Source organism: Pedobacter suwonensis (assembly GCF_900111825.1).
GTDB lineage: Bacteria > Bacteroidota > Bacteroidia > Sphingobacteriales > Sphingobacteriaceae > Pedobacter > Pedobacter suwonensis.
Map to the genome: position 1 here is coordinate 551,016 of NZ_FOJM01000001.1, position 57,671 is coordinate 608,686.

General features: G+C 41.8%; 56 protein-coding genes (2 of these 56 cut by a window edge). 21 read left to right on the top strand and 35 right to left on the bottom strand.

All coding sequences use genetic code 11. From position 1 onward, the window contains the following. From BM107_RS02200 to BM107_RS02245, 10 genes are all read right to left on the bottom strand, one after another. A protein-coding gene (locus BM107_RS02200; protein WP_090979787.1) for a FecR family protein crosses the window boundary here: on the bottom strand, positions 1-927 show its 5' portion. It extends 192 nt beyond the left edge of the window; the window shows 927 of its 1,119 coding nt (coding positions 1-927); its start codon is at positions 925-927; its stop codon lies beyond the left edge, outside the window. A gap of 145 nt (positions 928-1,072) precedes the next feature. Next, positions 1,073-1,687, bottom strand: a complete 615-nt coding sequence (locus BM107_RS02205) for an RNA polymerase sigma factor (protein WP_244278704.1) — start codon at positions 1,685-1,687, stop codon at positions 1,073-1,075. Between the two features lie 392 nt (positions 1,688-2,079). Further along, positions 2,080-2,646, bottom strand: coding sequence for a biliverdin-producing heme oxygenase (locus tag BM107_RS02210; protein ID WP_090979790.1), 567 nt, complete (start codon positions 2,644-2,646; stop codon positions 2,080-2,082). 27 nt (positions 2,647-2,673) lie between these two features. After that, a complete protein-coding gene (locus BM107_RS02215; RefSeq protein ID WP_090979792.1) occupies positions 2,674-5,034 on the bottom strand; it encodes a TonB-dependent receptor in 2,361 nt (786 codons plus the stop codon). A gap of 32 nt (positions 5,035-5,066) precedes the next feature. Continuing rightward, complete coding sequence (locus BM107_RS02220; protein ID WP_090979794.1) at positions 5,067-6,347, bottom strand: S41 family peptidase; 1,281 nt, start codon at positions 6,345-6,347, stop codon at positions 5,067-5,069. Positions 6,348-6,353: 6 nt separating this feature from the next. Continuing rightward, the gene (locus BM107_RS02225) at positions 6,354-7,331 is read right to left on the bottom strand and encodes a hypothetical protein (RefSeq protein ID WP_090979796.1); all 978 of its coding nucleotides are present in this window, start codon (positions 7,329-7,331) and stop codon (positions 6,354-6,356) included. A 182-nt stretch (positions 7,332-7,513) separates the two neighbouring features. Next, positions 7,514-8,101, bottom strand: coding sequence for a hypothetical protein (locus BM107_RS02230; RefSeq protein WP_139222257.1), 588 nt, complete (start codon positions 8,099-8,101; stop codon positions 7,514-7,516). An 88-nt stretch (positions 8,102-8,189) separates the two neighbouring features. Further along, positions 8,190-9,155 (bottom strand): hypothetical protein, encoded by a 966-nt coding sequence (locus BM107_RS02235; protein WP_090979800.1) that lies wholly within the window; start codon positions 9,153-9,155, stop codon positions 8,190-8,192. Between the two features lie 29 nt (positions 9,156-9,184). Continuing rightward, positions 9,185-9,943: an HmuY family protein gene (locus BM107_RS02240; RefSeq protein ID WP_090979802.1), complete on the bottom strand. Its 759-nt coding sequence runs from the start codon at positions 9,941-9,943 to the stop codon at positions 9,185-9,187. A 5-nt stretch (positions 9,944-9,948) separates the two neighbouring features. Continuing rightward, positions 9,949-10,677 carry an HmuY family protein gene (locus BM107_RS02245; protein ID WP_244278705.1) on the bottom strand — a complete coding sequence of 243 codons (729 nt, stop codon included), beginning with the start codon at positions 10,675-10,677 and terminating at the stop codon, positions 9,949-9,951. Between the two features lie 332 nt (positions 10,678-11,009). Between BM107_RS02245 and BM107_RS02250 the strand changes: the two genes are divergently transcribed. Genes BM107_RS02250 through BM107_RS02260 form a run of 3 tightly spaced genes read left to right on the top strand, consistent with a single transcriptional unit; the run spans position 11,010 to position 13,772 of the window. Continuing rightward, positions 11,010-11,849, top strand: coding sequence for a heme/hemin ABC transporter substrate-binding protein (locus BM107_RS02250; RefSeq protein WP_090979804.1), 840 nt, complete (start codon positions 11,010-11,012; stop codon positions 11,847-11,849). Then, entirely contained in the window at positions 11,846-12,889 is a 1,044-nt protein-coding gene (locus BM107_RS02255; RefSeq protein ID WP_090979805.1) for a FecCD family ABC transporter permease, read from the top strand. Before BM107_RS02250 ends, BM107_RS02255 begins: the two co-directional genes overlap by 4 nt. A gap of 10 nt (positions 12,890-12,899) precedes the next feature. Beyond that, entirely contained in the window at positions 12,900-13,772 is an 873-nt protein-coding gene (locus tag BM107_RS02260) for a heme ABC transporter ATP-binding protein (protein ID WP_090979807.1), read from the top strand. Positions 13,773-13,916: 144 nt separating this feature from the next. On the opposite strand, the gene BM107_RS02265 is transcribed toward BM107_RS02260, so the two are convergent. After that, a complete protein-coding gene (locus BM107_RS02265; RefSeq protein WP_090979809.1) occupies positions 13,917-14,894 on the bottom strand; it encodes a helix-turn-helix transcriptional regulator in 978 nt (325 codons plus the stop codon). A gap of 900 nt (positions 14,895-15,794) precedes the next feature. Between BM107_RS02265 and BM107_RS02270 the strand changes: the two genes are divergently transcribed. After that, the gene (locus BM107_RS02270) at positions 15,795-16,520 is read left to right on the top strand and encodes a LytR/AlgR family response regulator transcription factor (protein WP_090979810.1); all 726 of its coding nucleotides are present in this window, start codon (positions 15,795-15,797) and stop codon (positions 16,518-16,520) included. Positions 16,521-16,630: 110 nt separating this feature from the next. On the opposite strand, the gene BM107_RS02275 is transcribed toward BM107_RS02270, so the two are convergent. Further along, positions 16,631-16,810: a histone H1 gene (locus tag BM107_RS02275; protein WP_057933955.1), complete on the bottom strand. Its 180-nt coding sequence runs from the start codon at positions 16,808-16,810 to the stop codon at positions 16,631-16,633. A gap of 398 nt (positions 16,811-17,208) precedes the next feature. Between BM107_RS02275 and BM107_RS02280 the strand changes: the two genes are divergently transcribed. The 3 genes from BM107_RS02280 (at position 17,209) to map (ending at position 20,097) form a co-directional block, all read left to right on the top strand. Further along, on the top strand, positions 17,209-18,318 hold the full coding sequence (locus BM107_RS02280; RefSeq protein WP_159435180.1) for a helix-turn-helix domain-containing protein: 1,110 nt from the start codon (positions 17,209-17,211) through the stop codon (positions 18,316-18,318). 241 nt (positions 18,319-18,559) lie between these two features. Continuing rightward, the gene (locus BM107_RS02285) at positions 18,560-19,090 is read left to right on the top strand and encodes a Crp/Fnr family transcriptional regulator (protein WP_090979814.1); all 531 of its coding nucleotides are present in this window, start codon (positions 18,560-18,562) and stop codon (positions 19,088-19,090) included. Between the two features lie 206 nt (positions 19,091-19,296). Next, positions 19,297-20,097: a type I methionyl aminopeptidase gene (map, locus tag BM107_RS02290; RefSeq protein WP_090979816.1), complete on the top strand. Its 801-nt coding sequence runs from the start codon at positions 19,297-19,299 to the stop codon at positions 20,095-20,097. A gap of 81 nt (positions 20,098-20,178) precedes the next feature. Here map and BM107_RS02295 read toward each other — a convergent pair whose 3' ends face one another. Further along, positions 20,179-21,303, bottom strand: coding sequence for an AI-2E family transporter (locus BM107_RS02295; protein ID WP_090979818.1), 1,125 nt, complete (start codon positions 21,301-21,303; stop codon positions 20,179-20,181). A gap of 236 nt (positions 21,304-21,539) precedes the next feature. On the opposite strand from BM107_RS02295, the gene mnmE reads away from it, so the two are divergent. Beyond that, positions 21,540-22,898, top strand: coding sequence for a tRNA uridine-5-carboxymethylaminomethyl(34) synthesis GTPase MnmE (gene mnmE, locus BM107_RS02300; protein WP_090979820.1), 1,359 nt, complete (start codon positions 21,540-21,542; stop codon positions 22,896-22,898). Positions 22,899-23,095: 197 nt separating this feature from the next. Here the strand turns inward: mnmE and BM107_RS24590 are convergent, their stop codons facing one another. From BM107_RS24590 to BM107_RS02315, 3 genes are all read right to left on the bottom strand, one after another. Then, on the bottom strand, positions 23,096-23,263 hold the full coding sequence (locus tag BM107_RS24590; protein WP_159435181.1) for a hypothetical protein: 168 nt from the start codon (positions 23,261-23,263) through the stop codon (positions 23,096-23,098). 571 nt (positions 23,264-23,834) lie between these two features. Further along, complete coding sequence (locus BM107_RS02310) at positions 23,835-24,551, bottom strand: hypothetical protein (RefSeq protein ID WP_090979824.1); 717 nt, start codon at positions 24,549-24,551, stop codon at positions 23,835-23,837. Positions 24,552-24,635: 84 nt separating this feature from the next. Continuing rightward, entirely contained in the window at positions 24,636-25,019 is a 384-nt protein-coding gene (locus BM107_RS02315; protein WP_090979826.1) for a DUF805 domain-containing protein, read from the bottom strand. A 275-nt stretch (positions 25,020-25,294) separates the two neighbouring features. Between BM107_RS02315 and BM107_RS02320 the strand changes: the two genes are divergently transcribed. Beyond that, complete coding sequence (locus BM107_RS02320; protein ID WP_090979828.1) at positions 25,295-26,539, top strand: DUF2252 domain-containing protein; 1,245 nt, start codon at positions 25,295-25,297, stop codon at positions 26,537-26,539. A 193-nt stretch (positions 26,540-26,732) separates the two neighbouring features. Continuing rightward, positions 26,733-26,972, top strand: a complete 240-nt coding sequence (locus tag BM107_RS02325) for a hypothetical protein (protein WP_090979830.1) — start codon at positions 26,733-26,735, stop codon at positions 26,970-26,972. Between the two features lie 286 nt (positions 26,973-27,258). On the opposite strand, the gene BM107_RS02330 is transcribed toward BM107_RS02325, so the two are convergent. Further along, positions 27,259-28,089, bottom strand: coding sequence for a M12 family metallopeptidase (locus tag BM107_RS02330; protein WP_090979832.1), 831 nt, complete (start codon positions 28,087-28,089; stop codon positions 27,259-27,261). 642 nt (positions 28,090-28,731) lie between these two features. Between BM107_RS02330 and BM107_RS02335 the strand changes: the two genes are divergently transcribed. Further along, the gene (locus BM107_RS02335) at positions 28,732-30,285 is read left to right on the top strand and encodes an ArnT family glycosyltransferase (protein WP_159435182.1); all 1,554 of its coding nucleotides are present in this window, start codon (positions 28,732-28,734) and stop codon (positions 30,283-30,285) included. Between the two features lie 198 nt (positions 30,286-30,483). On the opposite strand, the gene BM107_RS02340 is transcribed toward BM107_RS02335, so the two are convergent. Then, positions 30,484-30,939, bottom strand: a complete 456-nt coding sequence (locus tag BM107_RS02340) for a PA2169 family four-helix-bundle protein (RefSeq protein WP_090979836.1) — start codon at positions 30,937-30,939, stop codon at positions 30,484-30,486. Positions 30,940-31,272: 333 nt separating this feature from the next. Here BM107_RS02340 and BM107_RS02345 point away from each other — a divergent pair, with 333 nt between their 5' ends. Next, positions 31,273-31,566: a hypothetical protein gene (locus BM107_RS02345; protein WP_090979838.1), complete on the top strand. Its 294-nt coding sequence runs from the start codon at positions 31,273-31,275 to the stop codon at positions 31,564-31,566. A gap of 191 nt (positions 31,567-31,757) precedes the next feature. Beyond that, on the top strand, positions 31,758-32,327 hold the full coding sequence (gene infC / locus BM107_RS02350; protein ID WP_090979840.1) for a translation initiation factor IF-3: 570 nt from the start codon (positions 31,758-31,760) through the stop codon (positions 32,325-32,327). 330 nt (positions 32,328-32,657) lie between these two features. Here infC and BM107_RS02355 read toward each other — a convergent pair whose 3' ends face one another. Then, positions 32,658-33,491: an alpha/beta fold hydrolase gene (locus tag BM107_RS02355; protein WP_090979842.1), complete on the bottom strand. Its 834-nt coding sequence runs from the start codon at positions 33,489-33,491 to the stop codon at positions 32,658-32,660. Between the two features lie 257 nt (positions 33,492-33,748). Between BM107_RS02355 and BM107_RS02360 the strand changes: the two genes are divergently transcribed. Next, positions 33,749-35,146 carry a S41 family peptidase gene (locus tag BM107_RS02360; RefSeq protein ID WP_090979845.1) on the top strand — a complete coding sequence of 466 codons (1,398 nt, stop codon included), beginning with the start codon at positions 33,749-33,751 and terminating at the stop codon, positions 35,144-35,146. A gap of 145 nt (positions 35,147-35,291) precedes the next feature. On the opposite strand, the gene BM107_RS02365 is transcribed toward BM107_RS02360, so the two are convergent. Continuing rightward, a complete protein-coding gene (locus tag BM107_RS02365) occupies positions 35,292-35,771 on the bottom strand; it encodes a hypothetical protein (RefSeq protein WP_090979847.1) in 480 nt (159 codons plus the stop codon). A gap of 395 nt (positions 35,772-36,166) precedes the next feature. Here BM107_RS02365 and BM107_RS02370 point away from each other — a divergent pair, with 395 nt between their 5' ends. Then, the gene (locus tag BM107_RS02370; protein ID WP_090979849.1) at positions 36,167-37,165 is read left to right on the top strand and encodes an OmpA family protein; all 999 of its coding nucleotides are present in this window, start codon (positions 36,167-36,169) and stop codon (positions 37,163-37,165) included. A 123-nt stretch (positions 37,166-37,288) separates the two neighbouring features. On the opposite strand, the gene BM107_RS02375 is transcribed toward BM107_RS02370, so the two are convergent. Next, positions 37,289-37,903 (bottom strand): class I SAM-dependent methyltransferase, encoded by a 615-nt coding sequence (locus BM107_RS02375; RefSeq protein ID WP_090979851.1) that lies wholly within the window; start codon positions 37,901-37,903, stop codon positions 37,289-37,291. A 185-nt stretch (positions 37,904-38,088) separates the two neighbouring features. Then, complete coding sequence (locus tag BM107_RS02380) at positions 38,089-38,454, bottom strand: hypothetical protein (protein WP_090979854.1); 366 nt, start codon at positions 38,452-38,454, stop codon at positions 38,089-38,091. Between the two features lie 141 nt (positions 38,455-38,595). Here BM107_RS02380 and BM107_RS02385 point away from each other — a divergent pair, with 141 nt between their 5' ends. The 3 genes from BM107_RS02385 to BM107_RS02395 all read left to right on the top strand — a co-directional run bounded on the left by BM107_RS02385 (position 38,596) and on the right by BM107_RS02395 (position 42,461). Beyond that, on the top strand, positions 38,596-39,798 hold the full coding sequence (locus tag BM107_RS02385; protein ID WP_208864312.1) for a hypothetical protein: 1,203 nt from the start codon (positions 38,596-38,598) through the stop codon (positions 39,796-39,798). 146 nt (positions 39,799-39,944) lie between these two features. Beyond that, positions 39,945-40,814: a helix-turn-helix domain-containing protein gene (locus tag BM107_RS02390; protein ID WP_090979856.1), complete on the top strand. Its 870-nt coding sequence runs from the start codon at positions 39,945-39,947 to the stop codon at positions 40,812-40,814. A gap of 54 nt (positions 40,815-40,868) precedes the next feature. Beyond that, positions 40,869-42,461 (top strand): S41 family peptidase, encoded by a 1,593-nt coding sequence (locus tag BM107_RS02395; RefSeq protein WP_159435183.1) that lies wholly within the window; start codon positions 40,869-40,871, stop codon positions 42,459-42,461. Positions 42,462-42,765: 304 nt separating this feature from the next. Here BM107_RS02395 and BM107_RS02400 read toward each other — a convergent pair whose 3' ends face one another. The 3 genes from BM107_RS02400 to BM107_RS02415 form a co-directional block, all read right to left on the bottom strand. Next, positions 42,766-43,596, bottom strand: a complete 831-nt coding sequence (locus BM107_RS02400) for an XAC2610-related protein (protein ID WP_090979860.1) — start codon at positions 43,594-43,596, stop codon at positions 42,766-42,768. Positions 43,597-44,059: 463 nt separating this feature from the next. Next, complete coding sequence (locus BM107_RS02410) at positions 44,060-44,752, bottom strand: DUF421 domain-containing protein (protein ID WP_244278706.1); 693 nt, start codon at positions 44,750-44,752, stop codon at positions 44,060-44,062. A gap of 82 nt (positions 44,753-44,834) precedes the next feature. Further along, on the bottom strand, positions 44,835-45,194 hold the full coding sequence (locus BM107_RS02415) for a hypothetical protein (protein WP_090979864.1): 360 nt from the start codon (positions 45,192-45,194) through the stop codon (positions 44,835-44,837). A 218-nt stretch (positions 45,195-45,412) separates the two neighbouring features. Here BM107_RS02415 and BM107_RS02420 point away from each other — a divergent pair, with 218 nt between their 5' ends. Next, positions 45,413-45,904 (top strand): 2'-5' RNA ligase family protein, encoded by a 492-nt coding sequence (locus BM107_RS02420; RefSeq protein WP_090979866.1) that lies wholly within the window; start codon positions 45,413-45,415, stop codon positions 45,902-45,904. A gap of 84 nt (positions 45,905-45,988) precedes the next feature. On the opposite strand, the gene BM107_RS02425 is transcribed toward BM107_RS02420, so the two are convergent. From BM107_RS02425 to BM107_RS02455, 7 genes are all read right to left on the bottom strand, one after another. Continuing rightward, positions 45,989-46,624: an alpha-ketoglutarate-dependent dioxygenase AlkB gene (locus tag BM107_RS02425; RefSeq protein WP_090979868.1), complete on the bottom strand. Its 636-nt coding sequence runs from the start codon at positions 46,622-46,624 to the stop codon at positions 45,989-45,991. Between the two features lie 146 nt (positions 46,625-46,770). Continuing rightward, a complete protein-coding gene (locus BM107_RS02430) occupies positions 46,771-46,995 on the bottom strand; it encodes a hypothetical protein (protein WP_244278707.1) in 225 nt (74 codons plus the stop codon). 172 nt (positions 46,996-47,167) lie between these two features. After that, complete coding sequence (locus BM107_RS02435) at positions 47,168-47,632, bottom strand: hypothetical protein (protein ID WP_090979871.1); 465 nt, start codon at positions 47,630-47,632, stop codon at positions 47,168-47,170. Between the two features lie 486 nt (positions 47,633-48,118). Beyond that, positions 48,119-49,030, bottom strand: a complete 912-nt coding sequence (locus BM107_RS02440) for a helix-turn-helix domain-containing protein (protein ID WP_090979873.1) — start codon at positions 49,028-49,030, stop codon at positions 48,119-48,121. Positions 49,031-49,104: 74 nt separating this feature from the next. Continuing rightward, positions 49,105-49,842 (bottom strand): SDR family oxidoreductase, encoded by a 738-nt coding sequence (locus tag BM107_RS02445; protein WP_090979875.1) that lies wholly within the window; start codon positions 49,840-49,842, stop codon positions 49,105-49,107. 11 nt (positions 49,843-49,853) lie between these two features. Continuing rightward, positions 49,854-50,756, bottom strand: a complete 903-nt coding sequence (locus tag BM107_RS02450; RefSeq protein ID WP_090979877.1) for an NmrA family NAD(P)-binding protein — start codon at positions 50,754-50,756, stop codon at positions 49,854-49,856. 329 nt (positions 50,757-51,085) lie between these two features. After that, positions 51,086-52,501: a S41 family peptidase gene (locus BM107_RS02455; protein ID WP_090979879.1), complete on the bottom strand. Its 1,416-nt coding sequence runs from the start codon at positions 52,499-52,501 to the stop codon at positions 51,086-51,088. Positions 52,502-52,843: 342 nt separating this feature from the next. Between BM107_RS02455 and BM107_RS02460 the strand changes: the two genes are divergently transcribed. Together BM107_RS02460 and BM107_RS02465 are read left to right on the top strand one after the other, a co-directional pair. After that, positions 52,844-53,389, top strand: coding sequence for a DUF2975 domain-containing protein (locus BM107_RS02460; RefSeq protein WP_090979881.1), 546 nt, complete (start codon positions 52,844-52,846; stop codon positions 53,387-53,389). A 4-nt stretch (positions 53,390-53,393) separates the two neighbouring features. After that, positions 53,394-53,603 carry a helix-turn-helix domain-containing protein gene (locus tag BM107_RS02465; RefSeq protein WP_090979883.1) on the top strand — a complete coding sequence of 70 codons (210 nt, stop codon included), beginning with the start codon at positions 53,394-53,396 and terminating at the stop codon, positions 53,601-53,603. Positions 53,604-54,047: 444 nt separating this feature from the next. Here BM107_RS02465 and BM107_RS02470 read toward each other — a convergent pair whose 3' ends face one another. From BM107_RS02470 to BM107_RS02480, 3 genes are all read right to left on the bottom strand, one after another. Continuing rightward, positions 54,048-54,323, bottom strand: coding sequence for a helix-turn-helix domain-containing protein (locus BM107_RS02470; protein ID WP_090979885.1), 276 nt, complete (start codon positions 54,321-54,323; stop codon positions 54,048-54,050). 156 nt (positions 54,324-54,479) lie between these two features. Further along, the gene (locus BM107_RS02475) at positions 54,480-56,690 is read right to left on the bottom strand and encodes an ATP-binding protein (RefSeq protein WP_090979887.1); all 2,211 of its coding nucleotides are present in this window, start codon (positions 56,688-56,690) and stop codon (positions 54,480-54,482) included. A 215-nt stretch (positions 56,691-56,905) separates the two neighbouring features. Then, a protein-coding gene (locus BM107_RS02480; RefSeq protein WP_139222258.1) for a sensor histidine kinase crosses the window boundary here: on the bottom strand, positions 56,906-57,671 show its 3' portion. Its footprint extends 341 nt past the window's final position; the window shows 766 of its 1,107 coding nt (coding positions 342-1,107); its start codon lies off the right edge, out of view — the gene reads right to left on this strand; its stop codon occupies positions 56,906-56,908.

A 57,671-nucleotide genomic window follows, 5' to 3' on the forward strand; every position in this document is an offset into this window, starting at 1 on the left:
ATCGTCGTTATCGAAAGCGAAAACATTATTTTTCCAGGCCATTTCTTTATCTATATCTACCTGCTCATTCAGCGATAACCTGGCACCGGTTGCATTTAATAACGACTGCTCGCCCGGGTGTAGAGTTACCGAACCCGATAGTGTACTCACTTTTACGGCGCCTTCTAACAGCGTAGTTTTTACAACAGTTTCATCTCTATAGGCGTTGATATTAAAATGCGTACCTAGAACTTCAACCATTTGTGCCGCTGTTTTTACCCTGAAAGGACGCGCACGATCCTTTGAAACCTCGAAATAGGCTTCGCCATTTAACTCCACCAGTCTTTCATTTTTTGCAAAAGCATACGGATATTTTAATGTTGTGGCTGCGTTCAACCAAACTTTCGTTCCGTCAGGAAGATTTACCTGATATGTTCCCCCACGTGGTGTAGCAATGGTATTTGATCCGGTTACCGTTGCATTCGGGATTTCTTTAATGATGTATTCGAGCTGACCGTTTTTTGCTTTCCTGATCACAATGCCGCTCTGATCCGCAATCTGACCGTTTTTAGCATCATCCAGGTTAACAACAGTTCCATCCGCCAGCGTAAGCACTGCTTTGTTTCCACCTGGAAGTATATTTTTCAATTCGGTTTTTGCCGTTAAAGGAGCAGCATTATGCCGCGTAACAAAGTATAACCCAACGCTAAAGCATAAAATGATGCTTGCAGCGACTGCAACCCATTTAACAGTAACTAATTTTAATGATTTTCGGCCACGGTTTAAGCGGTTCCAAACTTCCTTTTTGCTTGCTGCTATAAGGGAATGTTGGGGTACATTTTTTTCAAATGGTAATTGTTGATACCAATCTTCCACAACAGCCATCTCCTCCGGCGTACAATTACCTGAAATGTACTTATCTAAAAGCCTTCTAGCATTTTTTTCCATTGAAAAAGATTTGTTTGGTCTGATTAATGTATATACGGCGAAGGTATAGGCCTGGGGGTATCAGTAAATTATTTTTTTTTAAAATAATTTCTTGACAGCCTCAATTAAACAAAAAAAGGCATGGATTAATTATACCAAAAGAACATTAGTGATAATTTTTAAATAGAAAAGCCACATAAATAACCAGTCCTAATCTCGATTTGAGAATTCGAAGTGCTTTTTTAACCTGTGTTTTAACCGTTAATTCAGAAAGACCTAATTCCATGGCAATTTCTTTATGAGATTTATTTTCTTTACGGCTCAGAATAAAAATTTCGCGCATTTTGGGCGGCAAAGCATCAATTTCCTGTTCTATTAACCTAGCCATCTGTTTTTCACGCACCATATAATCGGTCAGTACATGATCCTGATCGATATAATCCTGCAAAGAATCAACGTATCTGTTTTCTACTTTTTGATGTGCAAATACATCCAGCACACGGTTACGTACGGCGGTATACAAATAGGCTGACAGGTTACCATCAGGCGCTACCTGCATACGTTTAACCCAAAGCGATTCGAACAATTGGTGCAAAACATCTTTCGCTTCTTCTTCATCATTTAAACGCCTGCTTGCATGGATAAAAAGTAATCCATAAAAGCGGTTGTAAATTTCGGTAAAGGCAAGCTCATCACCCTGAGTTAACAAGTATGCCAATTCGCTGTCAGAGTATGAACGGTAAACACCCATAGAGATCAACACAAAGATAGTACAATACAATCGGTTTCATTGTATCACGCTGGCTGTTATCGCTCTAATTAGCTTTTGTTTTCATTTTTTTACATGGCATCGCCCTATTTTGGGACAGGCACTAAATGAATCCGATTTAAAATCGGGATACTGCCTCTTGGGTTTAGGAGCAAGTTTATTCACCCTTCCAACTTTAATATAAAACGCAGCCGAGGCCACTTAGCCCCGGTTGCAGCATTACCCTGCAGCAACGAGGTACGAGGCAGCGAAGCGTAAAAAGCAAAAGACGGGAACACACTCCCCTACATATAAAGGCCTTGCGCTCCCAATCAAGATGAATCACTAACGCTTTTAAAAGATTATTGTTCAACTACTGTAAATGGGAGAATCAATTTTCTTCAGGGCTATTTCATCACTTTAGATTAAACCGTATCTGCCTTTTCTTTTTCGAAAACATAGGCAAAGTGTTTAAAGGTTTCATTTGCAGCGTTGATGGCCTGTTCTTTTTCTTGTTCAGTTTTGGCATGCGCATTTAAAACAGCAATAAAATTGCCCCACATCATTCCTGTAGCCTCACCATAGCCGGAAAAGAAAGAAACGCCCTGGTTAACCCCTCCTTTTTCGAGCATTTTTACAATGATGCTTCCCCCCATGATCGAACCTTCCAGTACGTATAAAGCGCCTAATGCCTGCACCGTATTTTCAATTTTTGGTACCGTTGTATAAGGTAGCCCGGAGATATCGCTACCAAGTTCCAAAATATCAGCTTTGATATACTTCGAATTTCTACGCTGCGCATAATCAGGCAGGACGGATTCGGTAATATATGGTTTGATGGTTTCTTCAATATGGCTGAAATAAGCATAAAAATGTTTCAGGAGATCCGCATAATCTACGTTGTTCCTGATGGCTCTTAACTTCAAAACAACCTGTTTCTCTAAGTTTTGATGTGCAACTTTGGTAGCCTCTTTAATATTGGTACTTAACATGTGCTGTAATTAATGGTAATTGAATAATTAATCTTTATATAAACGATAGGTTAATCCTGCCAGTACAATTCGTCCGGGCTGCCCCGGCATAAGTGGATCGGTATAATTTAAAATATTATCTACGGTAAGCCTGATGCTTAAATGTTGTTTCATCAGCTTCTTTTCAAAAGCCACATTGAGCATCCAAAAGCCATTTACGAAGGTATCATAACGGTCGATAAACTGGTTTCCATTACGATCCCCAAATGGATATTTACCCCTGTAATTGATACGGATATTTAAACTGGTATTCCAGGGGCGGTAGTTATAAAATGCTTTGAAGTTGGCCATGTGCCGCGACCGGTTCTCGATCCCCCAATAATCAGTTGGTTTTGGTGCATAAGAATTTCCGGTTGCCGGATCGTGGATGTTCTGGTTGTAGGGGTAATGGCCTGCTTTAATGCTGTCGATTACGCTGAGGTCTCTGGCAATCAGGTACTGGTAACCTGCACTCAGCTCTAGATTTTTAACCGGACTAACGGCAAAAGACAAATCTACTCCCTTATTTACAGCCTTTGGCAGGTTTTGATAGGTAAAGATATTACGATTTCCGGTACCCGTTGCTACCTGTATACTGTTGATCTGATTCCGTAAACTATGTTGAAAAACACCTGCCTCCAACTTGATATTGTCTTTAGGTTTCCATTCCAGACTCAGGTTTAAGGATGTACTTCGTTCTGCCTGCAAGTTCTGATCGAGCTGGTTAAGCAGAAAAGTCCTGATCTCACTGATCTGTCCCTGCTTATCTAAATTGTTTAACGTTTGCCTCAGCACTTCATTGCCTATTACCAGATAATTGGCCGCCGGATTGTAAAACACCAGGTATCTTGATTTAAAATCCGGCGCTTTAAATCCTGTACCGGCGCCGGTCTTCAACGTTAATGTCGGCATAATCTTATATTGCAGGCCTAAACTGGGGTTCAGCTTACTGCCATAAGCATTGGTTAAATCGTAGCGTAGTCCTGCAACCCATCCAAGGTTCCTGTTCATTTGCCAATCGCCCTGTAAAAAAGCAAAAGCATTGTTTACCGAACCCGGATTGTTTAGTGAGACATCGTTCATCTTTTCGACGCTTCCCCCAAAACCACCTGTAAATTTAAGATCATTATTCACGCCATAGGCAAACTGTTGTTCAAAACGATGTAGGTTCTGCACAAAAACATCTTTGGTAATGCCACTATGCGTTTGCTGCCAATCTACGCTTTGATCTGATCGGAAATTGGTATAATAATAACGGCTCATGCTGCGCAACCCTGACCGGAAATGATGATCGAAAGTGGCTGAAAGATTTAAATCCTGCTCGTTCTGACTGTCGCCAGAGATAATGCCCAAACCAAAATCTTTAGACATAAACGATTTCCTTAAGCCATACCTGCCGCTAACCCCCAGCGTACTGCCTGGAGTTAAACGGTACCTCACCCTTCCTTGCATAGCATAATTATCATAAGGCGGTGCCGTGGTTCCCTGCCGGAGGTACTTTGGATTGGTATTGAAACCATCGGTATGGTAATAATTTGCAGACAGGTTGGCCGAGCCCCGTTGCGATGCAAATGGTGTTTCGCCCTCCAGGGTTATATCAGTTATATTTAAACTTCCGTAACTGGTTGCAATTAATGCCTGCGGCTGTAGCGCACCATAGCGGGTAACAATGTTGATCGCCCCGCCAAGGGCCTCGCTGCCAAAGAGACAGGAAGAGGCGCCTTTAACGATCTCAATCCTTTCGATATTAGAAACGCTGATCCGGGATAAATCAAAATTTCCGCTGTTACGACCAACCATAGGCTGTCCGTCAATTAATATCATCACATATTCGCTACTAAAACCCTGCATCTGCACCCCAACCGAACGGGCGCCTCCGCCAATGTTGTTTACAATGGCAATGCCTGTTTGCTCTTTTAATACCTCATCCAATCTTCGGCTCCCCATTAGTTCGATGGTGCGCCTGCTGATTACTGTAACCGGCATGGCACTGCGTTCCAGTTTCAGCAGATGGTCAGGAGCAACACGATTTTCAGATACGGCCACCTCGTTAAGTTCTTGCTCTTCATCTGATAGTTTAATCATCAGGTGATTAACAGCTTTGGTAATTTTAATATTGGCCTGATAACTTGCTTTGCCAACCATGCTTACCGTCATCAGGTAATTACCGGTAAATAACTTCGTGAAACTGAAATTTCCCTGCCCGTTTGTTTCGGTGTTATGTCCATCCGGTTCGAGGCGTACAGTTGCACCAGCTAAAGCCTTACCTTTATTGTCGGTAACGGTGCCTTTTAAAATTCCATCATCCTGTGCGGCCAATTTAAACTGGCAAAACAAAAGAAAAAATATAATAGCGTATAGTTTAAGCATATTTATTGTGGCTAAGCTTTTTTTGCCTTATCTTATTGTTTTCTTAACTTTAACCTGTTTTCGAACATAATACTTTCTTTTGCAACGGGTTGCGAAAGATCATTTTTACCTGTAATCATTTTAGCTTTTGCGCCCGTTAGGTTTATCGATTGTTGTGTTGTCCCGTTAATCAGTTGCAAGGCCGCACTTAAGCAACTTTCAGCCGGGTCACCCCAAACAGGATTATCTGCACCCTTCACAGCAATGTCCGGTGGCATGCCTGTAAAATAATCTGACCAGCCATTAGCATTTTGAATCAAAAAACTGCTCAGGTAAACACTGTATTGATCGATGTTGATGCCGAAAAAGCCAACGGGCTTGCCATAGGTTTTCTCTCCAATCAGTTTGACATCAAAATAAGGTTTTAAACTGCTGATCAGCATTTCGCTAGCCGATGCAGTATTGCCCGAAACAATAAAATAAACAGCCTGGATAGTCTGTAAATTTCCCTTTTTATTAAACTTATACGTATTACCCGCAATAGTATAATCTACATCAGCCATCGTAGCCATGCGGCCTTTATAAATAGCCGTTTTTCCATTGGCATCTAAATAAGGTTGGTGCTTCAGTATTTTCGCGGTACCGTTCTGCATGGATGGGTTAAATACCTCGCGGTACATCACTTTACCATTGAGGCTGGCGGGTACCATTAAATTGGCTACATATTCTGCAGTTTCCAGATAACCCCCACCGTTGCTCCGCAGGTCAATTACCATAACTTTTGGATGGGCTGCTGCGAATTCGGAAAAGGCCAGGTCTAAAGCAACCTTAGTATTGTTTAATGAGGGAAAGGAAGCCAAAGCCAGGTAAGCAACTGGCGTATTTGCGCTGATGATTACTTTATTGGCAAGCACGGCCGTGTTGGGGTTGGTAACACTAGCATTGCTCCCAGGAACACGCTTCCCCACCTGAAGATTGGAATATTTTGGATTTTCGAAATATACCGGCAACTCGTAAGGTGTACCCGTAGCTGTGTTCATTTTTAGCTGTGAAATATCAAACAGCTCTTTCCTGAAACTGGTGATATCGGAACCAACCCCTGCATATTTTTGCCTCGGGTTAAATTCTGCATAGCTGGGTAATGCATCATTCCACAGGTATACCTGTTTGGCATATAAAAAGATAGAATCAAGCGTAAACTCGCTTCGCGTACCCGTAGTAGGCGAGATAATCTCGTCGGCCTCATCAACAGCAACCTGTTCCTTTTTACAGGCACAGGTTGCCGTTAGAATCAGCGAGAGTAGCGTGATATATAACTTAATGTAACGTTGCACTATATTTTAGTTTGTAATGGTAATCATGTCGTCAAAATAATCTGATATTCTCCCTGCTGCATAATATTCTCCCGCAGGATAGTCATAGCTATACAGATCATAGTTACCGGTGGGTAAATTATCAGGCACTTTTAAGATTAACTGACCTGTTTTGGTTTCCTTGATCATTAAGTCGTAAATTTGTTTATTGGCAGCATTGCGGATAGAAAATTTATTGATTAGTTCAATCCTGTTTGCACCAGTAAGCACAAACTCCTCCCCAAGTTTTAACGTGAGTTTTATGGCACTTAATTCTACAGGTGTAATGGTCGGACGGCCATTAGCAACACCGAATGAACGTTCTAAAACCACACTTCTCAGCCCTGATACAATCTTCAGTTGATAAATACCATCCGGCACAGTATTATCGACTGTTACGCTGAGTGCGATTGGTGATATTGCTGCAATCGCAACTTCTTTTTCCGTACTGTTGGCAGTATTTACTAAAAAAGCTTTGGTCTGTTCTTTACTGGCAATTATATTATCGCCGGTAACATTAATATTGCTACCTCTGTTTACAAAATTTTTAGTGTTATAAACCAAAACACCTGATGAAATATTTATTTTGAGCAGTGGTTGATTGATCACCATTTTAATCAGGTACGCTTTGGTTGTACCGTTTTGTGCCGTTACTACAAACTTAGTCGTTTCTTTAAAAGCCACACTTTGGCCTGAAGCCGGACTTACACTTGCCCTTTCGGATACCACAATGGCAGGCGTAATGTGGTCTGGTACAGTCTGCCCTGAAGGCCAGTATATGGTCAGATTTTTATCATCAATTACAGCTTTAACTGGTTCACCATTGGCATCTTTTACCGTAAAACTGACAATGTCAGCATAAGGAAAATCTTCATATTCTTTTTTGCAGGCACTGAATATGCTAAAAAAGCAAAAAAGCAAAAGATAGTACGAACTGGCAGAGAAGCGTTTATATATTGTATTCATAATCAATAATTGTTAGATTTGCATTTTTAGAGCCCGCAAATATGGCCTTAGCCAAGGCTAATATTTTTAAAACGATTTGGGATTATTCCCTTATGGGTTTATTTATGATTTTTAGGGACGATAAGTCGTGTTTTCGTCCCTTTTTCTATTCCATCAAAGATTTCCCTTGATAGCGCTATTCCTTATTTTAATCTCTTGGTATGGAAGTTTACCGTAGTATTGTAAGTACCAGAAGTGGTGATACCATCAAGCTGAACCACATAAAGTCGGGTTGAACCGGCAATAGTTGAACCGTTACCTACTACAGCATATCTTTTAGCCACAGGTGTAATGGTACGCGTAATCCTGTCGTAATTGTACCAGCCCACAGTTGTACTGGTATTGTTGCCCAAAGTGCTTATTGCACCTAATGTAACGGAAGAAACATCAGCTAAAGTAATACCGCTAACATTAGTTACTGATGGAGAATCGTAATAACCAAGGCTATTCGAACCTGCAATGGTAATGTTCCCGTTAAAGTTGCTGTCGAAGTTAACCTGGTTACCAGTGCTTGCCACTACATTGTTCAGTAAATCGTATCCAACCGGAGTCCACGAAGTAGGTGAAGTTGATGAATTGTTGACCACACCTGCTTCCGTATCGCCTACAGCAAGTGCTGCAGTTGTATTTTGTAAAGCAAGTTTGTTATCGGGTTGAACGGCATCTTTTTTACAGGCAGTTCCTAATATGGCTAAAGTTGCAACAGCGAACGTTAGTTTTAAAAATTTCATTTTCATTTTTTTTAGATTTATGATTTTTGTTATGTAAATGGGAATAATCTCCCCAATCGTTTTTCAAGTGGATAATGGTAAATGGATGTTATTTGGCCGTAACAGTAACTGCCCAGTTCAGGCTAAGCAACGGCCAGGTTCCAAAAGCTGCCGTTGGTGTATACACGCCTGGCGGCACGGTATCAGGAACACGGATCGTAGCTTCGGTACGGGTGTAAGAAACAATGGGCAATAACGTTTTCTGTCCGTTTACCATGATATAAAATTCTTTGAAATCATGTAATATCGTCTGCGAAGAATTGATCTTGAACGTCTCTCCCTGTTTAACGGTAACCGGTCCGTAATTAATTCCAGGCCTGCCATAAACAACTTTTACCGGATATTTCATTTCTGCAGTTAAGGCCTGTACTTTTACCCTCACCTTATAAGTTCCGGTATCCAGAGTTTGCGGAACCTGTAAATAACCATAAGTATAAGTTTTAACAGCACCGATCATGGCTACCGATACGCCTGGTGTACCCAGTGCCGAACTAGGCGCCAACTCATATTCCTTATGGGTTTTATCTACCAGGTAGGCCTTGATCTTTTTAACATCAGCGATATTAAAGTTACCTTGCACCCGTACATCATACGTGCCAATTGCCATTGTATAGGTGTTGGTGACTGTGGATAGTTCGGTGAGTGCCAACGGAGAAATCTGATTAAGTTTAATGATCAGTTTGTAGGTAGAAGTACTTTGATCGGCTGCAATGACGGTATATGTTTTTTGGGCATCCAAAACCGCCACCGGAGCAGGCGTTTCACTCAACTTGGCCCCTGCCGAAAGTTTGATCACCGGCTCTATCACGTCCAGTTCGTAGTAATAGGGTAAATAGAGCGTTATGGTTTTGTCGGTCTCATCAATGGCACCAAAAATATCTCCGTCGGATACGGCAACTTTAAACTCGGTGATTTTATTTGCAGGGATGGGCTCCAGACCTATTGTTTTTTTGCAGGCGGTAAATGTGGCAACGGTTAATGCGATACAAAGCAATTGCATTAGTTTATTCTTCATTTTAATATGGATATTGATAGCGTGTGTGTTTATTTAATTTCGAATTTTGTACTTCCTTTTGGCACCATTACAAATTCGAAAGTGAAATACATGTGTGGCGTGTTCCTAAACCATTTATCTGCAGTAAAGGCATCCTTATAACAGCTGATCATTTTGATCTTCGCATAATCGCCTTTGGCTGTACGGACAACAATGGTACGTTTCTCGGGCATAGCATAAGCAACATGCTGTTTGTTGTAACTTCCGTCCCCTCTCCTGGTACCGCCAAAATCATATAGGTACCATCCCATTCCTTCACCAAAATCACCTTCATCGTCTGTACCAATGCTTTTACTGATGCTTAACGTAGCATCTGCCGGCACATCGGTAACCTCCTCAAAAGGCTTTTGCAATATGGCAATCGCCCCCGTACCTGTACTTCCTGCGCCTAAACTATTTGAAGACTGACCATTATTGCTACTTAAAAAACTGTTGTAAAGTCCACTAAAGCCGATATCCCAACGGTTGGTTTTGGCATACAATAAAGGAACAACGGCCCTGGTTTCTAAACTGAACAAAACAGCTGTTGGCGCTACCGTTGGATTCGCATCATCCGTTTCTACGGCTAAATTTTCTATCCGCTGCAGTTTATAATACGGTGTACCGCCTTCGGTATGGGTTGGCAGTTCTTTTTCCGGCCCAGGCGAAACGATTGCTTCTTTCTTGCAACCAGTAAAAAGTAAACCCCATATTAAACAGGCTGAAGCCCATTTAAGACAATTTTTGTTTATGTTAATCGCTGTACTCATCTTCTCTATCTGGTCTGTAAATTTTTGCTTCCGTCCTGCTGCACGTAATACCTGAAGGTATAATAAGGTGCAGGCCAGTTTAAATCGGTAACACTTGGTGGATTGCCCTTATAGGCATTAATTAACTGGAGTTTGGCATATTTGCCATCGGGCAGCCTGATGGCGTAGGTACGGTTGGGAATCGCCTGCATAATATGCGTATTGAGGCTGTAAAAAAACCACCCGTTGGAGCTGGATGATGAAGCCCAACCAATTTTAGTGACCTCGCTGGTATTAAAAGCCTCGTCAGTTGGCGCCTGGACTACTTCATCATAACTTTGTTCCAACATGATCACAGCACTATTGGCCATTCCGCCAAAACCAGGGTTATATGGATAAGCTTTATCGTTTACATAAACCTCACTGTTGTATGGCCCTGTAAAAGCTAAATCCCAATCTTTTGTTTTTAACCATTGTAATGTATCGGCTGCATTGCGGATCCAGATCTGTTTCTGATCCCTCAATCGGAAAAGAAAAGTATGAAAAGGCCGGACTGCTTTACCGGGAGTCCCACTACCCATTGCCGCCTGCGTATCGCCAGCCAGATCGGTAATCACGATGCTTTTACCATCCTGTAAAATATTATTTTGGTCTATTTCAGCTTTCTTGCAGGAAGCAAAAGCCCCTGTTAAAAGCAACAGGCCTACCGCAAGCGTGTTTTTGCTAATCTTATAGGGATATACTTTATTTTTCATTAGCGTTATTATTTTTAATCATTCTAAATAAGAACACTGCAAACATCCCAATTAAGCGTCAAAAATGGTTTGTGCAATCCGTATTTTAATTTGTGCAATCCGTATTTTATTTTGTTCAAAACGTATTTTTTCCATCCCTCTTTTGCACAAATCGACAGAAAAACCTCAAGAAAATAACACACAAACATCTTAATACCAATTACTTAAACACAAAAATCCTTTACTTTTTCTTCAAAAATGTTTGATTCAGTTTTACTCAATTTCAATTTGAAATACTTGTATTTAGATTAATTAAACACTTTTTTTGTCTCAATCAATTAGCAGGTTTAAGCATGAAAAAATATTACGTCACACTTCTCATCATTTATTTCTCAATTGGTCTGCAAGCAGTTAAGGCGCAGGCCAGGAGTATCATTACTTTAAGCAGCGCCATTAGCGAAACCGTATATGCTTTAGGGTATGGCAAGTATTTGGTGGCAACAGACGTGACCAGCGTATGGCCCGAAGAAATTAACAGGTTGCCGAAAGTAAGCAGGAACAGATCATTTTCTGTTGAAGCCATTATGGCCTATCGGCCAGATCTTGTGCTGGTTCCCGAAGGCGATTTTTCAAAAGAAAACTTCTACCAGTTTAAGTCATTAGGCATCCGCGTAATTCCCGTCCGCCAGGAATTTTCGGTTGATGGTGCAACCAAATTCATCAGGCAGATTGGGGCAGCCATTGGAGATAAAGCCCGGGGTGAACAACTTGCACAGCAAACTACATTGCGAATCCGTAATACATTGAGTCAGTTAAAAAAGGGCATTAAGGTGCCGAAAGTGCTATTTATTTATGCGCGCGGTGTAGGCACCATGAATGTGGCCGGAAAAGGGAGTAGCATAGACGCCCTCATCAAACTGGCCGGTGGCAAAAATGCGATACAGGAGTTTAGCGATTTTAAACCTTACACCACAGAGGCGCTGATTAAAAGCAATCCAGATGTGATTCTGATGTTTGATTTTGGTTTAAAGAGTTTAGGTGGAAAGGAATCTTTTTTAAATTTCCCTGGTGTAGCTTATACCAACGCCGGAAAAAACAAAAGGATTGTGGAGATGAATGGTCCACTGCTCATCAATTTTAGCAATCGTTTACCTGAAGCCATTAAAGCCTTAAACAGCCAGATTTTCCAATGAGACGGTTATCAATATATACATTACTCAGCGCAGGCTTACTGGTTTCCATCTGTTTTTCGCTTGCTTCAGGCGCCATGCGCATTCCGATAAAAGAAGTGATCGACACCTTGACCCATAAACTGGGATTTACGCTGTTTGGAAATAGCGGTCACGGCATCAACCAAAGCGTGATTATGATGATCAGGTTACCACGTACCTTGTTGGGTATATTGGTTGGTGCTGCACTGGGCGTTTCAGGGGCAGCCATCCAGGGTATATTCAGGAATCCACTGGCTGAGCCGGGACTGGTGGGTATATCTGCAGGTGCATCTTTGATGGCAGTACTGATTATTGCTTTTGAAACCTTTTTATTTTCTGGTTTAAGCCAGCTCTTAGGTTATTATCTTTTGGCCTTTGGTGCTTTTGCCGGCGCAGGAATTACGGCTATGCTGGTGTACAACCTTTCGAAGGTTAACGGACAGGCCAATGTTCCGACCATGTTGCTGGCCGGTATTGCAATTAATGCCATGGCAGGTGCGTTAACCGGATTGGTTACCTACCTGGCCGATGAGCAGAAGCTGAGGAGTATTACTTTCTGGATGATGGGTAGCCTGGGCGGTGCCACCTGGCAAAATGTAGGTTGTTTGTTTCCTTTCGTATGTATTGCCGTGTTTGGCCTCCCGTTTTTAGCCAAAGGTTTAAATTTGTTTGCCATTGGCGAAAACCAGGTTGAGCTGATCGGCCTGAACCCCCACCGCATCAAAATCCTGGTCGTGGTAATGGCCACCATGGCCGTAGGTGCTTCGGTTGCCGTTTCGGGCATTATCGGATTTATCGGTTTACTTATCCCCCACCTTACACGTTTAATTGGCGGGGTAGACCATCGTTTTGTACTTCCGGTTTCAGCATTAATGGGCGCGTTGGTACTCACCGTGGCAGATCTGGTTTCGAGATTAATCGTACAGCCTATCGAATTGCCAATAGGCGTGGTTACTGCCCTGATGGGTAGTCCCGTTTTCCTATACATCCTCATTAAAGACAAAAAGAAATTAGTTAATTAATTACCGGTTTATGCTTAGAGTAGAATCCATTACCTATAAACTGAACAAGAGGCCCCTCTTAAAAGACATATCATTTAGCATCAGGCCGGGCGAAATGGTTGCGCTTTTAGGATCGAACGGTGCCGGAAAGTCTACCCTGATGCGCTTACTTTCTGGTGAGAGGAAGCCCGAGAGCGGGCGCATTATGCTATATGGAGATGATCTTCGGGATTATAAGCGAAAGATACTGGCCACCAAAAGGGCGTACCTGCAACAGCACAACCCGGTTACCATGGCTTTTAGCGTCAAAGAAGTAGTAATGATGGGGAGGTATGGCTTTAAAGGCTTACCATCTGCAAAAAACGACGAGACTGCGGTATTAGAAACGATGGAACTTTGCGGATTGCTTGATTTTGCAGACCGCTCGATGCTTAGCCTTTCAGGCGGCGAGCAGCAAAGGGTACACCTGGCCAGGGTTTTGACTCAACTGTGGGATAACCCGGATGCTGTATTGCTGTTAGATGAGCCGACCAACAATATGGACTTGCAGTTTCAGCATCAAACCCTGTCTATCGCTGCTGCGATGGCTAAAAAAGGTTATATGATTATTGTGGTACTGCACGATGTTAACCTTGCTGCCCAATATGCCAGCCGGCTGATCATTTTAAAAGATGGCCGCAAATGGTGGGATGGCACCCCTGCGCAGGTGCTTACACCGCAGCACATTTATACGGCATTCGGCATTCACGCCCAGGCATATACAGACCAAAGCAGTTTAAAAACAGTTATCGTACCTAAAGAAATTAAACTTGATGCCGCAAAGTTCAATTCTAACCTGCAAGCTGCAGGGCAGCCCATTTATAATTTGGCAAATACCAGTATCGATGAATTGGCGACAATCTAATTATTCATTTGGCCAATCGTGCTATCCTGATAGCAACATTTTGAAAACGACATTTCTGCATCCACTATTACTTTCATAAAAACTAAGCCAGGCCATTGGTATTAACGGTACAAAAAGTAAGAATACGGGGCCCAGCTTATCGAATCAGAGCCGCAAATCGCTAGGTAAAATCCCATAATACTTTTTAAAAGCATTGGTGAAACTGGCTTGATGTTTAAAACCGATATTTACGCCTACTTCGTACATGTTTTTTCCTTCCTCTAAAATCAACCTTTTGGCTTCCTCCATCCTCAGGCGGGTTACAAAATCGTAAATGGTACTGCCAAAATATTTTTTAAAGCCCGTTCTCAATTTAAATTCGTTCAGCAATATCATCTTTGAAAGTTGCTTATGGGTTGGCGGATTGATATAATCGCGCTCCAGAATTTCCCGGGCTTCTTCCAGCTTTGGAATATCGCGATCAAGCAGCGGTTCCCTGCCGCCCTGCAGGTGCTGACTAAATTGCTCCAGCTGATACATAATCAGCTCGGTAATGCGTGCATCAGTAAACAAACGTTTCAATTCTCCGTCCTGCCTGCAGGTAATAATGGCATCAATCGCCCTGTACATTTCGGGTGTCATAAAAAGATCCTGGTCCGCAAAAGAGGTTGATATTCCTTTTTCCATTTCCTGTACAAACTGTTCATGTAAGGGAGAATACAGATCAACCAGACGGAGGTAATAATCTTTAGAAAGAACAATCAAAAAATATACAAACTCTGCATCCGGTTTCACATCATAAGCTTCTTTTGCCGAGGGGATATATCTGATGTTATGTCTGCTCAATCCATATTTAGCTGATGGATTACCTATTCCCGAAGTATTTTTGCGGCTAAAGATAAACTGACAGGTGATGGCCTCTCCTTCTACTTCAGTGAGGATGCGGGCCGGACCATCAAATTTCATCTCGGCGTGCACCAGGAACAGGCCATTTGTAGATAGCTGATAGTTTTTGATGGCTACGGGAGCATCCTTAATGGCTATTGATTTTTCTGACAATCGATGATCAGGCACATACCGATCTGGAATTTCTTCGCTAAACAGAAAATCTTTTTGATGTGCTAGTCTTGCCTTTACAATCATTTCAGGTCGGTTATCATTTAATCACTTACCAGACAAATATAATATTATTATTTATATTAATTCTAAATAAGGATGATTATTAATGATCAGCTATTTGAGAAAACAATGCTCAACTGTCAGGTAATCGTTTATTCACTGGCCTTACAGCGTGCTGAACGGGCCTTTGGCTTAAAGGGTGCCAACCTGAAATAAACCTGGACAAAATTACCTAAAGGCGTTTATTTAGGGGTCTTTTAATAAGATATAGAAAGATGGACTCCGCAGGATATTATAATAACATCTGTGTAAAACAGCCATTCTATTATTCGTATTAACAGATGTACAATGAATTTCGGCAAAAGGCCTGAAGGATAAAAAATTCCCATCTAAAAAAGAGCGCTGATTTAGATAGGAAAGAGAGATAATTTAAACCTGATGAGTTAATAGGTAGATGTTAGTATGGTGATCAATTTCAAGATGAAAATGATACATTAAAAATTGAGGCATTTTTCATTTAGGTCAAACTAAGATCGCATTCTGCACTCATTTTTAGCACTAACTTACATAGATCGGTGTATTTTCGTTATGGATAGGTGAAATTGGTAATCGAATCCACCGTTGCTTATCAAAATACCCCGCCATTTCTACCGGTATTTCATATCATTTATATTGCCGCCTTTCGAACAAATCAAATAAATATCAATTAAACTGGCTTTCATCTACTCCCTTCAATTTTTATGGTTAATGCAGTTATGAATTCTGTTAATTACGAAAGCTGAAAGGGTCCCTGACATACAATAATGTAATTTTCATCATATAAATTACATCTAAAGAAGAAAATTCAAGGTAATACAGGATAAATTTTCTATTTTCAGAGCGAAAAGGTGTAATTTCGTTATATATGCAAAAGGAGTTTAACAAATGATTAGGTGTATAGCCATTGATGACCAGCAAAACTCGATATTGGGTCTTGAAAAATATATAGCAGATACGCCAAATATGGAACTCCTGGCTAGCTACACCGATCCGATGGCAGCTTTGAGCGAACTCAAAAATATCGATCTGGTAGATGTAATCTTTATGGACATTGAAATGCCACAGCTTTCAGGCATTGAACTTTCTAAAGCAATCCGCTCCAAAACCAGAAAACTTATTTTTACTACCTCGCATGCGGAATATGCCTATGAAGCTTTCGAAGCAGAGGCAGATGCTTATCTACTCAAACCTTACGGCTATGCTAAATTTGCCTTAACGCTAAACCGTGTTTTTGGAGAGGAGATAGAAGATTTTGCGCAGGAATCCTACTTCTTCGTCAAGAATAAATCTGAAGCACATAAAGCTGTTTTAGTACGATATGCAGATATTATCGCGTTTGAAAGTTTTCACAACTACATCAAAATACATACAACAGAAAAAGTGATTATTGCTTATTTAAGCCTGAAAGATGTTAAAGAGCAGCTAAATATAGAAAAAGGCTTTATTCAATTGCACAGAGGTTATATTATTTCCATCAATCATATCTCACATGTTGAAGGTACAAGGATCACACTTTCTAACCAAACCAGCTTTACCGTTGGCGATCTGTACTATAATGATTTCCGTGATTTTTTTGCTGATAAACTGGTAACCAGCAAACGAAGCAAATAAGGTTTTCGTATCACATAACGTGCAGGACACGATTGACGAGATCAGGAAGAAGGAGTTATATCATAAAACTTCATCACTTTTATGATATAACCTCTCTTTTAAGCGGTAAATTATTTTGCGCTGTTTTTTTTATCGGTTACTTCAGCTCTGATTTCCTGGGCCAGAACTTTTAAGTCTTGCATAGCTTTACGTACGCGTGTACCAGCAGCTGCATTACCGCCATCATAAAATTTGGTTACGTCTGCTTCAACTGAAGAGATTAAATCTTGCACTTTTTTAAATTTGTCCATAATTTTCTTTTGTAGGGATGATCTACATCCATTAGTTAAATAATATCACTTTCCGCTAGCAATAAACGGGCCGCAAAACTATTGTTTTTATAAGTTAAACTAACGTTTTTGCTACATCATTATTACAAACTACCTCAAAAAAACAGTGCAGTAACGAAGTATGGTAACAAAAATAGCTGCCGCAACACACAAAAGCTTCCTCATTTTTAACGCTTTAAGCGTAGTGCCTGCTGTCGTCAAAAAAATTAAAATCGAGCCATTTAATTTTGTAATTATGTCTTATCTTGGTTGGAAATATGCAGTCGTTAAATCTTCTCATTTGCACCACTTGTTTATTACTACTCACCTTCTCCATACATCTCTTTTTTGCGAAAAAGGGCAATAGGTTTTTAAACCTATTGCTTTCCCTTGTATTTTTCGCACGTTTCGGACAGATCTTCACCTCGTTGCTTTTCAAAGCTGGTCAACCCGAGGCTTTGGCCATCTTCCATCAAACGTTTACACCGTTTTATTATGCTGCCCCAGCTTGTTTTTATTTATATGTTACAGGCTTTCTTCAGCACCGTAAACGGTTACAAAAAATAGAATGGCTTCATTTTATACCAGCTTTACTGGCCGTTATCCATGTTATCCCCTGGCATCTTTCCGTTATGCCTGATTGGAATTTGGTGGGAACACAGTTAGCCCAGAAAGGATACTTCTTTTTAAATGTAAAAACGGGGCTTTTTCCGCCATACTTCCATTATATATTTCGGCCATTAATGGTCATTTGTTATTTATGTGCCAGTTGGATTGCGGTCATCCGCCTCAAAAACAAACCTCAACAGTTCTTCGATAGCGAAGGCAGAAAATGGATCATCTTTTTTCTAAGGATCGGAACTTTTTTTCAGGTGTTTGGTCTGGCGCCCTTTATGTTAAAATACCTGAATATACCGTATGTTAATACCTATTTTATCGTATTAAACTGTTTGGCCCTGCTGCTTATTTTGTGGTATACGCTTCACAAGCCTTATATTTTTTATGGCTATTTGCTGGTGGCGGTAAACTGGACTAAAAAACCTGAAGCCGGGGAAAACAGCACTGATGACCTAATAGTTCCTTTAAAAACAGAAAATCTGATACCTAGCCCTTCAAAAGCTAAAAAGTTTAACCTTTTAGATGAGCAGTTGGCAGACTATGCCCTCGCCATGAAAGAAATAATGGAAAGGGAGCAGCTCTACCTCCTTCACGATTTTCAGATTATGGACCTGGCGGCAAAACTTAACCTGCCGATCCATCACTGTTCTTTTGTAATCAACAAACACATCGGCAAAAATTTCCGCGATTGGATAAACGGTTACCGGATTGATCATTTTTTGAAACAATATCCCCTAAAATCAGATAAAATAACCATCGAAGCCATGGCCTCAGAAGCTGGCTTTAAAAGTCACGCCACTTTTTATAACGCATTTAAAAAGGAAACAGGATTAATGCCAACTGCCTATTTTGCACAGGAAATGAGTTATTAACCCGTCAAATAACCATTTTGTAGTCTAACTATCGTATCGTTAGAGATGACAAAACACCTCATTCGTGAGTGTAGACCACAAACAGGATACCTTTGATTCTGGAATATTACAAGTGTATATCATTTCAATTGAATATGCTGGTACTATATGCTGTAATCAATATTAGTTTCATATGCACAACTCGACATCTTATTTACGTCCCCTCTTTAATTATCTTGAGCAATTTTGTCCTTTATCAAATGTGATCAAAGCCCAACATGAAAGATCCTGCAAGCTTATCCATGTAAAGAAAAATAAATATATTCTTTCACCACTGGATAGTAATGCTTCTCTATATTTTTTGATAAGCGGGGTTGTACGTGGTTTTGTCCGCGATGGTAAAAAAGATATTAGTACCTGGTTCAGTTTAGGAAATGAATTAATAAGCGCTATACGTCACCCCGACCAGCAGTCTGGTCCTTCTATAGAATATCTTCAGGCCCTTGAAGACTGCAAGCTCATCTGCATTCCATACACTTTAATGGATTTCCTGTACAATAACTATCCTGAGACTAACCTGATCGGCAGAAAGCTGATGGAACGGCATCATTATGCGGCCTCAGAGCGCGCAATACTGTCGCGCATTCCCAAAGCTACCGGCAGATACCGCAAACTTCAGGAGAGTGGCCTCGATATCGACCGAATACCACAGCGTTACCTGGCCAGTTACCTGGGGGTACGTGGAGAAACCATGAGCAGAATAAGAAGTAAGATTTTGGAACCAAATTATTAAAACGCACCCAAGTATTCCGGCAAACTTATAGCTAAACGCCAATGCTTTCAGTATATAGTTCACAGATCCTGGTTTTCGGTAAAGGAGTATATTTTTTTTAGCAATGAATATCAGGAGTGGTCACAGGAGCATGAACGTTACCCCACCATAAGGTATACGAAGATAAAAATAGCACGCTTTCAGCTTCTTTTGCTAAATTTGCAGCAATGATTTTATATAAAACCAACGAAGAAGTAGAACTGATGCAGATTAGCGCACTATTGGTGAGCGATACCCTTGCAGAAGTAGCTAAAATATTAAAGCCTGGCATCACCACCCTCGAAATAGACCGGTTAGCCAACGAATTTATTATGGATAATGGTGCTGTTCCATCCTTTTACAATTACAATGGCTTTCCTTTTCATATTATCACCTCGGTAAATGATGTAGTGGTACATGGTTTCCCTAACAAGGATGAATTGAAAGATGGTGATATTATTTCAGTGGATGTTGGCACGATTAAAAACGGTTTTCACGGTGATCATGCTTATACTTTCATCATAGGCGAAGTATCGCCCGAAATATTAAACCTGGTAAAAACGACCAAAGAGTCGCTTTTTCTGGGGATTAAGGAAGCTGTTGTGGGCAAACGCATCGGCGATATCAGTGCAGCCATCCAAAGCTATAACGAAAAGCAGGGATACGGCGTGGTAAGAGACCTGGTTGGCCACGGTTTGGGCAAAGAGATGCACGAAGATCCACAGGTGCCGAACTATGGCAGAAGAGGTACCGGTTTACTTTTAAGGGAAAATCTGGTGATGGCCATTGAACCGATGATCAATATGGGAAAAAAGGATGTTTTTCTGGATGAAGATGGCTGGACGATCAGGACGGCAGACGGAAGCATGTCTGTACATTTTGAACACGACGTTTGTGTTAAAAAAGGTGAGGCACTTATTCTTTCCAATTATGCACCTATTGAGGCCGCAGAAAAGCAAAACAGCAACCTGAACACTTCTTATTATTAATATAGCAGAAAACGCAAGGAACTCTGACTATTATCAGAATCCTTGCGTTTATTTGTTTCTTTAAAATCTGTGATTTAGAAACTATTCTTTTTCGGTTCCCGATTTGGTAGCCACCGGTTTTTTCTTTCTGAAAATAGGAAAAGTCATCGGACTTCTGGCCGGGCGCTCGTCGCCAAGCAATACACCCCATTGTTTAAATGATTCGGTACGATCGAATATAATTTTAAGCACGGCCACAATAGGCAAGGCCAGGAACATCCCGGAAATCCCGGCTATACTGCCGCCTATAAATACCCCGATAATTGCAAACAAAGCATTTATCTTCACCTTCGAGCCTACAATACGCGGCATCAGGATATTATTATCCAGAAACTGAACAAAAGCAATTACACCTAAAACGGTAAGTACGGGCCATAACTCCTGCGATGAAGTAAGCGTTAACAGTACACCGATCACGTTACCGATTAAGGCACCTACATAAGGGATCAGGTTTAATATCGCAAAGATTACCCCGATTAGCAGGGCATGTTTAATACCAATCAACATCAATATCCCCCCCAATAAAATGGTCATATAGGTAATCTGAATTAACAGTCCGATCAGATAACTTTTAATAATCGATTCAGTTTCATAAATGGCTTCTTTAACTTTCGGATGGTCATCCGCTTTAAACCACATGAAGATAAAACGCAAAATAATGTCTTTATAAAAAAGCATCAGGTAGATATAAATGGGTAATAAACCGATAAACACAAATATACCACTCAGAGTAACAGCAGCACCACCTGCCATTGATGTCCCCATGTTCATCAGGTCATCGCTTTTGGCCTGAATAAAGGCTTTTTGCTGTTTATCATTGTAATGGGTAATGCGACTGATCCAATCGCTTAACGAATTGATATGTTGTGTTACATTGGCCTTTATCTGCGGAAAATCTTTAACCAAAATTCCAATCTGGTTGGAGAAAAACCAAATAATCAAAGCCACAAACAGGGCCACCAGCAAAATGGGTAAAATGATGGCTAACGATTCCGGCACTTTTTTTCTTTTTAAAAAGCGGTATGCGGGGAGCAGCATAATGCTGATGAAAAAAGCCATCAATATTGGCATGATGATGTCTCGTCCGATCACCATCACCGCTGCAATGGCCATTAGGCCCAGTAATTCTATTGATCGTTTTACGGTTAGGGGTAATTTATTCGTCATAAAAAGCTTATTCTGATTTGAGATTTAAACACCGTCCGGTTTGAAATGTTTTGAATAATTGCTTTGCGTGTGGGGTTTAGCATTTGGCGGCGAGAATTATTTTAAAATTGGGAGCGTGGAGTTGCGAGACAATTAACCGGTTAACCAATTAAGCAGTTAACCCTAATTAAAAAAATTACTTCCCGTACACCATATCCCCATAGATTAGCCTTATTTTTGCAGCTTCAATACCCGATATGAACAATCAAGATACCATTATTGCTTTATCTACTCCTTCAGGTTCCGGCGCCATCGGCGTAATCCGTTTATCCGGTCCGGATGCTATTTCATTGACCAATGCCGTATTTGCCGGAAAAGATTTAGAAAAGCAGGCCTCGCATACTTTACATTTTGGCCTGGTTAAAGATGGCGATCATATTGTGGATGAGGTGGTGACAGGTTTGTTTGTTGCCCCAAAATCTTATACAAAAGAAAATGTAGTCGAAATATCCTGCCATGGGTCTAACTACATTATCCAACAGATTATTAATCTGCTGATCAGCAAAGGTGCCCGGGCAGCCAAACCGGGTGAATTTACCTTACGTGCCTTTTTAAATGGCGCTTTCGACCTGAGTCAGGCAGAAGCAGTCGCCGATTTAATTGCCTCCAACTCCAGGGCATCGCATGATGTGGCCATGCAGCAGATGCGCGGCGGTTTCGCCAATGAATTAAAGGGCCTGCGTGAACAGCTGATCCATTTTGCTTCGATGATTGAGCTCGAACTCGATTTTGCTGAGGAAGATGTAGAATTTGCCAACCGCGAACAGCTTAAAAGCCTGGTAAACAAAATCAATTACGTTTTGCAACGCTTAATTTCCTCTTTTGAAATGGGAAATGTGATCAAAAACGGGGTTCCCATTGTTATTGCGGGTAAACCCAATGTAGGTAAATCTACCTTGTTAAATGCCCTTTTAAATGAAGAACGTGCCATTGTTTCGGATATTGCTGGTACCACACGCGATACGATTGAAGATGAACTAACCATTGGCGGGGTAGTTTTCCGTTTTATCGATACTGCGGGAATCCGTGATACGGCCGATATTATTGAAGCTTTGGGTGTTGAACGTACGCTGGAGAAAATGAAACAGGCCAAACTGATCATTTATATGGCCGATGCTGCTCAAAGTGTCGCCGAAATTGAAGAGCAGATCCGCGGTTTAGCACAATTGGGCATCCCCTATTTAATTCTGGTCAATAAAGCCGAACTCCTTAGCGATATGCAGCGTAAAGCTTTAGAAGCGTTAAATGTGGTTTTTACTACAGCTAAAGAGAAACAGGGTATTGATGAACTCAAAACCACCTTACTGGAACAGGTTAACCTGCACCATATCAATACCAGTGAAACTTTGGTCACCAATATCCGCCATGTAGAAGCTTTAAAACAAACCGAACAGGCACTGCAAAGGGTTTTGGCGAATGTCGATAATCCGGTAACCTCTGATTTTTTAGCCATGGATATTAAACAGGCCCTGCATTACCTTGGTGAAATTACCGGTACCGTAACTACTGATGATTTGCTGGAGAATATTTTTACCAAGTTTTGTATCGGCAAATAGCCGATTAAACCCAAGCAAAACAAAATATACAACTGATAAACAAAACCTTACATATTTTTTTTTAAAATTTTGTGACCGCAATAAAATTTATCTTCAATCTTTTACTGCGGCCGAACCTGTATTACTAGAGTACATATGCGCAATTCCATTGGTTTACAGCACTTGGAGCAAAACAAAAAGATTGCGGGTTGGTATGTTTATTCAATTACCAAATACCTTTGCAACAATACTTTCCAATCTGCTATATAACTGATTTTTTTCGTTAGTTTTAACCTTCCTGTTAATTCCCGTTTCACTTCTAAATTCAAGATAATAATCCAGTTCACTTTTTGCTTTGGAGTAGGTTTATGCGGCAATATTCCCATTGATATTTTGTTTTATGCATAACCTCAAAGTCATGACCCAAATAATTATAAACGGTATAAGTAGAAAAACAACTTCTGCTCTAAAAAAAACGTAACTCAAAAGGTAAATTAAAGGAAACCATAACAACGATTTACTAAAAAGATGGCTCTTTGTTAGGAAAGGTAGTATGATGATTCCCATATGGGATAACAATATTATTACCCATAAAATGATGTTTCGTACATTATCCTCTCTTCCATCTTTAAGTATTTCAGGATAATCAATAAATTCCAACTGATAGATAAAAAACCAGTTCCTATTAATCGACATGCCTATAAAAAGGCTGAGTAAGATCATCACAATTAATAAAAAATTTATCTTTGTCATAGTGATTCTAATTATATTTTTTTTTCAGGCTTCTGAATACTAATTCCATATCTGGTGTGTCAAGCCCTGCAGTTTGCTGCAGCTCTACAACGCTCAGGCACAAAGCAACGTTCAGCTGATTTGGTCGGCTTTTGGAATTTACATCATATTAGGCAGGTAGTCGCCGGTATAGCATTCGATTTTATAACTAAAGAAACAGCCAGATTAAGGTCTAAAGTCAGCCTCGCTTACATCCGAATTGATCTTCAGTTCAACAACAGTAAGGATTTGTGAACTATCCTTATCACCAATCTTCATCTCCGACGCAAAGGTAAGCCCTGAATATTTTTTATAAGCCATATAAAGTGTTGTAGCAAAACTGTTTTTATTGATGTCTTCTACCTTGTCATCACGCAGCAGCAACTTGCTTTCCTTGTCAAAATACAACAGCTGTACCAGCCCGCTTTTACGCTTTGCTCTGATCTTATAGCAGTCCTTTTCTCCCACCTTCTCTTCGCCAAGAAATTCAAGCGTCCACAGTTCGGGCATGATCCAATCGAGTTCATTAAAAATATTTTTCCTGTCGAACTTGTCCTTAAATTCCGCAAGATCTGCTTTTTTCACCTCGCCGTTAACGGTTTCAAAAGCCGTTTTCCCATCGAACCAATTTTGAAATACGGTCCTGCCTTTGTATACAATCTTAAAACTACCCTTATTTGGCAACAGTTCTTTTGTGATGTAATTTACCGCTCTGCCTTCCATTTCTGTTTTCATATTACTGTACAAAGTGGTAATACTACGGAGAAAAGATTCACCACCCATCGCTGCTATGCAGTTTTTAACAATGGCAATTGGATCAGGCTTTGCAACCTCCTGAGCCGGAAGCGTAGTGCCAAAAATGGTAAATAACAGTAAAATGGATATCGTTTTTGGAAACTTCATGTTTTTTACGGGTTGAACGTTTTATTTTAAATGATTGGGTTTATTTATCGTATTGATTTTGGTCTTGTTTTATTCCTGAAAAGCTCACACTGGATCATGCTCCCCTGCCGCAATCGTTTTGCCGGTTTTAAAGTCATATCCAAATGCATCATAACGCTCATTACCTTCGCCTTTTGGATGATCACCGTACTCATTGGGACCATAATCGCCGGGCAAAAAAAACATCATCAGCATGTAAAAAGGTACCAATTGCCACCAGCCTGATTTACCTAAGTCATGGCAGCGTTTCGCACCCTGCGACATCAACAAATAGATTGGCAATAATTTTGTAAATTCAATCCAGCTGCCAACTGACTTATTATTCTCCACAATCAGCACAAAAAAATGAACAATAAAATAAAAGATGTGGGTTAAGGCAAATTCCGTGCGGCGGATTCTGCCATAAAAAGAAAAGGGATCTTTGAACATTAGAGAGGCGTTATTTCGTTACGAGTTTAAATTTGAATAAAAATACTGATTTTTATAAGAGATGGCAAACATTTATTTCTCAGAAATCAGATAAAATAACCGGTTTATCATTAACGGTCACCAAAAATTCAATAACGGCTGCAAAAGGCCAATAAATGATGGCCAGCCGCTAACACCGCAAATGAAAGTAAAAAATGCCTTGCCGGCTACAACGCTGAGCACAAAGCCAAAACCATTATGCCCATCAGTTTGTACTAGCTATAAGTGATAAATATATGTCAGCACGTTCAGATAAAATAAAAGCATTCAACAAAAACCGATTGCCCTCAATCACCAGGCTTAAATACAGCGCAATGCTCGAAAATGCATTCAGGTTCTACCGCGGTACGTGCCATCTTTTCTACGAAAGGATTGCTGAACTAAAAGCAATGCCCAAATCGCCGGTTGGCTGGATCAGCGGCGACCTGCACCTGGAAAATTTTGGCAGTTATAAAGGGGATAACAAACTGGTATACTTTGATCTCAACGATTTCGATGAAGCGGTAAAGGCACCGGTACTATGGGAAGTAGTGCGTCTGGTGACCAGCATTTTTATTGCTTTCCAAACCCTGGAGATCGATGGGGAACAAGCCATGAATATGGCTGCACTATTCCTGAAAAGCTATGGTACCACCCTGATTGGTGGAAAAGCCATGGACCTGGATCCCAGAACATCCAAAGGCATTACCGGCGATTTTCTAAAACGTGCGGAACGGAGTTCTGCAGACGAGCTATTGCAGAAAAGGACATTAAAAAAAGGACGAAAACTGCTGCTGGATACCAGCGATGAGCGGCACTTTAAACTAAAAAAAGAATTAAAAGCCGAATTAATCAACCACATGGAAAACTGGTTGTCGCACAACAACGATAGCCCATATAACTACCGGGTGAAAGATGTTGTTTACCGCCTTGCCGGAACAGGAAGCCTGGGACAAAAACGCTACCTCTTTCTGCTTAAAAGCATACGCAAAAAAGACCGCTATCTGCTCATTGATATGAAACAAGCCTACCCATCCTCTCTCTCCCCTTATCTGGACATTCCCCAACCCACATGGAAAAATGAGGCCCAGCGCATTGTTTCCGTGCAGAAACGCATGCAACATGTTTCGGCGTCACTGCTTTCTACTGCAACGTTCAAAGGCGAAGACTACGTTGTTCAGGAATTACAGCCCGTAAAAGACACCCTGAAGTTTAAACTCATCAAAGAAGAATACCGTAAGCTTTACCAGGTAATTGATGATATGGGCATGCTTACCGCATCCTCGCAACTCAGGAGTTCGGGCATGGATGGTTCTGCCACAAAAGATGAGCTGAAAGCTTTTGCCATCAAGGCAGGGTGGCAGCAACAAATCCTTAATATTGCCACCGAACAGGCCGCCCTGGTATGTGCAGATTACGGCGCCTTTCAGCAGGATTACAGAAACGGCGCCTATGAAAGGCAGCCAACGGTCAGGGCGAAAACTGAGCCGGCAATGGATTAAAGCCTGTTTCCCCATGTACATTTTGATGCCCGTAACTGTTTAGGGGCCATTTACAAACCAGGCCACACAAAAAGGACTGCTTAAAACAGGAATACAAGCCAAAGAACAGGCATTTTGAGTATCGTCCAAACCAAATCGCAATAAATTTGTCTTACAGTAGCGCCTGCACCAATGCAGACCAACAGTTACTAATATGGAAAACTTAACATTATCTGAAAATGCAAAAGGGTTTATGGATTACGCTATAGACACCATAAATGCCATGGATGGTGCCCCGGAGCACAGTGCAGCACAAAAGGATGAGGTGATCACCAGGATCAGCACGCTTAAAAATTTATTAGGTGAACTGGAAAAGTCTTATCTTGAAAATACGCCAACTGATACGGCTCCACCTGTGGATCCCGAATATATTGCAGCTGCCGGACACAGCTAAACACATCATCAGCTTATCATCCTGGCAACAAAAGGCATTTGGCCAGGGTGAAAAAATGATGTCATTCGCGAAGCTTAAAGATTTTTTTTTATTCCGCTGATAAAACCCGACAATTTTTTTTCACCAGGCACAATAAATAGCAAAAAATTACGCTTATATATCTGAGAGCGTTAATTTAGATTAAACGGGAAACTATCTTCGGATAGGTTCCCGTTTTTCATTTCCCGGTTAATTAATGTCATGCGACATTTTAACATCGGTTTAAGCAATTGGCAAAAATCAGATACTAAATCCCATAAATAGTTTTTACCCAGCTGGCATCTTTGGTGGATGGTGATTTTGTACCACTCCATGAATTATCAATCCAGGTAGAACCGTCTAACCTGGTCGTGGTTGGAAGACTGCTGTTTATTGCACCATATCCGTTGTATGATCCATAAAGCATAATAGAACTGATATCAAATGTTGTCCCTCCATAATTCATACCTGTAAGTTTATTATAACCCGATTGAGCTGACGCACTTATATTGTCCCATTTTACTAAAATATAGGAGTCACGGTCTGCACGTAGCTGCTCGTGGTGTAACCCGATAGCATGCCCTAACTCATGAACAACAATACCTTTAGCTTCCGGATTGGAAAGATTCATCGTGGCACCGCTAACATAACCTACCGTACAATTATTTACACTGCCAGGCTGTATAGTCAGGTAGTAGCCGGAATTTACGGCTTCAAATATAATCCCCGATTTTGCAGTCCAGTCGGCCATGGCGGTTAATATTGTATTGGTCTGCGCAGTGGTAAATCCGGCCGCAAACCGATAGGAAACTTTATGGTTTGGCCACTTGTATGCCCCGGCTGGTCCGTGTCCCTCAGTTGTCACTTCCGGCAGTTTTGTAGTGATTTGTTCATCCGGAATGACCATATCGCCGTTGAAGATATTTTTACCGTCAATTCGTTCATAACTGATCAACGATCCCAAATAATAGCCTTGCCTTATTTCCGAAGCTTTTTTTTCTACCGAAACATTTAATTCATCGTTACTCGTTTTTTTACAGGCCTGAGCAAGTAACAGCGATCCCGCCAATAACAGCATAAATAGTTTTGTGTTTTTCATAATATTGATTTTGTAGATTTAATACTAACTTAATGTATTTATTCAATATTATAAAATATTTTTTTTTACGACATCGTTAACGTGTCAGCTGATTTTTGGGGAATGAATGGAATGCAGCTATAGTCTAAAACCATATAGGTCCCTGCCAAATCATGAAGATGCCCGGACAAGCTGAACATAACGATACCCGCAAATTTTATGCTTGGCCAGTGCTAAACCTGTTATGTTGACACAGGCTGTTTTTTTTATTTCTGACCTATAGTTATCCAATTTACGAAACTTCCCTTACACTGCAATGTGTGTGATTTTACCCATCATGGTACCTAACGTAAAACGATGTTGTATTCACGTAACCCAAATATTACTCGAATAATAGCAGCACAGCGAATCTAAAATTTATACATGCCGTAACAGAAATGGGAGATAGCCCGGATTACATATTTTCCAATCTGCAAAAAAGTTTTGCGCATAAGCAACCATACACAACCTTTTGTTGGTCTGCGCTGAAATAGTCAAAATCTTAATATTCATACCTGAATTACATCCTTTTTAAACCAATTTACCCCTTTGCTGTTATAATAGATATGAATCTGCAGCATCGAAATCAATACGCTACCCAATTTCCCCTCTTCAATGGTTAATATGTCCAGTAGCCAGGATTTAGCCCGCAGCATCTGGAGACCTCATCTCTTGATTATATTCTTCGGAATCTTAAAATTGTTGATCCATTTAATTGCCTTAAAAGGATATGGCTATCATGCTGATGAAATTTATTACGTTGAACTTGGAAAGGAATGGCAATGGGGTTTCCCTGATATATCACCATTTGTAACCTGGATCGCGCATGTATCAAATCTGCTTTTCGGTTCATCTTTAACCGGCTACCGGATCCTGCCTTGCCTTTTCTCCGCTGCAACCGTCGTAATCACGGGTTATATGACTTACTTCCTGGGCGGAAAACGTTTGGCCATCACCATCGCTTGCTCCGCAATCATTTGTTCGCCGGCATTTTTAGCAACTTCCTATCTCCTGCAACCGGCCGTATTTGATGAGTTCTTCTGGGCCCTCCTATCCTTCGCCCTCATCGCCTACCATAAAAGCCGTAAAACTTCTTTCTTATGGCTTACTGCAGCAGCACTGGCGTTCGGCATACTAAACAAGTACAGCATCCTGTTATTGGCCTTTTCAGCGCTCATTGCCTGGTTGATCTGCGGGCAGCGAACCCATGTTCCCCACTGGAAAAAGCTATTGCCACCTGCCCTTGTTTTCCTGTTGATTTTAGCACCACATATCGCCTGGCAAATAGAACAAGGCTTTCCTATTTTTAAATTCACAGCCGAAGTAGCGAAAACGAACTTTGACGTTGACCTCAGCGATTACCTGCTGCAACTGTTTTTCTTTCATGGCGCTTCGGTAGCGGTATGGTCTGCAGGCCTGATTTTTCTGATCACCAACCCGAAAAGCAAAGAATACTTATTTCTGGGCATCGCATCTTTAATGGTAATTGCAGTACTATCTGTATTAAAGGGCAAGCTCTATTACGGACTGGGACTCTTCCCCCTGCTATTTGCTAACGGCGGATATTGCTGGGAGCGCATGTTAAATCACTTTAAAACCGCTTATCAAGTTACGTTCACCGGCATGCTTTATGTTTTTGCACTGCTCAGTCTTCCGGTGGTTATTCCTATATTTTCTGTTAATGGCAATCAATTTTACCTGTCTGAAATGGTCAGGCTAACCGGTTTTTCCCGACCGCTTCGTTATGAGGATGGCTCTTATGGCAAAATGCCACAGTTTTTTGCCGACATGACAGATTGGGAACACCTGACCACCAGAGTAGCAGCAGTTAGCCGGCAACCGGGTACATTCGGCAAAGCCAGCGTAATTTTAACTAATGATTATGCCATCGCCGGCGCCTTAAAACACTACGGTAATGCAGCGCTGCCCCTGGTAATATCGGCAAGAAACAGCTTTCTAAACCAGTCGCCAAAAAACCTGGACCAGCACACCATCATTTACCTCACTAAATCAACCGGGCTTGACATTCTGCTTATTGCAGATCAGGTAACCCTTATGGATACCATATACTCAAAAAATTCGCATATCAACGGAATACGGATTTACAGGTTATCGTTTCCCAGCAAGGCATTCAAACAACAATACGCCAGAGATCGGCTGATGTTCGTAAAAAGCTGAGGGGCAGCACCAGCCTCTTACTTTATTTCACCCTTCCATCCAGTCTGCCGTTAGGCAGCTGCATCTTATTTTTAGGTTCGAAAAATGAGGATGCTACCGGTTGCTATAAAGGCTAACCATTCTCTTTACCTTTTGGTACCAATAAAAAAAGCCATCAATTTAATTTTGACGGCTTTTATCTTTAAAAAAATCAATCGCTTAAGCGTGGGCATCACGCAATGCTTTAATTGCATCATGGCTGGTATTAATGCCTTCCTGTTGTTTTAACAATACCGATCTAACATTTTCTCCAAGCTCATTTTCTGCAAGTGCATCACGGTATGCTTTTTTAATCGCATCTTCACCGCGTTCACACTCCGCGAGGATACTGTGTCTGTCATCACCACCAAAGGTTGCTTTAATATCAATCCATGCCCTGTGCAAAGTTCCTAAAATAGTATTTCCAGTGTCAGGAGTTTCAGCATTTCTGCCTACCAGCCCGGCCAGTTCTATCACGTTGTCGCGGCTATCAGATGATAGTTTTTCAAAAGTTGCCTTTAAATCAATGTTTTCTTCTTTTAAATCGGCTGCTGCTTTATCAAAACCATCTGCTCTATCATTATTGATCTGAATAAGGTCGTTTAAGATTTCAACTGTTTTTTCTGTATTTTCCATAGTTAAATATAATTTCTAAATACAACAGGGTGCGCATAAATATGTTTGGATCAAACGAAATAAATCTTAAAACCTATAAGTATTTTGCTTCAGCCCGTTCCTGATTATTGCATCAAACGCCTATCGTATATAGCTAAACAAGTTCAAACCAGCATGGAGCGCCAGAACCTGCCTTCCTGTGTAAGTCAGTTACCATCCATTCCGCTCAATAAATGTGGCAGGAAAGCGCAGAAGATGCCAAATGGCATATCAGAAAGACCTCACATGAAGTCTGGTTTCACAGCAAAAAATATATTTTTTTAAACTTTTTAGCTTTTTATTCGTCTGTTTTATATGATAGAAACACAAGAAACCTTTAATTTCACCACAATGCCCTTTATCAGTGGCATTTTAGCGCTAATTTTCGGGGCATTTATTTTCATCTTCGCCATCTGGCGAAAAAACAAACGCAGAAAACTAACCGGAATCAACGGGTTTACCTGCGCAGACAGGATGGTAAACACCAGGAGCACAGAAAAACTATTGCAGTTTTTAGCCCTTGTGCTGCTGATCTCAGGTTTTATGCTCATTACCTTCGAAGCGATGAGGATTGAAGACAAGGTGATGACCGAAGAGACGACCAGCTAAAAAGACGCAACGGCTGAGTCAGAATTCTAACCCCCCATCCTCTGGGCTTGTTCTGCAGCGGAAATACAAAAGTACTTACAGCGTCATGATTTCGCTATCAGCTTGCTTGGCTCCGCTAAAAAAGCTATATTACCATTATTGTCCAGATTAATTGCTCCGTTAACAGAATTTTTCACTAAAACTTTTCAAATTTGGCATTAAAAAAAGCAGGATTTTACAGGGGGCCACGCTTGCCCTTCAGAAAAAAAGAAGCAGAACATAAAATAAATGAGCTGATTACCGCGCCAGAGGTGCGTTTAACGGGCGACAATGTTGAAACCAACATTTACCCGCTCACACAGGCACTCCAAATGGCTAAAGAACTGGATCTGGATCTGGTTGAAATCTCACCGAAAGCCATCCCACCCGTTTGCCGGATCATCGACTACAGTAAATTTCTTTACGAACAGAAAAAGAAACAAAAGGAGATTAAAAGTAAAGCCAAACAGACCATCATCAAAGATATCCGTTTCGGCCCGAATACTGACGATCACGATTTTCAATTTAAACTTAAACACGCCGTTTCCTTTCTCGAAAGCGGAGAAAAGGTACGTGCCTTTGTTCACTTTAAAGGCCGTTCAATTGTATATAAAGACCAGGGCGAAATTTTATTGCTGCGATTTGCGCAAGGCCTGGAAGAAGTAGGCAAGGTTGAACTATTGCCAAAACTCGAAGGTAAAAGGATGTTTCTTACCCTGGTCCCCAAAACGGCGAAAAAATAAAATCGCAATCTGAATTTTCAGGATTTAATTGCCCGGCAACCTGCCAGCAGCGGTTATCTTGAACCAGACGGCTACTTATAGCTAAGCCTGGCCAGCCGCTGCAATGGCCTGTTCCGGGTTTAAAACAATCAGCTTATCGCTTTTGTAAACCGCCTTCACCAATAGTCGGCTGCTATAGAATAGCATGCAAACCATCATTCTGATGCTGCCGGTAAATAATGGGCTGAAGATGTTAGATTAAACCGTTAGCGGTACATTCGCTACCATCTTTTCATTAAGCAGTAAATTGTTCAGGCAGGACGGTTTGGTTCCTGCCTGATTACGTAAAGGTTACTTACGTATAAAATCAATCAGATCTGCATTCAACCGGTCTTTTGCAGTAATAAAAAGGCCATGCGGCTCGCCCTCATAAACCAGATATTCTGCATGAGGCAAAAGCCTAGCAGCCTGCTCGCCGGTGGCTTTAATTGGCACGGTCTGGTCTTCATCTCCATGGATGATCAGTGTAGGTACCTGTATCGACGACATTTCGGCCCTCAAATCTGTAGAAGAAAATGCTGCTGCCGAACCCAGGGTCGACTTTAAGGTGGCCTGCATTGCAATGTTCAGGTCAGTGGCCAGCCTTTCGCTGCTTACTGGTTTATTAAGTAGTCCCTGCCCATAAAACTGTTTGGAAAAAGTGCCTAAAAAGCCGGGGCGGTCGTCAATAAGCCCTGCTGTAATCTCATCTATTTTCTCCTGCGGCACGCCATCCGGATTGTCGGGCGTTTGTAGCATAAAGGGCGCTATAGAACTGATCAAAATGGCTTTCGAAATGCCTTTACCACCATGTTTGCTAAAGTAGCGCACCACTTCTCCGCCACCCATTGAAAACCCGGCCAGTACCGCGTTTTCCAGGCCAAGCTCATCAACCAGTGCCTTTAAATCATCAGCCAGTGTATCATAATCGTAACCCGTTAGTGGTTTGTCTGATTTACCAAAGCCTCTTCTGTCATAGCTGATTACCCTGAATCCGGCATCGGTAAGCGCGGTAGACTGATAGTCCCACATCTGGTGATCGAGTGGCCAGCCGTGGATCAGGATTACCGGTGTACCCGTACCCAGATCTTGATAGTGCAGGTTAATTTCTTCGCCATTTGCGGATGTTGTTTTTACGAATTTCATAGGTTTTTAATTTTATTGATTTTTTAAAGCATACAGATGGAGAACAGCCGCTGGCAGGCAATGTTTTTAATTTTCAATCCACCCCTCCTAAATTCACAAAACCAGTGGTTGTTGAAGGCTAATTTAAGTAAACGTATCATCTGTAAATTTCAACATAACACGTTCCTTTACGCAGGTTGATAAAAAACAGCTGTTGCAGGATTTCAATTTATCATACTAAATCCTTTCACAACGCAGCTAAAATTCAGCTATATTTGATGATGCGATTACACAAATTCCTTTTGCTCATTAACCTATTCTTATCCGTTAATGCCGTGGCCAAAAACTGCAACTGCAGCGAGATACTTCAACAAAGTATCAAAGGTATTGAAAACAATTACGCCCTATTTAAGATCAAGGTTAATGCAAACAATTACAAGGGCTACCAGTCATTTAACCGCCTCTATCTCATCAAGGCACAATCCATTGAGCAAAGTGATGCCTGCCAGAAATTGCTCAACGATTGGGTAGCTTATTTTAAAGATAAGCACCTATGGGTAACCGTTGACAGTGAAGTAGAAAAAATCGACTACATTCAGCACCGCCTGGCGTTAAAATCATATCGAAAACGCTGGCGTGACAATAAAATTACGAAGGATTCCATTGAAGGTTTATGGGAAATGGAAGGTTACCGAGCCGTTATTATTCCAGACCTTAATAACTATGGCCACTTTAATGCCCTGATCGTCTCGGCAGACAATGATACTTTCAAGCCCGGCATGCTGAAAATGCACCTGATAAAAAGGGATGGCTTTTACGATATGGACTTTTATCGGCGCGACTCAACGATGGTAAGTTCGACGATCAGATTCACCAGCAAATACACCCTGCTGGACGACGATGGCCTTAGCTGGCGTAAATTGGAACCCACCTTGCCAACTGATCGTATTCCCACATTGGCCGAAATGAACCGGTTAGACCCCTACAAGCCCACGCTTAAATGGGTAGATGAAAATTCGGCCATCTTTACCTTGCCCAGCTGTGCTCCAAGATTCGGGCCAGTGGTCGATAGCCTGATTGATGTCCATAAAGACAAATTAGCACAATGCCTAAATTTAATTATCGATGTAAAGGGCAATGGAGGAGGAAGCGACAGGACCTATCGCGCCCTGCTTCCCTATCTGTTAATCAAAGCCAGTGTTCAGCCTAAGGTTGGCTACTATCTCAGCGATGAAAACGTCAAACTGTTCCGTGAACTGGGCATCCTGAAAAAGCTAAACCCTTCAGATACGAGTAAAAGGGGAACATGGGCAACTACTTTAGAAACCCCTTATTTAAGCGCAGCTCATTACGCCAAATTTCCAGTAAACGTGGCGATACTCATGGACTCCAAAACTGCAAGCAGTGGTGAAACTTTTGTACTGAAGGCCAAAACCAGCCAAAGGGTAACCACCTTTGGTACTGCCACCGCCGGCTGCATAGATGGTTATAACGGTAATGTTATCCGCCTTAACGGTGCCAGCCTACGTTACCCAACTTCCATACGCACCATAAATCTCCCTCAAGAGGCTATTGATCCTTTCGGGATTCTGCCCGATATCCCCATCTCCGGTACGGTATCAGACCCCATCAGTTGGATATTAGATTATTTTAAACAGACAGAAAGGAATCCATAACCTGTAACAGCCGCATATGCTGATGAGGTTTTCAATTAAAGGTTTTCTATGCAACAATAGATTTAATAGCGAAATTGCCGGCAACTTAGAGGTTCCGGCATATTCTATAAACTGATCAACACGGGGGATGAAGCAAAACAGTTGGCTACAGTTTTTTAAATTCTATTTCCATTGTTTCCCTTCTAATCGTGCCCTCCTGGTCATCTGGCAACTTACGTTCCAGAAACAGTTTCATATTGCTTTGATCAACAACGTTCACATTGAAATCATAATCCATGTCAATAATCAGTTTTGATTTACCATTCGCATCAATAGCTACCTGGTAAGCAAATGTCCTTTCCCTGCCGCCGTCATTCTGGTAAAGGATATCATTATCCCTGAAATCCCAAACCGGAGCAGGTTTAGTTCCTGATAAATCTTCCTGGTTAATCACCTGGCCATTGGCGCCGTAGTAGGTAATTAAGCCTTTAGATAATTCCCATTTACCCAACACTTTGCGCTTTAGCGTGGCGGCAGTTTCCGGCTGCTCCTCCCCTGCACCATTTTTCTTACAAGATGAAACCATCAATGCCGTGCTAAGCAGCAGGGTTAAAAAAAGCAATGTTTTCTGTATCTCTTTTTTCATAAATTATTTTTAACCACTAACATCCATTTCTATAAAATGTTTGTCACAACGGTTACGCAATGCATTGAATCAGTTAAAAGGTCATGCGCTGGAACTGCAATCAACTAATTCAAATTTTACCTTCTGAAAACGATTTTGGATATTATCATGTTGCATAATCAGTGCAGGAAATCATTGGGTAAAAAGTGGTTTAATTGCGGTATTTTTTTCTACTGGTATTCCGGTATTTTTCAGTATTAAGGGAAGATACCGGTGTGGATTTGTAACGATGTTTAACTTTTACAGCTAAATTCGCTACAGCATTTTTGGTCAAATCAGGAAATTAAATCCCTTTTTACACCACAAAGGCAATTTTGTAAGTTGACATTTTACCCTTAACTAAAATTCATGTACCGATGAAAAAAATTGGATTTTTATTCGCACTGGCAGCTATTGTTATTTCCTGTAAACAAAAGCCGAAAGAAAATAATGCCCAGGCTGCTCAACAGCAGGAACCAGCAGCCCGGCAACAGGTAATACCAGACACTACACCAACATTTAGCTTCGAAACCATACCTTATACCAAGGCCGATCTCGGCGTATTTCCGTTTTTCACTTTGCCCAAAGGACTTGCAGAAATGAATAAACCCCTGCTGAATGATTTCGACATTTGCTTTTTCCCCATTAACGGGGTGATGAAAGGCTTTGAAGGCAAATTATACAAGGCTAACATCACCGGTCAGGAGGGAACAAAATTCTCTCAGCACTATTTTGAAAGCAGCGTAGATAATTACCTTAAATCCGTTGGCGCCGTTAAAGTTTACTCCGGAACCATTACAAGTGAGGAATATGAACGTTACCATAAACAAGATCCGAATAAAGGTGACGAAGGAGACATTGGCTATGATGGAGACCAAATTAATGTTTATGCCATCCGAAGTAAAGAACAAGGGAATATCCTGGTGCAGTATTCAGCTACAAATCTTGGCGCAAAGCTGAATATCCTGCAACAAAAAGCACTTACCCAAACCATTGGCAAGATCACCGCTGACTCGATTATAAAGGATCTTGCTCACCGTGGAAAGTCTATTCTGTATATTCATTTCGATACCGATCAATCCGGCATCACAACTGCTGGTGCAGAAACCGTAAATCAAATTGCCGAAGCCCTAAACAAAGATCAAAACCTGAAAATCAGCATCGAAGGGCATACTGATAATACTGGTGAGGCCGCCCACAACAAAAAACTGTCGGCTGATCGGGCCAATGCCGTATTGGCCGCGCTGGTTAAGCTTCATATCGCAAAGTCGCGCCTGTCGGCCAGGGGTTTCGGGGCTGGACGCCCTCTGGTGGCCAATGATTCTGAAGAGAACAAAGCAAAAAACCGAAGGGTTGAGTTGGTTAAAGTTAACTAACAGGGAAATTTAATTGGTCTGAATCTGCAGTACCCCTTCCCGATCGATCATGTCCGGATCCGGTATTTCAATCCGTAAAGGAAAATCATGTCGCTGATCGGCGTTGCAGGCAGTTTAAACCGACTATGATTTCCGTACACACCAGGTGGTCATGGCCCTGCTGTTTTGTACGTTGGTTGTTTTAATCGGTTCGTGAAGTTGCCCGCCAAGGTTTTTCGTAAGCCTCACCAGCATCTCCTGGTTAACCAGGAAGCGTTCTGATCCGTCAGGAAGCATATACCTGCCATTCCCGATAAATCGGACCAGTGATTCAATACCGATCTCTGAAGCCAGGCGGCAGAAAAAATACCCGCCTGGTTTAAGTACACGCCACATGGAAGTTAACATTGCTTCAAAATGTTCCTGGTTCATGGCAAAGTGCAGTACGGCCGAACTGATCACCAGATCAAAACTTTCATTTTCAAAAGGCAATTGTTCTACAGGAGCAATGCTAAAGTTTTCTTCCGGATTGATGTGAGGAAAAACACTGGCCGCAATTTTAAGCTGTGTTATCGCTTCAGGATCCCGATCTACCCCATAAACCTGTGCACCACTTTTTAAAAAGTACAGCAGGTTTCGTCCTGTTCCGCATCCGGCATCCAAAACGGTTTCGCACTCATTGTAAGTACCTTTTAGTAGCTGATCGAATAAATAAATATCAATATCTCCGAAAGTTTCCTGTATCTGCTCGCTTTTCATCTCTGCCGCAAATATAACGACAAATTGCCGGGATGGTAATACAATTTATAATTTCTAGAAAATGCGGCCAAAAGCGCAAAAGATTCTTAATCCGGTGCCATTGGTGTTGCAATAGATTTAAGTTTGTGCATTAACGATATGCTAAAATACCGAGCAATTTCACCTCCTGTATTTACCCACCCCGGTTATTCCCAGGTTTCCCATTCACCCTGCTGCACATCGTATTTTGCATATTCACCAGAGTCTGTAAATTCCGAAACGGTCATGCCAACTTCGAAAATCGAATCTTTACTCCAGCCCGCGGTAAAGTAAACCGCTGCTTTGGTTAATAAAGCCGTTCCGTAATCTTCGTCCGGATGATTAAAATGCAATCCATAACTGTTTTCATCCGATAGCATATAGCCATAGCTCAATAATCTTTCTTTCAACGCGTCAAACTGCGCTGCTGTAAAGGGAACCAGATTTTCAGTGTTTTCAAAAAAGCCTTCATCAGGTATGGCCTGCTGTTTTGCTTTGGTTTCAATCCGGTAAAGGGAAATATCGTAACTCATACTGCCTAATGTTAAATGGGTTTAACCAATAATGACCTATAGATTTAATTATTTTTCTGTTCATCTGTAACATTTAATCAACTGAATTGTTAGTTACCATTGCCGGAAAAAGTGTTATTTCAAAAGAATCATTTCAATATCATGATCAACAAAACATTGAAGTTATTTTTTATCAAATCGATTATCGTGCTGGGCTTCATACACCTCGCCTATTTTATTTACGGTTATTTTAGGTTTGTGGGGATCGGTAAGATCTACATTTACACGGAATTTTACCGTTTCAAGTTTTACGATGATGTATCCATTTCACACTTTTTTATCAGCGGTTTATTTTTATTGACTGTGCTCATTCTGCTGATCCGGAATCATGCCAGAGAAAGGTATAGCGGACTAAATCTGATCAAAATCGGGGCTATACTGCTGTTCATCGTGTTTTTATCCTTAAGCTTCTTCATGAGTTATAACTTTGGCATGAACGCTAAACTTAAACAGGAGTTACCGGCAAAAACTTTCAATGCAGATAAAAGGCTGTTAAACGTCTTAAATCCCTTTTTATACCCTGGCTCGCACTACAATTCAGAAACCTTGTTCAATGTAACCAATATTTTGTATCCTAAGCCCTACCCGGTAATTGAAGTGAGGGATACTGTTTTTTATGATCCGGCAAACAAAGCATATTACAGCCTGGAATCGGCCTACTACAGCATCGATACTTTGAAAATGCTTACCTCAGCTTACAATAAACTAAAAAGCGCCACCAACATTCCCGTTGAGTTGCCGGGTCTCGATCAGCAGGGATTCCAGAAAAGAATCCTATCCAAAACCGTGCGCAAGGATAGTACCGAAATCGTATTCAGAGGGGCCGCGGTCAACCCGAGGTTTGACGACAGCATCTGTGTCTTTCTCGAAAACAAAACATTAATCAGCCCGGTTGAGGGCGAAGGTATTGCAATACAGCAGCGGCAAAGCGCCATAAACCGCTACCAGCTCCTTTATCAATTACCACAGGATTCTTTACTTCATGCTTTTCAAAAACTAGACTTGTTGTTAAAAAGATATCAGGTCGAATCTTCCATCAATCCGGTAACACTTACCCGGGATGTATTCCGTTTCAGGGATGGAGATCGGGAACAGCTATACCAGATCAGGAACAATTTTAACCGAAACGGACTGGTTGAGAAAGTCAAAATTTTAAACCGGTTGTTTTACCAGCCTCAGTTTTTTCATCCTGCTATCCGGCCAATCTTTTTTATGGTACTCTTTTCAACCTGGCTTTTTGGATTTGCCGTGTTTGTGCTTTCAATTTATTTACGAAAGCCAAAACCCGGCGCTGTAAAACCGTAAAGCCTGCTGCCGTTTATTAATAGAAGAAACAGGATGGCTATTCACGTAGTACTGCAGCATATCTTTACTTCGTATTCAGTTTTAATCCATAATTTAGCTCCTTAAATCTGCTTCGCGCACGATTTATACCGAATGCCAGCAAAAATATGGAGAAAAGCCTGCTCAAAACCACCATCCTAAAACCCGAAAACCCGGTATTAAAGCAGTATGTAGAATATTTTTTATTCCTCCGTAAAAAAGATGAGCTACCTGTTCAGTATACTACTTTTCCCAATAACAATTTGTGCCTGGCCATTTACCGGCACAACCAGGTCAACCACCAGCGTCACGAAAAACTAAACCATTGTGTTATCCGGGCAGGCCGGGAGGAATTTACCAGCCGCATCTATGGCTTTCATCACATGCCTTTCCGGGTAGATATCCAACAGGAACTGGATCAGATCTGTGTGATTTTCCATCCAGCTGCCTTAAAAGCCTTTACCCGGCTCAACTTTGATGAAATTGACCATGCCGGCCAGGTATTTGAACAACTTTTTCAACCCAAAGAGCCCTATTTTCTTGAACAGCTGTTCGGCGAAACCGATCCTGCCAGGCAAGCCCGGCGGCTTGAAGCTTTGTTATTGCATCAGCTGGAAGAACACCGCATTGCAAAAATCAGCGAAGCCCTTTACCATTTGTCGCTTGCGCAGCCACATCGCCAAAATATAAGTGTAGAAATGCTCTGTCAAAAACTTGGAGTCAGCGATACCACACTCTTCAGGCTTTTTAAAACCGGTTTGGGTCAAAACCCACAGAAATACCTCAAAACCATTCGGTTCAGGCAGGCATTACACGACCTGACCACCGCACCAAATCCGCTTACAACGGTTGCGCTACGTCACCATTACTACGATCAGGCGCATTTTATAAGAGATTTTAAAACTTTTACCGGTTATTCGCCCAAGAAACTGCTGAATATGGTATCTGTACAGCAACAATCCCTTACCTGGATTTACCAGGAAAAGCAAGGTGAATGATTTTTACAATTTCTTTTGCCGTTAATGCTTTTCCTTTGTGGAAAATCATCTGATATGCGATACCTGTTCATCCTGCTGGCCCTTTGTCTGGCTACTTCCTGTGCTTTAAAACAAAAGCAATACCCAAACCCCGCTCCATCTTCTGATGCTTTACCGCAGTTAAGGGAGCAGCAAATGCGCGCCGAGCACGATACGCTGGTTTCCTATATCAAACAGGTAAGTCCGGTTATCTGTTTTAACAAAGAAGTGAGGGGAATCGATTTCAGCCGGCACGCCGCCCGCTTAAGAAAACAGATCGGTCCAAAAACCACTATGGAAGCATATTTACATATCATCAAAAAGACACTTAATGCCGCACAAGACGGGCATACAAGCCAGCTGAATACGGTCCTGCTGGATATTGCAAAGAAATACTGGATCCCGGGCGGCCTTGTATCCTTTGATAGTGCATCCACTCAAAATATGTATAAGTACGTCAAATACCTCAAAGAAAGTTTTTATTCAAAGGCCGATCTTAACCTGATCTACACTTCAGGATCGTACTATAATTTAATGCCGTTCAGCTACAAAGGTAAAGCCTACCCTGCCGGCATGAAACTGATTCGCTGCAACGGCAAAAATATCCATAAGTTTGTGGCCAACCTTACCCAACTTTACGCTCCGTTGCGCTGGGATAGGGTAAATAACCGGGTTTATGACGAAAATTTCTACTGGCCGGCCGAAATCTATAAGCAGGATACTTTAAGAATGACTTTTGTGGATCAGCAATGCAGGCGGCATCAGCTGAACATCCACAAAAACGACTCCGTAACCTACCGGGCCAAAAAGCTAAACCACTATGGTTATTTCAGCCAGACCGATACCGTGGTAACCCATTACTTTGAACAGGAAGGTATATTTTATGCCAAACTCCCGGCCATGCGTACGGAACTGGGCGATACGATTAAACGGCGCATGGAGGCTATTTTTGCCCGGCACCACGTAAACAGCGTGGTCATCGATATCAGGGGCAACGGCGGCGGCTCAGACCAAACCTATAATGTCTTTTTAAAGAAACTGCTGAGCGATACCTTGAAGAAGGACGTTGTGGTCGGCCGGAACTTCAGTTCCGAAACCCGGAAAAAATATCACCTCAACCGCGATTCCGTCATCAACAGCAATAACAAAACCTTTAATCCCGGCGTACCTCAATTCAAATCGCAGGAAATGTATTTCATCAAACAATCTTTTAATTTTGTAACGCCAGATCTTGCCAGGTTTCCCTTTAGCGGAAAGATTTATATCCTCCAGGATAAATTTATTTACTCTTCGGCCAGTAATCTTTCCAGTTTGGCGCAAAATACCAAACAATTGATCAGCATTGGCGAAACACCAGATCTGTTGGGCGGACTGCAGGCCGATGTACTCATCAAAATGCTGCCCTACAGCAAATTTATTTTCAGGGTAGAACCACAGGTCGATTTTACCGGCATCAAAAAGCTTGAGGATGTTTTCCAGAACCATGTAGAATACCCTGTATCCTATCCCATTGAGAGCCTGTATCTAAGAACAATAAGCAAAGATATATTCGGGAAAAACTTTTTGTTAAAAAACGACCCTATGTTCAGAAAGGTACTGGAATTAGAACAAATTGCTTTAGCTAACTGATCGCTTTATAAATAATGGATTTTTAAACTGTTTATCAGCTATTTATAGATGATTTGAATAAAAACCGGATCCCAGATCATAAATCAGCTGATGAAGTAAATTAAACCTCCTCAACCATCCGCTTGCCCTCACCCTCGTACGATGGCCCGGTTTTTATTTCCGGGCCGGCCTGAAAAAATTAAGCCTCATTCCATGTTGCCGGGGTATATCCTGATCGGGCTTTTTTTTAACCTTTTAAACCAGGGAGTCCAGTACAGGCCCTAACCGGTTTGCCCTGGCGAGATGGCCGCTAATCAACAGCTGTTTAGTTTGCTGCTTTTCGGGAGCTTAGCCAAACGAGTCGATTTCGGGATTGATATTGATATACATTAGTCCACCAGCTTGCCCCACCCCTGCAGGCGGTAATAAACCGTTTATTTTTCTGATCTAAGGTCACATCACAAAATCCGGTACATTTAGCGCGCGGATCCTGAGGTTCAGCAAGTTGCTCAAAACGCTTTGATACCGGGTTGTACAAATAAATGGTAAAGGTACGGTATACCCCCATCCCGGCATCCGGAATGGAAAATGCCACATCGTCATAACCGTCAAAATTATAATCGGCTATAGTTCCTTTACGTTGTGGGTCCGGACTGTCAAAACCGGGTAACCGTGCTGTTTTTGTAAGTTTATCCGGATAGCGGAACGTTAACCGGTCATCCATCCCTTTCGAAAAAGAAATGAGCGTGCCATGCAACAGGTAACCTGCTTTTTCCGCATCCGCTTCCGGGTTCTTCACCTGCTCCAGTTTAAATCGCTTCTGGTCTTTATTGCGTATGTACAATGCAGCTGAAACTTGATTGGACTGCTCACTTAACTGGTAGGTTCCGGTCACTTTTCCGTCCAATACTTCATCCCAAACATAAGTAAGCTGTACTGCCGGGGCTTCTCCCTGTGTCTTCCGGCTTTTTAGCAGAAGGGGAATTACGCCCTGCTGCCCAAGGTATTTTACATAAGCGCCCTTTCCGCCCGTGCCATAATAAATGTTCATCAAAAAGGGCTTGGCTCCCGTGCCCGATTTAAGCAAAAAAGGCTGGGACTTAACACCAACGCTCATCAGGGCCAAAGCCATTATCAGTTTTAATGTTTTTATCATGTTAGCCTTATATTATTTATATCAAAAGATTAAAAAGATTGATTACCGCTAATGCTCCAAAAACAGCATCATGTATATTACTTGATTCAGATTTTACCGCTGTTTGATGTAGTCTTTTTGCCGAAGGTAAAAATAGCCGTCAGGCCTATTGCTCTTTTCTCTATTCTCCAAGCCAGGTATTCAGTCCTTCCGCATGCCCGGTTCTTCCCTGCTGATCCGCACACCATCTTTTGCAAAACTATAATTAACTATGTACTTTTAGCGCCTGTATACATTGGTGTGGTTTTCAGCTTCCTTCCAGGAGATATGGATAGGCCCAACTATACACAAAAAGCGGCAATATAAGCTCAAGGTTAACCTTTTTCATTTAGTTTATCCTGTCAATACATTTTCGTACAATTTATTTTTTCTGCTTTAAGCCATACACTGAAAATGCAACTTTGGCAAGCGCCAAACAAATTACCTATTTCACACGCTTATCGCTAATGGCGGCCACCCACTCTTCTTTTTGGCAGCGGCTGCAAGCCTCCTGTTGTGTTAACCGCAACACTTCAGCGCAGTGGGTGCAGGCATAAAGTCCGGTCGCTGTTATTTTATTGGTTTTCTTTTGGTATACCTTGGGGTAGATGGGCAGGCCTGGTTTCACATCCTCATCTTCAAAAAAAAGAAAACTCACCTGACCATTGGTTTCAAGCACTGCCGTCCTCACCTGGCCAACATGTTCAATGCCCTGTACCCGCATTTCTGCAAAAAATTCATCCTGTGCAAAATTGGCATCTCCCTGCTCATTCATGGTAAACCTGCCATTTTCAATAATATACATCGGTACGCCCTCCAGTATATTTTCCACTTTCTGGTATTTGGCAGCAAAAAAGGTAATGACCCTGTAAACCAGTAAAATCACCAGAAATACCAGCACAGATGGTAAAATGGCCGATTCGCCGCTCAACATTGGGTCGCCGGCAGCGCTACCCAATGCAATAATAATGGCCACCTCAAAAATGCTGAGCTGACGCACGCCTTTTTTACCTGTAGATCTCAGGAAGATCAGCACCAGGGCAAACATAATCACCGTACGCATGCCAATTTCCAGCGCAATGCCAAAATCAAGATCTTTAAGAAATATGTTTTTCCAGTTAAAGGATTCTACCATCATCAATTAATACAAACACCCAAAACTTTAATTTTATAAAAATAGTAACCGGCTAAAGCGGTTTGCTTAGTAACTTACCTGTTGTTTAATGCCAGCCAGCAGATATATCGCAGAAAGTATAGCTATTTTTTGGTTCCAAAATTACCTTCCGTTTCTTATCCGGGCACATAATTAAATGTGGCAAAACAGTTCCCATTTCGGGTACGCACCGTTCCTTTAAAAGCGTAGGACAGTTACCTGCAGATTTCCAAAAGCGCGCTGCCGACTGTGCAAAAAGCAATAAATCCGTGCCGTCCCGTACAATAAATGTCATATCCCGGTCGCCTTCATTGCACGCAGGGATGCTTTCCAGAAAATGATGCCGGTAATAGTGGTTATCCGGTGCCCATGTTTGTTCAGGGTATGGGGTATGAGTGGTAAGGGCCATTAAGCTAAATTTATTCATAACTGCATTGTTATGCTGTTTGCTAACTTTAACATCCAAACGGCACAAAAAGTTTATCAAACGGCATCAGGCTTTTCATTTAAACAAACAATCCTGTACACCTTTTTGTTCAGCTGTTGTTTTAAGGCCAAACCATCGCCCGTTTACATTTACAACTAAAAAAAAGTAAAATGCATTGATGCCTGAGGGTGTTACCTTTATTCATTACCCGATCATACATGAGCAATCCCTTAATTGTAACCCTAAAAATGGATGAAAAAAGCCAGGCATTTTTTGATGGCAAACGCAGGGCTTATTTTCCGCCGGAACGGAATTTTCTAAATGCACACCTGATGGTATTTCACCATCTGCCCAACACCGAAGAAACCAGATCCTTTCTTAAAGCCTTCCGGTTCCCCCGTTTCGTAGCCAAAGCAACGGGGCTGATGAAACTGGGGCGCGGGGTGGCCTACCAGGTGGAGTGTGCTGAAATAAAACAGTTGCACCAGCTACTTGCCAAACACTTTTACGCAGTGCTCAGCGCTCAGGACAGGCAGGGTTACCGGCCACATGTTACCATCCAGAACAAGGTAAGCCCTGAAACGGCCAGGCTCCTCTTTGATGCGCTGAACAGCAATTTCGAAAGTTTTAACGTGGGCATTGAGGCCATTCAGGTTTTTTCTTACCTGGGCGGGCCCTGGCAACATGAATTTGATGTGGATTTAATATAGTTTAATGCTCCTGAGGGCCATCAAAAAATTCATTGCCTTATCCAATGTTCAGCCAAAGCAGTTGCGGGTAGGTATAGGGTAAATCTAGCCTCCGGCAATCGTCACCTTAAATTTTTCGCGCAGGATAGCGGCCACCCTGCCCTCCGGGTTGATCTTTTGCACCTTTGATGGCTTTACCTTGCGGTAGGTAATGGATAGCCTTCGCCCCCGGTGTCTGATCACGCCATTTATCAGGTCTTTTTTTCTTGGCGGAATGCCATGGTTCCATTTTTTACGGGCATCATCCTGCATGATGTACAGCGATCTTGCTGGTATTTCGATATCAACCACCTCCCCGTCTTTTACCTTGGTAAAGCGCATAATGCAGCCGCTTGCCAGGTTGAGGCCACAGATCTGGTTTTCATAATAATTGCGGTCTTTATGGGGTCTGATGCCTTCACCCGGCTGGTATTCGTTAATGATCACCTGATCTGGAGCATGCTCCAGATTTTTTTCGGTCAATATTTTCCGCGCAACTTCGCTAATGGCGGGCGGGATGGGCAGCGGAATGCCAATAAGCGCGTAGGGTGCTTCCAGCTCATTGCGGAAACCATAGTACTGCAGCCGCCTGGCGTAATCCACCATCCAGGGTTGCGCATCTATTTCAGCTATTAGTTGTTGTTCCAGCGCTTCGCTGATAAAATCAGGATAGATCAAAAATCCGGGTACCGGTGTTTCCATGTTTCTACAACAGTAAAAACAAGCCGGTGGTTTTAACCGGTCGGGATGGTTTTCACTCCTTTTCCATTAAAAACGAAAAACGCCTGTCCATTTCACGACAAACGTTTTCCTGGTACTGATCAGGCTAAAAACCCTAAAATCCATTTTTAACCGGCATTCTGGTACACCACTTCGAAACTGCCGTACATGGCCATTTCTGCGCTGTGCGCAACTGAAAGTTTTAGCTTCAGCTTTTCAATCACTTCATTGGCATACACAATGCTTTTGTTCAGATCTTTTATTCCGCGAACCTCTATACCCCTGGCCAGGCGTTTAAATTTGGATGGTTCAAATTTTTCAATGAATTTTTCAATATCAGATATTTGTGTCATTTTACTCATAGTATGATGATTTTACCATAGCAAACCCTGGCAGTGAGGTTTTGTTTGCCTGCTGCACGGCATAAAGTATTAACAAATCATCAGGCAAAAAGCCATTAAACTGGCAATCAGTTTATTAAATCCAAAGAATCGTTAATAAGTTTCAAATTTTAAAAATAGAAACTTAAGGTTGCTTCACCGGTTTCAAAACACAATGTTCAGGTGCGTAGTATACGCTTTTGGTTGGATGGGTCACTTTCCACTGTAAACGCTGCCCCGGCAAAAAAGAAAGTTCAAAACTTCCTTTGTCTTTTGGCATACCAAAAAAGCTGTAAAATCTCCCGATCAGTTTTCCTTTTTGGATCGTTCCCTGCAGATTATAGACTACATCGGGTTCGCAATCCGTTTTCCCCCCACTTTGGGTAATGGCGCAGTATTGTCCTTTTACCCGGTTCTCCTCCTGGTGTAAAGTCAGCGTAAACTGCGATTCGGGCACCCCCTGCTCATCCATCACAACATATTTCCAGGTCCCTTCAAAACGGGGCGGCGCCGTTGCAGCTGTTACAGGCTTAACAGTCTGATCAACAAGGTTTAAAGGATTAGTAACTGTACTAAAGGCGAAGAAGAGGTTTAAGAAAAGAGTAACCATAAATGCGTGCTAAAAATATAAAGTTTTGCTTTGCCATGCGATGGAAACGGCAAGCCCCTCGCTGATGCTGCAGTACATGCTGTTGCCTATCCGTAACCACCTCATTGTTATGCGATCTACCGCTTAACATCCCAATAGCAGAAAAGTTTTGGCAATCCTGTACAGCCATGAGGGCAGCGGTTTAGCTGCATGGACGGCCAGTGCTAAAGTCGCATTCATTTAAGGAATAAATCGCAGAGCGGAGTCACCCCGGACATAGTAGAAAGACTTTTTCCTGAAATTTACCAGGTAAGGCTCAATAAGATGTTAATGAGCAGGTTGTGCAAAATTATTCAACAGATTTAGTCCACTTACAGATCCTTTTAAAAAAGCTTTACTTTAATAAACCTCTATAGGTTTTTCCAATGGGAAGCTCTTTGCAACTTCTTAGCTGAACTGCCTGGGTGCTGATCGCAGCTATATCTTTCTTTAATACGATATTTGATTTCAATTAAAAGCCTGCCTGAATTCCAGAGGCGTCCGGCCGGTTTTGCTTTTGAACAGTCTGGTGAAGGACTGCGGATATTCGAATCCCATCCGGTAGGCGATTTCCGAGACCGAAAGATCAGTGGTGGACAAAATCTCTTTTGCCGTTTCGATAAAACGGAGGTGAATGTGCTGCTGGGTATTAAGGCCTGTTAAGGAACGAAGCATATCACTCAGGTAACCGGCCGAGACGTTTAACCGGTCGGCTACGTGCTGTACGGAAGGCAAACCGTTCTCCAACTGCGCTTCATCCCGGAAATAAAAATCCAGCACCTTCTCAAACTTTCCGATCAGGTGGTCATTCGCTGCCTTATCCGTCATAAACTGCCGCTTGTAATAGCGGCTGCTGTAATTGAGGAGCAGTTCGATCTGCGAGATCACCACCTCCTGGCTGAAATCATCGGTCCTTGCCTGAAGTTCCTCATCAATAATATCGAAGACCGAAAACAGGGTTCTTTTTTCTTTTTCCGAAACGTGCAGCGCTTCATCTGCCGCGTAAGAGAAAAACCCGTACTGCCTGATTTTCTTTGCCAGAGGATAGGAAAGGAAAAAATCGGGATGGAGTAAAATAAGGCATCCTTTTCCTTTATTGGCAACAGGTTTTTCAAAGCGCTGGCCGGGAGCGGTGAACACCAGTCCGCCCTCGCCAAAATCGTAATGGTGCTGGCCGTACCTGGCCCTTCCCATCGTATCCTTGTAGGCGATTTTATAAAAATCCAGCACCAGGTAATCCGGTAAGGCCTCATCGGGCAAGCTCATGTCTTCCAGCCGGATAAAACTCACCAGCGGATGTTCGGGCTTCGGTAACCCGAACATTTTATGGAACTCGGACAGTGAACGGAAGTTATGCAGGTTGTGGGTTTTGTTTTTCATCTTTTAAAATTTAAAACCCGCAGCCGGAAGATGATTTCATTTCTGGGGTTGGTGTCTCAAAAATAGCGAATTAATTACCAGGGGGTCTCTCCGTTTTCAGGATTATATTCTTCACTAATGAATTTTCCGGAAGGCCCCTCCGCTCCGATCATGGCGTATCGGGCAATCCGTTTACCTCCCTGCGCTGCCGTTCCGGTACCGCGGTGGTTATTGAAATCCGTTGCCACGAAGCCCGGGCAAACGGCATTTACCCTGAAGGCGGTATCCCTGAGCTCATAGGCCAGGTTGATGGTATACATGTTCATGGCTGCCTTTGAAGCGGTATAAACAGCTGCCTTGTGGCTGTAATACATCCAGTCCGGATCAGAATGCAGTGTGAGGGAACAGCCGCTGGAGGAAACATTCACAATTCTGGGTGCCGCTGATTTCCGGAGAAGGTCCATAAATGCCTGGGTTGCCCTGATCACGCCGTACAGATTGGTATCCATCACCTTATCGAAAGCTTCAACCGGTGCTTCCAGGGCAGCCTGCGGCATCCCGCCGTTAATGCCCGCATTGTTGATGAGCACATCCAGAACCTCCGTTTGCTTTCCGATCTCTGCTCTTGCTTCTTCCACCGAATTCAGGTCGGTGACATCCAACTGCACCGCTTTTATATTTTCAAAGCCCTCTTTCTGAAACTGCCGTACCGCCGATTCCCCGTTTTCCATATTCCGGCTTCCGATGAAGACAAAATAACCGTTCTCTAAAAGCTGTCTGGCGGTTTCAAGTCCTACACCTTTGTTGGCGCCTGTAATCAATGCTCTTTTCATAACCAATTATTTTATTTTTTGTTAAATACCCCGGCGAATTCCTTGGCGAAATCCTTTAATTTCACCTGTCCGAATTCCGGCTGGTGTGCATAAAAATCTTCATATAAGCTGCCGTCTCCCTGGGCCTGCTGCATAGCCACCAGCCCTTTGGCAATCCATTCGTTAATGCCGGCAGAAAGCATCTGATCCAGCAATTGTTCAGCGGGGATGATTTCCCACTTCAAATCCCTGCCAATGGATTGTCCCAGTGCGGCGGCAATTTCATCAGGATACACCTCATCGCTGGCAATATAGTGGACCGTTCTTCCGCGGAAGGGCTTTTCCATCTCGTCTGCAATCGTGGCTGCGATATCATAGGGCGAAACCCACGGTTCCTTTCGTCCGCCGCCGTAGCTTTGAATGATTTTCCCCTGCAACTGTATCGTCGGCAGCCAACGGTAGATGTTGCTGAAGAATCCGACCGGACGCATGAACTTGATGAAAACCGCTTCCGGAAGCGTCTGTAAAATCTGCTCCACATGGTGATGAACCAGGAGGCTGCCGGTTCCGGCCGCCGAATGCGCCCCAATACTGCTTAAATGGATGACTTTTTTAATTCCTGAATCCTGAACGACCTTAACGTACTGATGGGCAATTTTCTTAAATTCTGCCAAAAAATCGATCTCCTGATCGAAAATGCTTCCGATGCCTTCCCAGGCTTCCATCAGATAGACCGCATCGGCCCCTTTGAATGTCTCCGTTAAAAATTCCGCATCCTGAATGCTTCCGATGGCTGCACTGGCACCCAATTTCTTAATTTCAGCAGTTCTTTCTTCTTTGCTGCTGATTACCGTAACCTGGTGTCCGGCAGTTACCAGTAATGTAGTGAGTGGTTTTCCGATGTTCCCTAAAGAACCTGTTAATACGATTTTCATTGTTCTGATTTTATAAGGACAAAGTTGCATCAACCGGCGGCCACGGAGTAAACAGAATCGGGGAAATATTTAACCGAAACGGAAAGTTTAGCCGAAATGCAGATGCAGGCTTATTCAGTTAATTGAACCCAAGGTAGCATTCGGATCATAAGGCTGGAAGAGGGATACCGGATGCAGGAAGAAAATCATTAGCAATTTTGCCTTAATCACGAAAGAATCCAGGTAGTCTTCCGGAAAGGCAAATAACAGAAACCTTTTTTGGATATTTAAAACATGAAAAATTTATCAGCATATACCGCCCGGTTTAGAAATGTGGATCACGTTTCAACCTATCGCCCGCTGATGTTTTTATCCATATCCTTCAACACCCAATCCAATTCCAAATCTCTAGCGGCCAGCTTATCTTCAATCTGGTAAGTAATCTCAACATCCGGCATCAGACCTCTGCCGTCAATACGGGTAATGTCACCAAAAAAAGCGGGAAGCGTTCCATAACGGAGCAACAGCTTACTCGTAGGCAGGCTAAGGCTTTTGAGCGTCAAAGCCGTCCATACATTTTTACTGCCACCTGTTTCTTCACCAACAAATGTTACATTTTTCAGGGCTTTTAAATTCGCAGCGAGTAAACTGCCAGCCGAAAAAGTGCCACCGTCAATCAATACATATATTTTACCCTTAAATGTAAATGGATGAAGCGTGATCAACTCGAAGGCTGACTTTGACATTTTATCCACCCAAACCCGTATTTTTTGATTATTATACAGCTGTTTCTGCTTTTTTATTTCTTCAGGCAGCCTGTAGAAATATTTAGGTGAATCAATCAGGTGACTATAAAACCTCGCCGGCCAAACTAAATTCCCGCCCGGATTTCCCCTCAAATCGATGACCAGCGTCTTTAACTTACGCTTTTGTATGTCTGCAAAAATATCCTGATAACCCCCATATTCTGGTCCAATATTAAAATGGCGTAGTTTGATATAGGCAATATTGCTGTCAACCGTTAACCGTCTATACTCCGCACTCGGCAGCATCGCAACACCAATACTATCAAAGGCCTTTTTCTGCTGTGCCTCCAACTTAATTTCCCAGCGATTTCCTGATGATTCCAGCAAAATGTCGAGTCCCTTCTGTTCAGGAAACAAAAAGCGGTAACGCTCTGCAAATAAACCACTATGGTTCATCAGATATTTTTTGAAAGTAGTATTGTAACCATCTGCAGTGATGTAGCGGTTCAAGCTATCAATCAGCCTTGCAGCGGAAACATGATTGATGCTCAAAATCTCCGTACCCTTTAAAATGGCAGGATCGGCTGATATATTTTTGGCGATAAACAACCTGTTCCCCGTAACAAAGTAATCGAACTGATAAATGGGATGTTGTAATAATGGTTTTTTCAAGATGGCAATATCCTGAGGCGTCAGTTTCGCATGATCCAGCTCAATCTTCAGGTGACCATCACCTATACTGCTGATCACATGCAATAACTTTACATACAAGGCAATCGGCGTAAGTGGCTTAACAATTGTTTTTCTTAAACTATCAAACTTATAATCAAGCTTTTTCTTACTGATGTACAAATACAGATTTGGATGTTCTCTTTCCAGTGTAGTTTGTACCCAATTAATATCTTTCTTAAGATCAGATGGCTGATACAAATGCTTAGTCATCTGTTCCAGATGCTGCGCCCTTAAAGGCATGTTGGCACCAAAAAACAATATAAAAAAAGCAGGAGCGAATAATTTCATATCGCGAAGATAAACCCATCAGACAAAACATAAAACTATATCATGAGTGTTTCAATTTTTTTCCACTACTGATCTCCTTCAGTGCCCCGGATACAATACAAGGCTATTTTTTCCAGTAGCGGGTTAACCTGATCTGGTAGGTAATGACCCCAAATATCATATTCAGATCAACATGCACCGCAGCAGTTCCCAAAACGGACTTCTTCAGGGGATAACTTTTTTTACTGTGAGTTTTCTGGATTCCCAGCTATGCTTAATTTATTAAAAAAAAATAAATATTTATTGCTTATCAATAAATATTTATCTTTATTTGTATCATAATTAGCTTAATTAAAAAATAATATGAAAAATAAAGCAAGTGTAAATAACCTCATTTCAGTTATGAAAGTATTAACCTGGATCGTATTTGTTGGTTTATGCATCAAAACCGGATCACTGATAATATCTTTTACCATCAGTATTACCGAAAGTCATTTAGCTGCCAAAGATCTTTACAAGGGTTTGGATCTGAGCCCGCTGCTTGACCATAGCCCGTCTCAGTATGTAATGCTGATGCTGTTGCTTATTTTGAGCTGGGCAGCAAAAGCTTTTCTATTTTTTATCGCTATCAAGATCTTTCTAAAAATCAATCTCGAGCATCCTTTTAGCGATAAAATGGCTGCGCTAATCATCAATCTCAGTTATGTTTCGCTGGTTATCGGAATACTGACCATCATGGCCGGGGCTTACAGTAATGATTTAGTAACGGACGGGGTAATATTCCCGAATTTATCGCCCTATTTGGCTGGGGGAAATGAGTTTCTATTTTTAGCAGGAATTTTATTTATTATTTCACTAGTATTTAAAAGAGGGATCGAAATACAGGCTGAAAATGATTTAACCGTATAAGCTTATGCCGATTGTAATAAATCTGGATGTGATGATGGCCAGGCGGAAAATGTCGCTTAATGAGCTGGCCCAAAAGGTAGATTTAACACTTGCCAACCTTTCTATATTTAAAACCGGGAAAGCAAAGGCGGTTCGATTCAGCACACTGGAATCTATCTGTGAGGCCCTGGACTGCCAGCCAGGAGACCTGCTGGAGTTTAGGAAAGAAGACTAGATTAGTGGATGATTTGTTTCTCTTTGGTAACATACGTCATCAATCTTGATCAGCACCTTATTTCCACTGAACCACTTCTCCCCGCAATACTGATGGACCTATTTGACAATTGTTGCTTGGCCCGGGAACTGAAAAATTATGATCGAATAATGCTTATGGATGAGGCATTTGCCGGATTTTAAGGCCACGACAGAAAACCAGGATGAAGATTGTAAGGGATACTTTCCGTATCATTGCGGTGTAGGAGATGAGAGACCTACATCATTCGAAAGCCTGAGCGCGTTAATTTAGAAGGGGGTTGATCATGGATTTGATCTACCCTTTTTTCAGACTACATCCTGGCAATATTCCGATTATGAAACTAATCAAGCAGCATAGGTATATCACGCCAACGGCAGATTGCCCCCGACACGGGTAAAATACGATGCCCTGGAATACGAAACGTCATCTTGCGGTTTTCTCATTGCCATCAGCAATAATTCTGATCAAATCATTTTGATTTAAAGTCAATAAATTTGCTACCTCTACATTCAGAATCATGGCGATATGAAACAATCGGTCAATCGTTAATTTACTATCACCAATTTCGATTTTGCTGTAAGCATTTTGCGATATTTTAAGTTTTGTGGCCAGATATTTCTGGGTGTAAGCCCTGTATTCCCTGATCTTTCTGATGTTGCCGACAACATGCTTTTCGCTTAATAGCAATACATCTTCCATAAAGCCCTCATATTTTTATTTTTTTTACCTAAAAACAAAAAGTTGCGGCTTAATTTTACTGTGTAAACAGCATAAGCCTACCTTAAATCATAATGATTACCCGTATAATATAGCGCAAAACGAAATTAAATATTTAATGATTTCGAAACCTTCGCGCTAGCCCGCTAATGGGAATGACAGCACAAAAGTAGTTCCATTTCCTTCTTCACTTTCAATTTTGATTGTTGCCCCATGGCGGTTAATAATTTTCTTTACGGTGGCCAGGCCAACGCCATTGCCTTCAAATTCATTTATTTTACCAACCCTGGTAAAAAGACCAAATACTTTGGCCTGTTCTTCCGAATTAATGCCAACACCATTATCTGTAATACGGTAAACAACATCATGCGCTACAATAGTTCCATCAATGGAAACAACAGGAAAGCCTGTTTTATGCGAATATTTAACCGCATTTTCGATAATGTTTAAGAAAACCTGAAAAAGGAGAACGGGATCGCCATCAATATCAGGTGTTTGAAGGATATTGATCTGTAGATTTTTATTCACTACGCCAACTAAAATCTGATCTTTGATTTCGGTTATCAACGAGGTCATATCTACCTTTTCCTTATTCAAAAGTTTCTGACCCACTTTGGCGTATTCAAGAACAGTGCCGATCATATTGCTCAACCTTGCAGAATTATCTACGATCTTTCCAGACATCTTCCTGATTTCATCCTCTGATGACCTGCGTAAAATTAATTCAGCAAAAGCTTTGATGGCTGTAATGGGGGTTTTTAAATCGTGCGAAACCGTGTGCGCAAAGGTATCAAGCTCTGCATAGGCATCACGAAGCTTTTCATTAAGGATACGGAGTTCGATGGTTTTACGCCCTATGGCGAAATTAATTTCATCTCTGATTTCCAGTAATGTTTGTATTTCGATTTCGGACCATTTTTCTGAATTGCCCTTAACCTGCTGTGACCATTGATCAAAAGAGTTTCTTGGTGAAATATATTGGTTTCCATTACTGTCAAAACGGATAATTTTGGCAGGGTCGCCTGCCCATTTTACGGTAAGGGAAACTTCCTTTCTAAATAATAAAACGCAGTCTTTTATATTCTCTGTTAGTTTGCAGGCTAACAAACCGGCAAATTTACCGCTGTTTAACTGCGCTTGGGGCAGCTCCTCAAGCAGGCGCTGCGATACGATTAAACCGTCGTTGCGCGCGTTTAGTTCTTCAACCAAGCTAAGAATATCCTGATCATCCGGAACTTCGCCAAATAAATACAGCGCTCCTTCAAAATATAAAGCAATACCAGATGCTTTGCATGCAGCTATTATTCCCTGACCGCAATCGGAAATGACATCCGGAATTTTATTATTTTTTAATAAACTCCTGGCAACCTCCATCACAACAGATTGTAAGGTTAAATGATCCTGATGAATTTTTTCCTGGTTTCTAAGGCCTACACCTGAACTTAATACCTGACCGATCAGTTTAGCCGTTTCCCTTTGCCTGAAATTTATAAAACGGGGTGAATAGTTATGGCAGGCGATGAGGCCCCAAAGTTCGTTATCTACAATAATGGAGACACTAAAACTAGACTGTACACCCATATTTTTAAGATAGGTAATATGGACCGGTGATACTGCCCTTATGGAACTATTGGTCAGATCGGCAGGGATATTACTTATGGCCAATATGGGAACGGGAACATCATCAACATTTGCAATCAACCTTGTATAATTTTTTTTGTAGAGTTCGCGTGCCTGCTGTGGAATATCGGATGCCGGGTAGTGTAATCCAAGCCAGGTTTCCAAACCAGGTTGCTTATCCTCAGCAATAACCTCGCCATGGCCATCATCATGAAACTTATAGATCATAATCCGGTCATAGTTGATCACTCTTCTGATTTCGATCACGGTATTTTCGAGAATGGTTTGCAGTTCTTTTGCGGCCAACATTTGCGATAGCGCTGCACCCACAGTGTTTTGCGGATCGGTGTATAAATCAGACGCCTCAGGCTCGAAATCAAGAATATAATACTCGCCTGAAAGCGAAAGAATCATATTATAAGCATGGCCCTTTATATTTACCACGTAAGGGTTGTGCGGCTTAAACTCTTTTCCATGCCAGGACAGGTTAATGATGTATTCAATAAATTTATCATCAGCCGGTTTACCAAGAACGGCGCTGATACTGGTGATGTAACGCTCGAGAATTTCGATACCCAGCTCCTGCCTGGCCAATTCATTGAAATTTGCACTACAATATTTTACTATCCCGACAGAATCAAGGATTATAAGATAACCATGTGCCTGCACGTGGCCTGGAATATGTATCGGTTCCCGACTACATAAATCTAAAATATCAACTTCACTCATTCTTTATATATCACAGTTTCAAAACTTCACGTTATTTGTGGCGATAATAAACCATTTTACTAAACTGGTCTAAATTGATCTCTCATTAACGCATCCATGTATTGAAGATAAAAAAATTAATAGATATCAAAAAACTGATATCCGCATTTAGCCATAACTATGAGCTAATGGTTTCGGGTTAACAAAAATATAGCTTATGATGATATTAACCATGATCAGCAAAGAGGTATTTTAAATGTAAATTTTGCGCCCGGTTCCCCTGGTATATTTTCAGCCCCGATTTCTCCGTTGTGCAGCCGTAAAATCTCTGCACAGATAAAAAGTCCTATACCAAAACCTGCCACAGTGTGGATTCTTTGATTTTGACTTCGGAAGTACCGCCTGAAAAGCTTGTCTCTTTCATACTCCAAAATGCCCATGCCCCGATCCCTTACGCTTACCATCAGTTTTGCATCTGCAAGTTGATAGCTAACGTCTATCGCTGATCCCATCGGAGAATACTTGATTGCATTGCTGATTAAGTTGTGTAAAACCATTTCGAGCCTATCTCTGTCTGCATCAATAATTACTGAACCTATTCCATTGAAGTTAATGTGATGGGTTTGAATTTCATTGTTGAACTCCTGCTTACAATCTTCAAACAGTAAGGCAAAATCAAATTCGGCCTTTTTGATCATAGTTTTTCCGAATTCGAGTCTGGATATATCCAGAAAACCCTCAATCATCCTGGCCATTTTTCCAAGCTGACGCTGGATTTTTCTACAGATTGGAGCAAAGTCTTCATTGGCACCATTCAGCGCTTTATGTACCAAAATCTGTGTAAAGCCACCAATTGAAGTTAATGGGGTTTTGAGCTCATGGCTGATCATGGATATGAATTCATTTTTTCTGTTTTCCTCTTCCATCTGGCGGCTCACATCCATTACCACGGCATAAATGGATTTGGGTATGCCATCTTTACTTTTTCTTACTTTACCTACC

Bases quoted from the DNA above. Each gene is read 5' to 3' on its own strand.
- BM107_RS02270 (WP_090979810.1), top strand. From the start codon at position 15,795: ATGATTAGGTGTATAGCCATTGATGACCAGCAAAACTCGATATTGGGT.
- BM107_RS02325 (WP_090979830.1), top strand. From the start codon at position 26,733: ATGGAAAACTTAACATTATCTGAAAATGCAAAAGGGTTTATGGATTAC.
- BM107_RS02265 (WP_090979809.1), bottom strand. From the start codon at position 14,894: ATGATTGTAAAGGCAAGACTAGCACATCAAAAAGATTTTCTGTTTAGC.
- mnmE (WP_090979820.1), top strand. From the start codon at position 21,540: ATGAACAATCAAGATACCATTATTGCTTTATCTACTCCTTCAGGTTCC.
- BM107_RS02430 (WP_244278707.1), bottom strand. From the start codon at position 46,995: ATGACACAAATATCTGATATTGAAAAATTCATTGAAAAATTTGAACCA.
- BM107_RS02245 (WP_244278705.1), bottom strand. From the start codon at position 10,677: ATGAAAAATAAAGTATATCCCTATAAGATTAGCAAAAACACGCTTGCG.
- BM107_RS02335 (WP_159435182.1), top strand. From the start codon at position 28,732: ATGTCCAGTAGCCAGGATTTAGCCCGCAGCATCTGGAGACCTCATCTC.
- BM107_RS02420 (WP_090979866.1), top strand. From the start codon at position 45,413: ATGAGCAATCCCTTAATTGTAACCCTAAAAATGGATGAAAAAAGCCAG.
- BM107_RS02225 (WP_090979796.1), bottom strand. From the start codon at position 7,331: ATGAATACAATATATAAACGCTTCTCTGCCAGTTCGTACTATCTTTTG.
- BM107_RS02210 (WP_090979790.1), bottom strand. From the start codon at position 2,646: ATGTTAAGTACCAATATTAAAGAGGCTACCAAAGTTGCACATCAAAAC.
- BM107_RS02410 (WP_244278706.1), bottom strand. From the start codon at position 44,752: ATGATGGTAGAATCCTTTAACTGGAAAAACATATTTCTTAAAGATCTT.
- BM107_RS02295 (WP_090979818.1), bottom strand. From the start codon at position 21,303: ATGACGAATAAATTACCCCTAACCGTAAAACGATCAATAGAATTACTG.
- BM107_RS02380 (WP_090979854.1), bottom strand. From the start codon at position 38,454: ATGAGTTACGATATTTCCCTTTACCGGATTGAAACCAAAGCAAAACAG.
- BM107_RS02460 (WP_090979881.1), top strand. From the start codon at position 52,844: ATGAAAAATAAAGCAAGTGTAAATAACCTCATTTCAGTTATGAAAGTA.
- BM107_RS02255 (WP_090979805.1), top strand. From the start codon at position 11,846: ATGAGACGGTTATCAATATATACATTACTCAGCGCAGGCTTACTGGTT.
- BM107_RS02345 (WP_090979838.1), top strand. From the start codon at position 31,273: ATGATAGAAACACAAGAAACCTTTAATTTCACCACAATGCCCTTTATC.
- BM107_RS02215 (WP_090979792.1), bottom strand. From the start codon at position 5,034: ATGCTTAAACTATACGCTATTATATTTTTTCTTTTGTTTTGCCAGTTT.
- BM107_RS02395 (WP_159435183.1), top strand. From the start codon at position 40,869: ATGCGATACCTGTTCATCCTGCTGGCCCTTTGTCTGGCTACTTCCTGT.
- BM107_RS02310 (WP_090979824.1), bottom strand. From the start codon at position 24,551: ATGAAGTTTCCAAAAACGATATCCATTTTACTGTTATTTACCATTTTT.
- BM107_RS02470 (WP_090979885.1), bottom strand. From the start codon at position 54,323: ATGGAAGATGTATTGCTATTAAGCGAAAAGCATGTTGTCGGCAACATC.
- BM107_RS02275 (WP_057933955.1), bottom strand. From the start codon at position 16,810: ATGGACAAATTTAAAAAAGTGCAAGATTTAATCTCTTCAGTTGAAGCA.
- BM107_RS24590 (WP_159435181.1), bottom strand. From the start codon at position 23,263: ATGGGAATATTGCCGCATAAACCTACTCCAAAGCAAAAAGTGAACTGG.
- BM107_RS02330 (WP_090979832.1), bottom strand. From the start codon at position 28,089: ATGAAAAACACAAAACTATTTATGCTGTTATTGGCGGGATCGCTGTTA.
- BM107_RS02370 (WP_090979849.1), top strand. From the start codon at position 36,167: ATGAAAAAAATTGGATTTTTATTCGCACTGGCAGCTATTGTTATTTCC.
- BM107_RS02250 (WP_090979804.1), top strand. From the start codon at position 11,010: ATGAAAAAATATTACGTCACACTTCTCATCATTTATTTCTCAATTGGT.
- BM107_RS02385 (WP_208864312.1), top strand. From the start codon at position 38,596: ATGATCAACAAAACATTGAAGTTATTTTTTATCAAATCGATTATCGTG.
- BM107_RS02240 (WP_090979802.1), bottom strand. From the start codon at position 9,943: ATGAGTACAGCGATTAACATAAACAAAAATTGTCTTAAATGGGCTTCA.
- BM107_RS02390 (WP_090979856.1), top strand. From the start codon at position 39,945: ATGGAGAAAAGCCTGCTCAAAACCACCATCCTAAAACCCGAAAACCCG.
- BM107_RS02415 (WP_090979864.1), bottom strand. From the start codon at position 45,194: ATGAATAAATTTAGCTTAATGGCCCTTACCACTCATACCCCATACCCT.
- BM107_RS02400 (WP_090979860.1), bottom strand. From the start codon at position 43,596: ATGATAAAAACATTAAAACTGATAATGGCTTTGGCCCTGATGAGCGTT.
- BM107_RS02235 (WP_090979800.1), bottom strand. From the start codon at position 9,155: ATGAAGAATAAACTAATGCAATTGCTTTGTATCGCATTAACCGTTGCC.
- BM107_RS02435 (WP_090979871.1), bottom strand. From the start codon at position 47,632: ATGGTTACTCTTTTCTTAAACCTCTTCTTCGCCTTTAGTACAGTTACT.
- BM107_RS02365 (WP_090979847.1), bottom strand. From the start codon at position 35,771: ATGAAAAAAGAGATACAGAAAACATTGCTTTTTTTAACCCTGCTGCTT.
- map (WP_090979816.1), top strand. From the start codon at position 19,297: ATGATTTTATATAAAACCAACGAAGAAGTAGAACTGATGCAGATTAGC.
- BM107_RS02465 (WP_090979883.1), top strand. From the start codon at position 53,394: ATGCCGATTGTAATAAATCTGGATGTGATGATGGCCAGGCGGAAAATG.
- BM107_RS02230 (WP_139222257.1), bottom strand. From the start codon at position 8,101: ATGAAATTTTTAAAACTAACGTTCGCTGTTGCAACTTTAGCCATATTA.
- BM107_RS02425 (WP_090979868.1), bottom strand. From the start codon at position 46,624: ATGGAAACACCGGTACCCGGATTTTTGATCTATCCTGATTTTATCAGC.
- BM107_RS02440 (WP_090979873.1), bottom strand. From the start codon at position 49,030: ATGAAAAACAAAACCCACAACCTGCATAACTTCCGTTCACTGTCCGAG.
- BM107_RS02360 (WP_090979845.1), top strand. From the start codon at position 33,749: ATGATGCGATTACACAAATTCCTTTTGCTCATTAACCTATTCTTATCC.
- BM107_RS02475 (WP_090979887.1), bottom strand. From the start codon at position 56,690: ATGAGTGAAGTTGATATTTTAGATTTATGTAGTCGGGAACCGATACAT.
- BM107_RS02355 (WP_090979842.1), bottom strand. From the start codon at position 33,491: ATGAAATTCGTAAAAACAACATCCGCAAATGGCGAAGAAATTAACCTG.
- BM107_RS02450 (WP_090979877.1), bottom strand. From the start codon at position 50,756: ATGAAAATCGTATTAACAGGTTCTTTAGGGAACATCGGAAAACCACTC.
- BM107_RS02375 (WP_090979851.1), bottom strand. From the start codon at position 37,903: ATGAAAAGCGAGCAGATACAGGAAACTTTCGGAGATATTGATATTTAT.
- BM107_RS02340 (WP_090979836.1), bottom strand. From the start codon at position 30,939: ATGGAAAATACAGAAAAAACAGTTGAAATCTTAAACGACCTTATTCAG.
- BM107_RS02260 (WP_090979807.1), top strand. From the start codon at position 12,900: ATGCTTAGAGTAGAATCCATTACCTATAAACTGAACAAGAGGCCCCTC.
- BM107_RS02315 (WP_090979826.1), bottom strand. From the start codon at position 25,019: ATGTTCAAAGATCCCTTTTCTTTTTATGGCAGAATCCGCCGCACGGAA.
- BM107_RS02455 (WP_090979879.1), bottom strand. From the start codon at position 52,501: ATGAAATTATTCGCTCCTGCTTTTTTTATATTGTTTTTTGGTGCCAAC.
- BM107_RS02445 (WP_090979875.1), bottom strand. From the start codon at position 49,842: ATGAAAAGAGCATTGATTACAGGCGCCAACAAAGGTGTAGGACTTGAA.
- BM107_RS02320 (WP_090979828.1), top strand. From the start codon at position 25,295: ATGTCAGCACGTTCAGATAAAATAAAAGCATTCAACAAAAACCGATTG.